The sequence below is a fragment of the Arthrobacter sp. JCM 19049 genome (genome assembly GCF_001310435.1).
Map to the genome: position 1 here is coordinate 1 of NZ_BAXF01000001.1, position 42,469 is coordinate 42,469.

Annotated in this window: 35 protein-coding genes and 16 pseudogenes; 14 read left to right on the forward strand and 37 right to left on the reverse strand. The window is 61.4% G+C overall.

Features of this window, described 5'->3' with window-relative positions:
- The 10 genes and pseudogenes from JCM19049_RS00005 to JCM19049_RS00050 all read right to left on the reverse strand — a co-directional run bounded on the left by JCM19049_RS00005 (window position 1) and on the right by JCM19049_RS00050 (window position 8,124).
- The gene (locus JCM19049_RS00005; RefSeq protein WP_054820386.1) at window positions 1–993 is read right to left on the reverse strand and encodes a DUF4369 domain-containing protein; all 993 of its coding nucleotides are present in this window, start codon (window positions 991–993) and stop codon (window positions 1–3) included.
- A gap of 55 nt (window positions 994–1,048) precedes the next feature.
- Window positions 1,049–1,408, reverse strand: a complete 360-nt coding sequence (locus JCM19049_RS00010) for a hypothetical protein (protein ID WP_279402070.1) — start codon at window positions 1,406–1,408, stop codon at window positions 1,049–1,051.
- The gene (locus tag JCM19049_RS00015; protein WP_279402071.1) at window positions 1,405–1,992 is read right to left on the reverse strand and encodes a hypothetical protein; all 588 of its coding nucleotides are present in this window, start codon (window positions 1,990–1,992) and stop codon (window positions 1,405–1,407) included. The genes JCM19049_RS00010 and JCM19049_RS00015 overlap by 4 nt, the downstream gene beginning before the upstream one ends.
- A 677-nt stretch (window positions 1,993–2,669) precedes the next feature.
- Window positions 2,670–3,315, reverse strand: a pseudogene (gene lepB / locus JCM19049_RS22895) (signal peptidase I).
- 13 nt (window positions 3,316–3,328) lie between these two features.
- Window positions 3,329–3,687 (reverse strand): annotated as a pseudogene (rplS, locus tag JCM19049_RS00025) (50S ribosomal protein L19).
- Between the two features lie 238 nt (window positions 3,688–3,925).
- A pseudogene (gene trmD / locus JCM19049_RS00030) lies at window positions 3,926–4,734 on the reverse strand (tRNA (guanosine(37)-N1)-methyltransferase TrmD).
- 3 nt (window positions 4,735–4,737) lie between these two features.
- Window positions 4,738–5,265 (reverse strand): ribosome maturation factor RimM, encoded by a 528-nt coding sequence (gene rimM / locus JCM19049_RS00035; RefSeq protein ID WP_054820389.1) that lies wholly within the window; start codon window positions 5,263–5,265, stop codon window positions 4,738–4,740.
- Between the two features lie 224 nt (window positions 5,266–5,489).
- Window positions 5,490–5,729 carry an RNA-binding protein gene (locus JCM19049_RS00040; protein ID WP_054820390.1) on the reverse strand — a complete coding sequence of 80 codons (240 nt, stop codon included), beginning with the start codon at window positions 5,727–5,729 and terminating at the stop codon, window positions 5,490–5,492.
- Window positions 5,710–6,137 (reverse strand): annotated as a pseudogene (gene rpsP / locus JCM19049_RS00045) (30S ribosomal protein S16). Before rpsP ends, JCM19049_RS00040 begins: the two are co-directional and overlap by 20 nt.
- A 460-nt stretch (window positions 6,138–6,597) precedes the next feature.
- The gene (locus tag JCM19049_RS00050) at window positions 6,598–8,124 is read right to left on the reverse strand and encodes a polysaccharide deacetylase family protein (RefSeq protein WP_054820391.1); all 1,527 of its coding nucleotides are present in this window, start codon (window positions 8,122–8,124) and stop codon (window positions 6,598–6,600) included.
- A 283-nt stretch (window positions 8,125–8,407) separates the two neighbouring features.
- On the opposite strand from JCM19049_RS00050, the pseudogene JCM19049_RS00055 reads away from it, so the two are divergent.
- The 4 genes and pseudogenes from JCM19049_RS00055 (at window position 8,408) to JCM19049_RS00070 (ending at window position 11,239) form a co-directional block, all read left to right on the forward strand.
- Window positions 8,408–9,522: pseudogene (locus JCM19049_RS00055) on the forward strand (thiolase family protein).
- 88 nt (window positions 9,523–9,610) lie between these two features.
- Window positions 9,611–9,838 carry a LysE family transporter gene (locus JCM19049_RS00060; RefSeq protein ID WP_054820392.1) on the forward strand — a complete coding sequence of 76 codons (228 nt, stop codon included), beginning with the start codon at window positions 9,611–9,613 and terminating at the stop codon, window positions 9,836–9,838.
- Between the two features lie 79 nt (window positions 9,839–9,917).
- Window positions 9,918–10,238, forward strand: a complete 321-nt coding sequence (locus JCM19049_RS00065) for a LysE family transporter (protein ID WP_054820393.1) — start codon at window positions 9,918–9,920, stop codon at window positions 10,236–10,238.
- 482 nt (window positions 10,239–10,720) lie between these two features.
- Window positions 10,721–11,239: a hypothetical protein gene (locus tag JCM19049_RS00070; RefSeq protein ID WP_054820394.1), complete on the forward strand. Its 519-nt coding sequence runs from the start codon at window positions 10,721–10,723 to the stop codon at window positions 11,237–11,239.
- Window positions 11,240–11,296: 57 nt separating this feature from the next.
- Here the strand turns inward: JCM19049_RS00070 and JCM19049_RS00075 are convergent.
- Window positions 11,297–12,170: pseudogene (locus JCM19049_RS00075) on the reverse strand (VOC family protein).
- 219 nt (window positions 12,171–12,389) lie between these two features.
- On the opposite strand from JCM19049_RS00075, the gene JCM19049_RS00080 reads away from it, so the two are divergent.
- Window positions 12,390–13,499: a thermonuclease family protein gene (locus JCM19049_RS00080; protein ID WP_279402074.1), complete on the forward strand. Its 1,110-nt coding sequence runs from the start codon at window positions 12,390–12,392 to the stop codon at window positions 13,497–13,499.
- 147 nt (window positions 13,500–13,646) lie between these two features.
- Here JCM19049_RS00080 and JCM19049_RS00085 read toward each other — a convergent pair whose 3' ends face one another.
- Window positions 13,647–14,585 (reverse strand): hypothetical protein, encoded by a 939-nt coding sequence (locus tag JCM19049_RS00085; RefSeq protein WP_054820396.1) that lies wholly within the window; start codon window positions 14,583–14,585, stop codon window positions 13,647–13,649.
- A gap of 176 nt (window positions 14,586–14,761) precedes the next feature.
- On the opposite strand from JCM19049_RS00085, the pseudogene JCM19049_RS00090 reads away from it, so the two are divergent.
- The 3 genes and pseudogenes from JCM19049_RS00090 (at window position 14,762) to JCM19049_RS00100 (ending at window position 17,818) form a co-directional block, all read left to right on the forward strand.
- Window positions 14,762–15,783, forward strand: a pseudogene (locus tag JCM19049_RS00090) (iron-containing redox enzyme family protein).
- Window positions 15,780–15,989: a CDGSH iron-sulfur domain-containing protein gene (locus JCM19049_RS00095; protein ID WP_054820397.1), complete on the forward strand. Its 210-nt coding sequence runs from the start codon at window positions 15,780–15,782 to the stop codon at window positions 15,987–15,989. Before JCM19049_RS00090 ends, JCM19049_RS00095 begins: the two are co-directional and overlap by 4 nt.
- A gap of 120 nt (window positions 15,990–16,109) precedes the next feature.
- Window positions 16,110–17,818 (forward strand): annotated as a pseudogene (locus JCM19049_RS00100) (AMP-binding protein).
- A 142-nt stretch (window positions 17,819–17,960) separates the two neighbouring features.
- Here the strand turns inward: JCM19049_RS00100 and JCM19049_RS00105 are convergent.
- Window positions 17,961–19,163: a hypothetical protein gene (locus tag JCM19049_RS00105; RefSeq protein WP_054820398.1), complete on the reverse strand. Its 1,203-nt coding sequence runs from the start codon at window positions 19,161–19,163 to the stop codon at window positions 17,961–17,963.
- A 403-nt stretch (window positions 19,164–19,566) separates the two neighbouring features.
- Between JCM19049_RS00105 and JCM19049_RS00110 the strand changes: the two are divergent.
- Together JCM19049_RS00110 and JCM19049_RS22900 are read left to right on the forward strand one after the other, a co-directional pair.
- Window positions 19,567–20,726, forward strand: a pseudogene (locus JCM19049_RS00110) (AMP-binding protein); the annotation flags it as partial.
- Window positions 20,727–20,813: 87 nt separating this feature from the next.
- Complete coding sequence (locus JCM19049_RS22900) at window positions 20,814–21,281, forward strand: hypothetical protein (protein WP_374700187.1); 468 nt, start codon at window positions 20,814–20,816, stop codon at window positions 21,279–21,281.
- 148 nt (window positions 21,282–21,429) lie between these two features.
- Here JCM19049_RS22900 and JCM19049_RS00115 read toward each other — a convergent pair whose 3' ends face one another.
- Window positions 21,430–22,242 carry a transporter substrate-binding domain-containing protein gene (locus JCM19049_RS00115; RefSeq protein ID WP_279402075.1) on the reverse strand — a complete coding sequence of 271 codons (813 nt, stop codon included), beginning with the start codon at window positions 22,240–22,242 and terminating at the stop codon, window positions 21,430–21,432.
- A 160-nt stretch (window positions 22,243–22,402) separates the two neighbouring features.
- A pseudogene (gene ffh / locus JCM19049_RS00120) lies at window positions 22,403–23,963 on the reverse strand (signal recognition particle protein).
- Between the two features lie 177 nt (window positions 23,964–24,140).
- Here ffh and JCM19049_RS00125 point away from each other — a divergent pair.
- Window positions 24,141–24,842 (forward strand): annotated as a pseudogene (locus JCM19049_RS00125) (DNA-3-methyladenine glycosylase).
- 78 nt (window positions 24,843–24,920) lie between these two features.
- Here JCM19049_RS00125 and JCM19049_RS21835 read toward each other — a convergent pair.
- The 15 genes and pseudogenes from JCM19049_RS21835 to ftsY all read right to left on the reverse strand — a co-directional run bounded on the left by JCM19049_RS21835 (window position 24,921) and on the right by ftsY (window position 33,984).
- A pseudogene (locus JCM19049_RS21835) lies at window positions 24,921–25,879 on the reverse strand (ammonium transporter).
- Window positions 25,834–26,148, reverse strand: a complete 315-nt coding sequence (locus JCM19049_RS21845) for a hypothetical protein (protein ID WP_306420589.1) — start codon at window positions 26,146–26,148, stop codon at window positions 25,834–25,836. Before JCM19049_RS21845 ends, JCM19049_RS21835 begins: the two are co-directional and overlap by 46 nt.
- Before the next feature lie 276 nt (window positions 26,149–26,424).
- Window positions 26,425–26,913, reverse strand: a complete 489-nt coding sequence (locus tag JCM19049_RS00135; protein ID WP_374700188.1) for a 4Fe-4S cluster-binding domain-containing protein — start codon at window positions 26,911–26,913, stop codon at window positions 26,425–26,427.
- Complete coding sequence (locus JCM19049_RS22905; protein WP_374700185.1) at window positions 26,826–27,035, reverse strand: 4Fe-4S cluster-binding domain-containing protein; 210 nt, start codon at window positions 27,033–27,035, stop codon at window positions 26,826–26,828. Before JCM19049_RS22905 ends, JCM19049_RS00135 begins: the two co-directional genes overlap by 88 nt.
- Window positions 27,035–27,268: a hypothetical protein gene (locus tag JCM19049_RS00140; RefSeq protein WP_054820399.1), complete on the reverse strand. Its 234-nt coding sequence runs from the start codon at window positions 27,266–27,268 to the stop codon at window positions 27,035–27,037. The genes JCM19049_RS22905 and JCM19049_RS00140 overlap by 1 nt, the downstream gene beginning before the upstream one ends.
- 49 nt (window positions 27,269–27,317) lie before the next feature.
- Window positions 27,318–27,722 (reverse strand): hypothetical protein, encoded by a 405-nt coding sequence (locus JCM19049_RS00145; protein ID WP_054820400.1) that lies wholly within the window; start codon window positions 27,720–27,722, stop codon window positions 27,318–27,320.
- 112 nt (window positions 27,723–27,834) lie between these two features.
- Window positions 27,835–28,062: a DUF2997 domain-containing protein gene (locus tag JCM19049_RS00150; RefSeq protein ID WP_054820401.1), complete on the reverse strand. Its 228-nt coding sequence runs from the start codon at window positions 28,060–28,062 to the stop codon at window positions 27,835–27,837.
- A complete protein-coding gene (locus JCM19049_RS00155; protein ID WP_054820402.1) occupies window positions 28,063–28,494 on the reverse strand; it encodes a hypothetical protein in 432 nt (143 codons plus the stop codon).
- Window positions 28,495–28,505: 11 nt separating this feature from the next.
- Window positions 28,506–29,003, reverse strand: a complete 498-nt coding sequence (locus JCM19049_RS17435) for a hypothetical protein (RefSeq protein WP_374700190.1) — start codon at window positions 29,001–29,003, stop codon at window positions 28,506–28,508.
- Window positions 28,980–29,749 (reverse strand): annotated as a pseudogene (locus JCM19049_RS17440) (AAA family ATPase); the annotation flags it as partial. The gene JCM19049_RS17435 and the pseudogene JCM19049_RS17440, both read right to left, overlap by 24 nt.
- Before the next feature lie 569 nt (window positions 29,750–30,318).
- The gene (locus tag JCM19049_RS00165) at window positions 30,319–31,110 is read right to left on the reverse strand and encodes an SGNH hydrolase domain-containing protein (protein WP_279402079.1); all 792 of its coding nucleotides are present in this window, start codon (window positions 31,108–31,110) and stop codon (window positions 30,319–30,321) included.
- Between the two features lie 58 nt (window positions 31,111–31,168).
- Window positions 31,169–31,471 carry a hypothetical protein gene (locus JCM19049_RS00170; protein ID WP_054820404.1) on the reverse strand — a complete coding sequence of 101 codons (303 nt, stop codon included), beginning with the start codon at window positions 31,469–31,471 and terminating at the stop codon, window positions 31,169–31,171.
- A 2-nt stretch (window positions 31,472–31,473) separates the two neighbouring features.
- Entirely contained in the window at window positions 31,474–32,025 is a 552-nt protein-coding gene (locus tag JCM19049_RS00175) for an acyltransferase (protein WP_054820405.1), read from the reverse strand.
- A complete protein-coding gene (locus JCM19049_RS22910; protein ID WP_374700186.1) occupies window positions 31,938–32,441 on the reverse strand; it encodes an acyltransferase family protein in 504 nt (167 codons plus the stop codon). The genes JCM19049_RS00175 and JCM19049_RS22910 overlap by 88 nt, the downstream gene beginning before the upstream one ends.
- Window positions 32,442–32,796: 355 nt before the next feature.
- On the reverse strand, window positions 32,797–33,984 hold the full coding sequence (ftsY, locus tag JCM19049_RS00180; RefSeq protein WP_054820406.1) for a signal recognition particle-docking protein FtsY: 1,188 nt from the start codon (window positions 33,982–33,984) through the stop codon (window positions 32,797–32,799).
- Window positions 33,985–34,102: 118 nt separating this feature from the next.
- On the opposite strand from ftsY, the gene JCM19049_RS00185 reads away from it, so the two are divergent.
- Window positions 34,103–35,362, forward strand: a complete 1,260-nt coding sequence (locus tag JCM19049_RS00185) for an MFS transporter (protein WP_054820407.1) — start codon at window positions 34,103–34,105, stop codon at window positions 35,360–35,362.
- On the opposite strand, the gene JCM19049_RS21850 is transcribed toward JCM19049_RS00185, so the two are convergent.
- Genes JCM19049_RS21850 through JCM19049_RS21860 form a run of 3 tightly spaced genes read right to left on the reverse strand, consistent with a single transcriptional unit; the run spans window position 35,359 to window position 38,923 of the window.
- Entirely contained in the window at window positions 35,359–35,520 is a 162-nt protein-coding gene (locus JCM19049_RS21850) for a hypothetical protein (protein WP_306420590.1), read from the reverse strand. The genes JCM19049_RS00185 and JCM19049_RS21850 overlap by 4 nt on opposite strands.
- Window positions 35,517–37,520, reverse strand: a complete 2,004-nt coding sequence (locus JCM19049_RS21855; RefSeq protein WP_306420591.1) for a hypothetical protein — start codon at window positions 37,518–37,520, stop codon at window positions 35,517–35,519. Before JCM19049_RS21855 ends, JCM19049_RS21850 begins: the two co-directional genes overlap by 4 nt.
- Window positions 37,521–37,576: 56 nt before the next feature.
- Complete coding sequence (locus JCM19049_RS21860) at window positions 37,577–38,923, reverse strand: chromosome segregation SMC family protein (RefSeq protein WP_306420592.1); 1,347 nt, start codon at window positions 38,921–38,923, stop codon at window positions 37,577–37,579.
- A 282-nt stretch (window positions 38,924–39,205) separates the two neighbouring features.
- Between JCM19049_RS21860 and JCM19049_RS21865 the strand changes: the two are divergent.
- Window positions 39,206–39,520: pseudogene (locus JCM19049_RS21865) on the forward strand (serine hydrolase domain-containing protein); the annotation flags it as partial.
- 65 nt (window positions 39,521–39,585) lie between these two features.
- The gene (locus JCM19049_RS21870; RefSeq protein WP_374700189.1) at window positions 39,586–39,897 is read left to right on the forward strand and encodes a serine hydrolase; all 312 of its coding nucleotides are present in this window, start codon (window positions 39,586–39,588) and stop codon (window positions 39,895–39,897) included.
- A 13-nt stretch (window positions 39,898–39,910) separates the two neighbouring features.
- On the opposite strand, the pseudogene mutM reads toward JCM19049_RS21870, so the two are convergent.
- The 4 genes and pseudogenes from mutM to JCM19049_RS00215 form a co-directional block, all read right to left on the reverse strand.
- Window positions 39,911–40,833: pseudogene (mutM, locus tag JCM19049_RS00200) on the reverse strand (bifunctional DNA-formamidopyrimidine glycosylase/DNA-(apurinic or apyrimidinic site) lyase).
- A gap of 16 nt (window positions 40,834–40,849) precedes the next feature.
- Window positions 40,850–41,546: pseudogene (rnc, locus tag JCM19049_RS00205) on the reverse strand (ribonuclease III).
- Between the two features lie 2 nt (window positions 41,547–41,548).
- Entirely contained in the window at window positions 41,549–41,752 is a 204-nt protein-coding gene (gene rpmF / locus JCM19049_RS00210; protein WP_013348816.1) for a 50S ribosomal protein L32, read from the reverse strand.
- 2 nt (window positions 41,753–41,754) lie between these two features.
- The gene (locus JCM19049_RS00215) at window positions 41,755–42,318 is read right to left on the reverse strand and encodes a DUF177 domain-containing protein (protein WP_054820408.1); all 564 of its coding nucleotides are present in this window, start codon (window positions 42,316–42,318) and stop codon (window positions 41,755–41,757) included.
- Between the last annotated feature and the right edge of the window lie 151 nt (window positions 42,319–42,469).

Sequence of the window (42,469 nt, forward strand, 5' to 3'; positions counted from 1 at the left end):
TCAGTCGCTCCTCCGTAGGCTGGCTTCAGTCGGCTCCTCGGTCGGCTCCTCCGTAGGCTGCTCAGTCGGCTCCTCGGTCGGCTCCTCCGTAGGCTGCTCAGTCGGCTCCTCGGTCGGCTCCTCGGTTTCTTCCGGTGCAACAAGTGTGTAGTTACCGGCTGTCAGGTCGGATTCACTGAACTTGCCGCTCTTGGCCCGTAGTTCGAAGGTGAACTGACCCTCTGTCTGCGGAGCCTTGAAGGAGAACTTACCGCCGTTGACGTCAACAGTGTCAACCACCTTCCCGTCTACCAAGACCTGAACAGTGGCGTTGGGGCCAGGGTTAGCGACGGTTCCGGTGATGGTCGATCCGGTTTGAATTACACTGCCGTTCTGCGGCGAAGTGACCTTCGGAGCGTTGACGAAGAGCTTGACTTCGTAGTTCTTCACTGGGGTATTTTTCCGTGCGTCCACCAAAGAGGTGTACATCGCCAGTTCATCGCCGGTTCCCTTGACACCGTCGGTGCCGGGATGATTCGCGCTGTTGATGCCCACTGCGCGGTTACCGACGACTACTGCACCGCCTGAGTCACCTTGGTTAAGGACACTGAAGCCGGCATTGCGCGCGGTGTATCCATAGACAGTTCGGGTATCATCCTTGGGACCGCCAACGAAGAAAATGCCCACTTCGGTAATTTCGGAGCAGGTCCAACCGGTGGTGCGTCCTACGCTGCAGGCCTCGGCACCGGCAGCAGCATCACCGTAGCTGGTGATTTTCAGCCAGGAATCACGCTCATCCTTGCCCGTCGGCCACTTTGAAACACCGGCGTGCAGATTCAGGTCCTTGTTGATGCCATCGATCACAGCAATATCGGTACCGGCATCCCAGTTCTCCCAGTCCGGATCATACGGGCTGTACCCTTCGTTGTTGGGCAAACCGAACTGGTTGAAGCCAAAGGTTCCCAGCAGTGCACTAACACCCTGGAATTCACCCGGCGCCCCATGTTCAGCCACCGCGGTCTGCAGGGTATTGCCGTCATTGGTGCAGTGGCCTGCGGTGATGATCGCGTCATTGCCAGAGGGGTCCCAAGCGTTGAAGCCTACTGAGCATAAGCACAGGCCCGTTGAAGTTCCCGTCGTCGGTGATGGCATAGCCCATGCCTCCATAAATGTCCTCCAAGGCTGCTGGGTTCGCGGCGGCCTGGCCACCGCCGGCAACCAGCTCAACGTTGCCAGCGCCATCGGCGAATTCCTCGAGGGTGACATCGGCGTTGTCTGGAGCCAGCGAGCGTGCGCGCTTGCTGGTCTCAACCTTCGCAGGCCCAGCAGCCCGAATGCGGATCTTGCCGCTGGCCGTCTCCGTCACCGAGGTCAGTCGCTTAAGCTGTGCGGGACCCACGTGCTTCTGCAGTGCCTTGAGAGTCTTCACTGGGTCGCTGTACTTCCCCAAGTCGCCCGGTTCCAAACGAACCTTCTCATCCTTGGCGCTTCTGGTGCAGCAGCAGTTTCTTCGATTGATTCCGAGGGAGTCGCCGTGGCAACCTCTTCGGTCTTCTTCAGCGCCTCAGCGGTTTCAGGCTTTTCGGTCGTTGCCTTCTGTGATTCAGAAGCGGAGGCCTTTGGTTCTGCGCTTTCTGCTTCCTGAGAATCTTCAGCGGCATCCGTGGCTTCGGCTGAAGCCTCAACATCCGATTTCTCCTGCGCGGCTTCGATGACCGTACTAGCCTTCTCCAGATTGGCGTCCGCCACCCGGACGACAACCACTCCGTCTTCGATGGCGACGTTTGCCTCAATGTTTGCCTTAGCCAGCGCCTTCTTCAAGTCACTGGCCAGCACATTTGCTTCGGATTCCTCGAGGTATTTCTCGGGCGACTTCTTCAAGTCGCGCTCAATGGCCTCAGCTAGGCCTGTCGTGTCCACCGCGACGTCCGATGCAGACGGCGTTGCCGGTGCATCGCTTGGCGCCTCAGTCGCGAAAGCGGGGTATGCCAGGACGCTGCTGCCGACCACCAAGGCGGTGGAGGCAACGGCGACGGCACCACGCTGCGCGATCTTTCGTTTAGGACTTGGCATTAAAGGCTTCTCCCATTTGGTGCGAAGCCCTGCGAGCGTCGATCTGTTATATGAAACGCGAGCAGGGCACAGATGTGTTACCAAATTGAAACCCTATCCAGAGGAGATAATCAGATTCAAGGACAAAACCAGCGAGTACACCTAGAAGCGTCGCAGGTTTTCCCACGTCAGGCCCTGCGAACTTTTGGATATTTTGATTCATTTGAAAGCAAGTCCCCCCGTTAGATCGCCAGACGATTATTCCTCACTAGTCAGGACGTATGTGACTCAGGGCGCACGACAAAAGCTGATCGATCATTGAAGCTTGGACCTTTCTCATTCAATAAGAGGTCACGCCTGAAGGGATGCGCAGAGAAATCTTTGAAATCCCTCAGTTCTTTGTGCGTCACATAAGGGAACACAAAGAAAGAAACTGAGCGAACCTTGAGATTCGAGGGGGAGCAATCTCGTACGAAAGCAGGCTGTTTCCTCTCAAAGGGCGAAATGCCGTCGGTTCCGGGCACGAAAAGAGGCAAAAGGGGGCCAATAGGGGCTCGAAGTAGCTGCTCGAAAAGGAGAAATTTGCCGTTAGTGGTTCTCTCGTCTTCTACTGACGTAGGCTCCGGTCTACGACGCTCTTACTCGACGGGGTGGCGTTTCTCCAGAGGCCAGATCACTTCCGTGACTTCGCCCAGCACCCGGTCCACTGGGATCATGCCCCCGCCGCTGGCGCCGAGCAGGGAGCGGGAGTCCTCGGACTTCTCGCGGTGGTCCCCCATCACCCAGATCCGCCCTGCGGGCACCTGGACGCTGAACTTCTGTTCGCTGGGCGCGTTGCCGTGCATGACGTACTCTTCTTCGATGGGTTGGCCATTAACCATCAGCCGCCCGTCGATGCTGCAGCATTCGACAGTGTCTCCGCCCACGCCAATGACTCTTTTGACGTAGCTGGAGTTGGAGCCGCTCCAGTGCAGGGCGCGGGAAATGGTGTCGGCGAAGGAGGCGCGCTGGTAGGGCAGGAAGGAGCCGCGGCCGTCAAAGACCACGATGTCTCCCCTTTCGTCCCTGCTCACCGTAGGCGCGCAGATCCACCAGGATGGATTCATCGGGGTTCAGCGTGGGCTGCATGGAGACCGACTTGATGTGGTAGACATCCAGCAACGTGGCCCTGATGGTGATGGTGGCCAGGAATCCCAGGATGATGGCGGCAATGACAAAGCGCCAGACCCAAGACCAGGTCCGGCGCTTTGTGACTGCTCGCTCGGCGCGCGCAATCCGATTCATGGAAGAATGCGGACTACTTCTTGGTGCCGAATTCGCGCTTCTCGCGGATGCGAGCTGCCTTACCGTGGCGGTCGCGCATGTAGTACAGCTTGGCACGGCGCACGTCACCGCGGGCCACGACCTCGATCTTGTCGATGATCGGGGAGTGTACCGGGAAGGTACGCTCGATGCCCACGCCGAAGGAAACCTTGCGGACGGTGAAGGTCTCACCGATACCGCGGCCCTGGCGACCAAGGACGTAGCCTTGAAGACCTGGACACGGGAGTTCTTGCCTTCGATGATGTTCACGTGAACGTTCAGGGTGTCGCCCGGACCGAAATCGGGAACATCATTGCGCAGTGAAGCTGAATCCAGCTCGTCGAGAATATGCATTGGTGCATCTCCTAGGACAACTGCCGCAGGTCACCTGTCCTTATTGGCAAGGCGCATGTGCGGTGCACATGCCCTTGAAACGTCATAGCCACCGACAAGGCTCTAGCTTGTCGGTGCGGTGGTTTCTCATGTCTGCAACGCCCCCTGCGGCAGGCGGCAAGACAAAACACACCAAGAGTTAATTCTGCCATAACCCTGCGCCCTGGTGCCAACGCACCGTGGGCGGGGCCACGGTGATTTACGACTCCGCGTCCCAGTCCAGCTCGGACTTGCGAATGATCTGCCCATCCTGCACCGCGAACCCGGCATGCCACAGCTGGTCGCGGTCCTTGCGGTTCAGCGTGCTGGGATCCAGTTGGGTGATCAAATCCGGACGGCGGGCTGCGGTGCGCTGGATCTGCGCGTCGCGCCGGAAGCGGGCGACCCGGCCGTGGTTGCCACCCAGCAGCACCTCGGGCACCTCGCGGCCCCGCCAGGAAGCCGGCTTGGTGTAGACCGGGTATTCCAGCAGCACATCCGAGTGGGATTCCTCCACCAGCGACTCCGGGTTGCCGATGACCCCGGGGATCAGCCGGGCGATGGCCTCGACCATCACCAGCACGGCCACCTCTCCCCCGTTTAGGACATAGTCCCCGATGGATACCGGGATGACGTTGAAGTGTTCGTGCGCGTAGTCGATGACGCGCTCGTCAATGCCCTCGTAGCGTCCGCAGGCGAAGACCAGGTGCTCTTCCTCGGCCAGCTCATAGGCCATCTGCTGGTTGAACACGGCTCCGGCCGGGGAGGGGACGATTAGCGTGGGACGTTCGGAGCTGGAGGGGGCCTGCAGCACCGCATCCAGCGCCTCACCCCAGGGCTCGGGTTTCATGACCATGCCCGCTCCCCCGCCATAGGGGGTGTCATCCACCTTGTGGTGGCGGTCATAGGTGTATTCGCGCAGGTCCTGGACGTTCAGATCCAGCAGTCCCTGGGTGCGGGCCTTGCCGATCAGCGACAGGTCCAGGGCGGCAAGGTATTCCGGAAGATCGAGATGACATCGATGCGCATGGGCTAGTTCTTCCCGCCCTCTTCGCGGTTGACCTCCAGCAGGCCGGCCGGCGGGGTGATGGTCATGGTACCGGTCTCCAGGTCGATTTCCGGAACGAATTCCTCAACGAACGGCAGGAAGACCTCCTCACCGTCGTTGCCCTTGAAGACCAGCAGGTCCTGGGCGGTGCCGGTGCGCATCTCGGTGATGACCCCAACCTGTTCGCCCTCCAGCATGACCTTCAGATCCACGAGCTCGTGCTCGTACCACTGGTCCTGGTCATCCTCCTGCTCTTCTTCGGTGTCGAATTCGAGGCGGGCCTGGCGCAGCGTCTCGGCGGCGTTGCGGTCCGCGATCTCCTCGAAGCCCAGCAGCAGGATGGCCTTGTTCCACCGGGCGCTGCGGATGGTCAGCCGATCGACCGGTCCGTTGACCACGTGGAACTGTGCGCCCTTGACGAAGCGCTCCTCCGGGGCGTCGGTGAGGACCTGGACGGTGACTTCGCCGCGGATACCGTGAGGCTTGCCGATACGTGCAACCTGCATGCGCATGACGGGGTGATCATTCTCCTTAGGAAGGCGGTGACTATAGGGGCGGTCGCGGCGGGCGGGCCGCAGCCGCCGGTGGTGCTGTCTGGGCAATAGTCTAGTGCGGCAGCAGCAAAAGATGGTGGGTGATTCAAAGGGCTGGAAAGCGCAAGGGGAGTTCCCGCCTGGTTGGGCGGGAACTCCCCTTGCGGTGAAGTCACCTTGCGCGAGACTTCAAGGTTTCGCGGCTAACGGTTGCGATCCGTGTCGATCACATCGACCCGGATCGGCTCGTTGGCCAGCGCAGCCATCACGGTGCGCAGTGCCCGTGCGGTGCGGCCCTGACGCCCGATCACGCGACCGAGGTCCTCGGGATGCACGCGCACTTCCAGCAGGTCTCCGCGCCGGGTGGACTTCAGGGCAACCCTGACGTCTTCCGGCTCGTCGACGATGCCGCGCACCAGATGGTCAAGCGCATCTGCGAGCATGGTTACTCAGCTCGGTGGCTTCAGCGGTTTCAGCCTCGGCCGGCTTGTCAGCCTTCGGGGTGACGGCCTCCGGCAGGATCACCGAACCCTTCTGCGGGGCAACGAACTCGGGCTTCGGCTCGGCAACCTTCAGGGTGCCTTCCTGGCCCTCGATGCCTTGAACTTCTGCCAGTCACCGGTGATCTTCAGCAGAGCGTGCACCTGCTCGGTCGGCTGAGCGCCAACCGACAGCCAGTACTGGGCACGGTCCGAGTCGATGCGGATCTTCGACGGGTTCTCGGTCGGGTGGTATTCACCGATCTCTTCGATGGCACGGCCATCGCGCTTGGCACGCGAGTCGATGACGATCACACGGTAGTGAGGGGCGCGCATCTTGCCGAAGCGCTTCAAACGAATTTTAACGGCCACTTTTGTGGTCACTCCTGTTTCTCAACATGGTCGAACCAGCGGTTTCTGCGCTTGTGGGGCAAGCCATACTGGGCTGGTTCTAAGGACAGGACCTGACATGGAGAGAGGGGCCACATCAAATCGAGTACCCTGCAATTATGCCAGAGCGGAGCAAGGGAAACCAATTCCGTGGTCGTGTTGGCTGCAACACGTCCCAGGGCTCTTTCCCCTCCCCCACGCGCCAGGCTACCGCCGGTTCACGTGCGACAGGGGCAGCGTAGCCCTGGGCAGCACAGCGGGGCTCAGCGGCCGTCCTTGCTGATAAGGGCTGTTCCCATCCTTCCAACCGATTATCGCGGCGACAAAGCCACCGCTGCCAACCCCGGCGCCCGAAGAAACCACTGAGAACGGGGAACCGGACTTTGTCCGGAGGATGCCTCTCCAAGGCGCTGCCGGCGCGCCCCGTTCCAAGGTACCGATACTAGGAAGACGGGTGTTCGCCTCGGTAGTACGCCTTTCCGGCGCTCAGCTTTGAGTGGGCGAAGAGTTGGTCCACCCGCACAGGGGTGTAGCCCTTGTCCTTGAGCTGTCGGATCAGCCCTGGGACCGCAGCCACCGTGCTGGCATGGATGTCGTGCATCAAGATAATCGACCCGGGACGCACCTCGTCCATGGCGGTGGAGATGGTCTTGTTGGTGTTGCGGTGCTTCCAGTCCAGGGTGTCCACGTCCCACAGGATCAGCGGGGAGGTCACGATCCGGTCCACGTCCTTGTTGTGGGCGCCATAGGGTGGGCGCACCAGTGTGGAGCTGTACCCGGTTGCCGAGCTGATGGCCTCGTCGGTGCGCAGCAGCTCCTTGGCCACCTCCGAGGAGGCCAGGGCAGGCAGGGAACGGTGGGAGAAGGTGTGGTTGCCAATCTGGTGCCCCTCGGCCTGCATGCGCCGCAGCAGTTGCGGGCGCGCCTGGGCGTTGGGCCCCACCACGAAGAAGGTGGCCGGGACCCCTTCCTTCTTCAGCGAATCGAGCAGGTACCCGGTGCTGGCACCGGGGCCGTCATCAAAGGTCAGCGCCACGCACTTGGCTTCCCTGCAGTCCACCTGACTGGCCTCGGGCACCTGGGCCGGAGTGTTCTGCTGCTGTTCTTCCTCGGGCGTCGCCGAGTCGCTCTCCGACGTCCCGGGAACCGGTTCCGGGGTTGGCGCTGCATCATGCTCGACCACCGAGCCCTGGGCGGCGCGGCCCAAATCCGAGAGCAGCCCGTCGATGCGCCCGGCATCCAGCTGCAGCACAATGGTGCCCTCGGACCCCGGGGCGATCAGATATTCGTCCACCTGGACCCGCAGGTCCCCGCTGGTAGTGAACTGCACGTCATCGGTAGCCTCCTCGGGAAGATCCGTAACGGATTCCAGATCGATGCCGGCCTTGCTGTTGGCCTGCTCGGCGAGCATCTGCCGCACATGGTCCCAGGCTTCGGACGAGGAGAACAGTTCCCCGGTCGGAATTTCGCGGTCCTGCTGAACATCAAACCATTGGGTGCGGTAGCTGTTGGCGCCAGAGGCCCCGGCGAATTCATAGATCTGCTGCGAAACCCCAAGCACGCTCTGGTCAGCGGAGGCAGCCTGGGAGTTGATGTTCAGTTCCGGCTTGGCGGTTACGTCCTCATCCAGGGCGTCCTGGTGATCAGCCAGGAAAGCGTCAATGCTCGCGGTGACCGATTCCCGGGTGGCCCGGCTGATCTGCGGGTGATCCTTCAGCTCCAGGTGCGCGGCGTACATGTGCAGCCGCTCATTGCTGGTGGTGACCCGGTTCAGTCCGGTGAGCCGGGTGTTGCCTCCCTCGGCTTCACTGCTGGCGGTGGTATCCGGCAGCTGCTGCAGCGAATTGACGTCATCCGGGGCGGAAGGCTGGCTGACAGCACACCCGCTGAGGCCAAAAGTCCGGTGATGGTCATTGCAGCGGCACGCAGCACACGGCCATGGTTCGAGGTCATGAGTTCCAGTTTCCAAGTTTTAGCACCGTGACACCTAACCGATTCGGGGTGTGGCAACCAATCGTTAAACAGTCGTTATCTGCGGGGCAACTTGGCATGCTCCACCTCACGCACGGCTGTGCGCGGCCTCACGCGGCATGCTCGGCAGGACCGGTTGAACTTCGCTTGATGACGCCACACTTCGACAGCGTAGGTCTTGTCGTAGACTGTCAAAAACTCTGAAGATCGGGAGTTGGACGTGGAGCACAGCGACAAGATCGCGATCATCGCCGGGGCGCGCACCGCGGTTGGAAAGTTCAATGGCCTCTACCGGGACCTGGCCACCGCGGAGGCTCGGCGCGGCGGCGGTCTCCGGGGCGCTGCAGCGCAGCGGGGTTCCCGCCGATGCTGTGAACGAGGTCATCATGGGGTGCATTGGCCAGGTGGGCCCGGAGTCCTACAACGCCCGCCGCGTGGCCCTGGGTGCCGGGCTGCCGCAGCGGACAACGGCATTCAACGTCAACCGGTTGTGCGGCAGTGGCCTGCAGGCGGTGTTCAGTGCCGCACAGTCACTAGCCTTCGGCACCACCGAGGTGGTGATCGCCGGCGGCAACGAGTCCATGACCAACATGCCATATCTGGATTACTCCGCCTCCCACGGCAGGACGTTGGGGCACCGCAAGCTGTTGGATGGCACCCTGGCCATGCTCACCGATCCTTTCAGCAACAAGCACATGGCACCACCGCCGAGAATGTCGCCCGCAAGTACGGAATCACGCGTGAAGACCAGGACGAGTTTGCGCTGCGGTCCCAGCAGCTGGCCACCGGCCGGGAGGCTCGGGCGGCGTTTGCCGAGGAAATCGTTGACGCCTCCCTGGTGGGAAGTAGAGCCCAGGACGTGGATGAGCATCCGCGCCCCGGGGTGAGCCTGGAGTCACTGGCCGGCCTCAAGCCGGTCTTTGACCCACAGGGCTCGGTGACGGCCGGAAACTCCTCGGGCATCAATGACGGGGCTGCGGCCCTGGTACTGGCCAAGCAGTCCTATGTGCGCGCCCACGGCCTGCCGTCGCTGGCGACCCTGGAACACGTCACCGTCACGGCCATGGATCCGGCGTACATGGGTTATGCGCCGACCTTTGCCCTGCGCAAGCTGTTTGAGGAGACCGGCCTGTCACCGCAGGACATTGATGTCATTGAACTGAATGAAGCATTTGCCTCACAAGCCCTGGCGGTGATTCGGGATGCGAATCTTCCGGCAAATAGGGTCAACCCCTATGGCGGAGCGATAGCGCTGGGCCATCCCGTGGGAGCTACCGGCGCGATCCTCACGCTACGGGCGGCCATGGAACTGGTTCGCAAGGAAGGCCAATATGCCGTGGTGACGTTGTGCATCGGTGGCGGGCAGGCCATTGCCGCCCTGCTGAAGCGCGCCTAGGAGAAGCCGGGAGTAACCGGGCGCACGGCTTCAAGGACCGAACCCTGCTCCGGCAAGGGCAGTCACCTCTTCCCCTTATCCTTATTCCATGACCGTTACCTCTGCCCTGCTTTCCTTTGCCGTGGTAGCCGCGCTGATGACCCTGGTTCCCGGGGTGGACACCGCATTGATCTTGCGCTCAGCGGTGGCCCGCAGCCGCGCCGAAGCCGCGGTGGCTGCCTTGGGGATTTGCACGGGCGTACTGGCGTGGGGTGTCATTGCCGCGGCCGGGGCCTCGGCGGTGCTCGCGGCCTCACAGCTGGCCTACCAATCCTGACCTACGCCGGCGCCGCGTATCTGGTGTTCCTCGGCACCCAGATGATCTACCGCACCTGCGGCGCAAGAAGGTTGACGCGGTGCAGGTTCCGGTTGCCTCCAGCAAATGGAAGGCCTTCGGGATGGGCGTCACCACGAACCTGCTGAACCCGAAAATTGGCGTGTTCTACATAGCCGTGATTCCCCAGTTCACCCCCAGCGGAGCCAACGCCCTGCTGATGGGACTGGCGCTGGCGGCAGTCCATGTGCTGCTCACCATGCTCTGGGCAGCAGTGCTCATTCTCGGTGCTTCCCTGGCGGGCAAGTGGCTGCGCACGGAAAAAGGGGTCACCATCATGGATCGGATCACCGGGACCGTGCTAATCGGATTCGGTGTGCGCGTGGCACTGAACAGGCCCTAGACAACCCATCGCGGGGTGACCCTGCGCATGCCCGCACTACTTCCACGACGGCACACCTTTGTACCCCGGCCAGCAAGCCCGTCACGGGATGATTTCTCCGTCAATGCTGCCCGGATGTTCACTAGGAAGACGCTGAAGTCCCCTCGTGTAACTGGATCGCTCGTCGTCGCCTGGCATAGCGTCGGAACAAATGGCAGCGGATCAGCTTGATCCGCTGCATTTCCGATTTTGAGCGGCGTATCGCCCGGTAGGCGTCGCCTGGCTCTACGAAAGGCCTTTATGCACATAATGACCCGCACGGGAGCCACACTTGCCTCGATGCTGTTGGCAACGGGACTGCTGGCCGGCTGCTCGCAGGCCTCCTCCGATGAACCCGCAAAGCCGAAGGCTCACAGAGCGCCACGACCGAGCACGAGGTTGATTCCGAAACGATACAGATTGCCAACGGCCACTTCAGCGTCAAGCTGCCCAAGGGTTGGCAGATGAAGGAAATCACCAACGAGTACTACCAGTACAACCCCGAAGCGGCCGCGAGCATCGAATTCACCAACCCCGATGGCCAGGTCATGGCCACGCTGCGCACCGGGGCGGACCCGTGGGCCGAGGAGGCCATCCCACCCCCGGCGAAGGACAATGTCCTGATTGATGGCGGAACACTGAATGAGGAGAAGGACGCACACCTGACCTTCGTGGCGGACGCCGCCAGCCCGGACAGTGCGGTCATTGAACTCACCGAGCTCAGCCCAGACCAGCAGGCCGGCTACCCGGCCGTTGCGGTGCCGTTCAACTATCAGGGCGGCAGTGCAACCTTCGAGCGCAAGATCGGACCCAAGGATGAACTAACCGACGTGGATGCGGATCTAAAGGGTGCCGAACGGATGCGGGCCTATGCCAAGACCGAAGAGTACGCACAGCTCAAGTCCCTGATGATGTCCTTCGAACAGCTCAAGGACATCCAGGAACAACCGCCGCAGGAACCGACTGAAACCCCAGGTACCTAAGGGTTGACGGGCCTGATCTTGCAGTCGCGAGATCAGGCCCGTTTGCGTTGCCGGGATCTACGCGACGGCCACGCGCAGCTGGTTGTTCCAGGGGTCGTTGAAGCGCAGTTCCTCGCCGGTGTGGTGGTGCTGGATTTTCGCGAAGTCCAGGCGTTCGGCGATTTTGCCGACCTCATCCTCGCTGGGCACGTTGATCAGCACCTCACCCAGTCCAAGAGTGTCGCGGCGCGGCCCGGCACCCCGCGAGTTCCAAACATTCATGGCCATGTGGTGGTGGTAGCCTCCAGCCGAGACGAACAGGGCCTGGTCCCCCAGCGCAGTGGTTTCATCAAACCCGAGCGTTGAGACGTAGAACTGCCGGGCGGTGGAGATGTCACCGACTTGCAGGTGTACGTGCCCCACTCCGGCGGTGGCTTCCGTCTGCCGGTCGACCGCAGCCTGCCCCAGGTACGCCTCCAGGTACTGGTTGGGATCCAGGTAGATGGTATCCATGGCAACCGTGCCCTGCTCCCAGCGCCAGGTATCGCGTGGGCGGTCCCAGTACAGTTCGATCCCGTTGCCTCAGGTCGGTGAAGTAGAAGGCCTCGGAGACCAGGTGGTCGCTGGATCCCACGAATCGGGTGTTGTCGAAGCGGGCCGCGGTGTAAACGGTGGCCGCCAGGTCCTCCTGGCTCTCAAAGAGCAGGGCCGTGTGAAAGAGCCCGGCTTCGCCACGACTCGGCAGGTGCAGTCCCGGCGCATGCCGCAGCTTGACCAGTTCACTGGAACCGCGTCCCAGCGTGAGCCCGTCATAGTCTTCCGCCAGCACCGTCAACCCCAGGGCCTTCTGGTAGTAATCGCTCATCAGCCGCATATCCCCGACCTTGAGTTGCACGGCATTCATGCTCAACTCATCGGATAGTTTCTCTTCGCGCACACTCATCGCGGCCACCTTCCCGGCACAGATCATTGGTCCTCGTGGGCTCAAGCCTACCGGAATTTACTTGAAGCTTCAATGAATAATTGCAATCGACTGCTACCTCACACCACATCGTGCCCGGCCCAACTCCTGGAACGAAGGTTTTGGCGTTTTCAATGGAAAACCCTTTAATGATGGAGGAGTAATTCTCCCCAATCACTTGCACTTTCCGAGAAAACGAGAAACATTTTGTTGAGCACAAAATCAAAGTGGGTCGCGGGGCTTGTTGCCGGAACGCTGGTTACCTCCGGCGTCGTATACGCCGCGACCGCCGACAGTGACACACAGGGCACTGTCATCCGGGTTATCGACGGAGATACCGTTGATATGAAGATTGCCGGCGCCGAACAGCGGGTACGGCTCCTCAACGTGGATACGCCCGAAACCGTAGACCCCCACAAGGGTGTGGAGTGCCTCGGCCCCGAGGCCAGCGACCACCTCAAGTCGCTCCTTTCCCCAGGCGACAAGGTCGACCTCGAATACGATGTCGAGAGAACCGACCACTATGGCAGAACTCTGGCCGGCGTCTTCAAGGATGGGCACTTGGTCGACGCACAGATTGCAGCGCTCGGCCTGGGGGTCGCTGTGAAGTTCGAGCCGAACATCAAGTTTTACGATGAGGTGCTGGCTGCGCAAAACAAAGCCTCCGAAAACTCAGCCGGGCTTTTTAGCACGGACATCAAGTGCACCATACCGGCGCAGGTTGACGAAGTTGCCTCGGTCATGGAAGAGGTTCCGGAAGAGCTCAGCGACTCCATAGAAGAATCCGGCTCACAGGCCGCCGAGGCCGCGGCCGCAGTGGCAATGGGACTCGGACTGAAAAAGACCCTTGACGGCATCACCCCGGACCGCAGTCCTGTCACGCACGCCCTTCTTGCCTCAAGTTTTGCCGGTTTGCGTTCACAGCTCTCGGACTCCATCTCGACCGCCGAGGATCTGGAAAAGGCTCACCGCGCTCAAGAATCGAAGCTGAAGCAGGAAGAAAAGGAGCGCAAGGAAGCCGAGCGAAAGCAAAAAGAGGAGAAGCTGAAGGCAGAGAAGGCAAAGCAACGCGCAGCGGAGCTCAAAAAGGCGCAAGAGCAGCAAAAGGCGGCTACCGCCGAGCGGCGCCGGGCCGCGGCGCCGAGCAAGCAAAACAATACGCAACAACAAACGCAGCCACGCAAAAAAGCGCAACGACCGACCGCACCGCGGACGCCTAAGAAGACGTACCAGGCTCCAAGGAAGAAGAGCAGCGGTCCCTCCAACTACACCGGACCGCGGTGCTATGCACCCGGAGGCAAAACCTGGCGCCCGTGCTGAGTAAACCAGCTCCAGCCCTGGCTCAGCCAGAACACACCTAGGCGAAACCGAACACCGGCCTGTCGACGCATCAGCAGAGCTCGTCGACAGGCCGTAGTGTTTTCGCTAGTTACATACGGAAAGCTCTATGCGCTACGCTCCGATGCCCTAAAAGCCGGATTGCGCCCTGCGCAGGTCCCGCAGCGAGCTCGCCGCGTGATTCAGCTTCCCTCCGGCATAGGGAACTCCGCCGGCCAGCCGCCAGCCCAGGGCTATCCAGGACGTGATGGCACGCTCGGCCACCCACAACGGCGCAAACATGGCTGTGGACCACGGGAAGACACCCTGTGTTCCACGCCGCCCCCACGCGGCAAGAACAACAGTGCCGGCCACGAACAGCAACAGCCTGGCTGGTTTCCTGGCCAGGCACGCAAGCAGTGGCAGCAATGACAGCTCCACCAGCAGCCGCACCGGCTGCGCCTGGGAGTCATAGGCCTGGCGCACCCGCTGCCCCAGGAAGTGGGCAGTCTGCGGCGGCAGGCGCCGCACCAACAGGTCATCCGCACGCACTTCGGTGCCTCCGCGCGCCAGCACCGTGCGGATCATCTCCAGGTTCTCGAACAACACATCACCGCGGTAGCCACCCGCCACAAGGCTCCGCCGTACCGCCAGCGTCCCGGGATAATCCGAGCCGAAGGCACGGTTGATGAGGCTTCGGGCGCTATCCCATTTGGCATGCCAGGGCAGCGGGTCAAAGTAGTTCTGCACCCGCACCAGATCGGCCTGCTCCAGCAAATCCAGCGCGCGCCCTAGGCTCTGCCTGGAATAGCGCACATCATCATCGGCGATCACGATCCGTTCATGACGGGCATGGCGAATCCCCGTGAGAACACCGTGCACTTTGCCATTGGGCGGCTTCACTCCTTCCGGCGGAAGATGCCGGGCCAGCGGCCCGAAACGCCGCCGATGCTCTGCAAAGACCGGCGGCGCCGAACCGTCAACGATGGTGATGTCCACCCACTGCGACAATTCTTCAAGGTAGGAGACGAGCTCGTCATCGCCACTGGTGTCCGCCCACTTCAGCGGCAGGATGTATTCGGCCTCCAACCGGGGCAACGGCAGGTTGGCGACCCCAGTTGGCCCGGAACCGGGTGCGGCGCGATGCCTTGCAGATGACATACCTTGGCCTTTCCTGTCAGCGCTGGTCTTGAGCCGAGAATACTGCCACGATATGGCCAACGTCAGCGGCTTGTAGCGACATTCAGCATCAGAGAAGGAACACCATGAAGCTTCCAACACCTCGTGGACCACTGACCACCGAACTGGCCTCGGTGCTGCGCCAGCCTGCCGGAGCGGATACCGCGATCCTGGCCGACGTGGTCAGCCGTGCGGTGGTCGCCGAGAGTGACCCGCTGTTCGACGAGGACATCCAGCTGGGCCTCTTTATCATCTATGAGCTGTCCTACCGCGGGTTTGACGAGGTGGATGCCGCCTGGGAGTGGGAGCCAAGCCTGTTGGTCCAGCGCCGGAAGCTTGAAGAACGCTTCGAGGCCCGGCTGCGGGAGGCCGCCGGTTCTGCTCCAGGGGTTGAGCCTCGGGCCGAGGCCGTGGCCGAACGCCTCTTTGAATTGGCCGCCGATGATTCGGGGCCTTCGGTGTCCAAGTATGTGCAGCGGCACGCCACGCTGGAGCAGGCCCGCGAGTTCCTGATTCACAAGTCGGTCTACCAGCTCAAGGAGGCGGATCCGCATACCTGGGCGATTCCGCGGCTGGAGGGCCGGGCCAAGGCGGCCATGGTGGAGATCCAGGCCGATGAGTACGGCGGCGGACAGCTGGGCCGCATGCACAGCGAACTGTTCGCACTCACCATGCACGGCACCGGCTGGAGAACACCTTTGGCGCCTACATTGAGCAGGTACCGGCGATCACCCTGGCTCGGTGAACATGATGTCGCTCTTTGGAATGCACCGGCGGCTGCGCGGCGCGATCACCGGACACTTGGCCATTTATGAAATGACGTCCTCGCTGCCCAACGCCGCCTATGCCCGTGGCTTCCGCAGACTGGGCTTCGAGGCGCCGGTCACGGACTATTTCGATGAGCACGTGGAAGCGACGCGGTTCATGAACAGATCGCCGGACGCGACCTGGCCGGCGGGCTGGTGGAAGACCAGCCGACCTGGCACCGGATGTCTTCTTTGGCGCCCAGGCGGCCGCCGCGGTAGACGCGATGGTGGGACGCTGGCAGCTGGAGGCTTGGGAGTCGGGCAACTCCTCCTTGCGCGAACCGGCAGGAGTAGCCGCTTGAGCCAGGAGAACAAACAAGAAAACACCCAGATCACAGTGTGCCCACGCGGGCCACTGCTGGTGCGCGGGGACTTCGAGATCCTGGACGCAGACGGAGAGGTCATTGAGCCGCGGCGGGGCACCGTGGCCCTCTGCCGCTGCGGCGGCTCGGCCATCAAGCCCTTCTGCGACGGAACCCACAAGCTGAACCGCTTCGAGCAGCGCTAGCCAAACCCCTGCCTCCCGGTGGCACCCTTTCAAATTGTTGGACATCAAAGTATATTGTCCAGTGATGCGGATCACCCTTGATCCGGAAAGCCTCGTGCCTGCAAGCGAAAGGTAAGCGCATTGAACGTCACCGAAGAGTTTCGAGCCGCCCGCGACCACCTGCTCTCCCTGCGAGGGAACTACCAGGAAGCACGGGACACGTTCAGCTGGCCACGGTTCACCCACTTCAATTTCGGTTTTGACTGGTTTGACCAGGTGGCGTCCGGCGAGCGCGGCGGGAAAGAGGCACTGGTCATCAACGAGATGGACGGCACCTCAACCCGGCGCACCTGGAAGGAGCTCTCCCAGCGTTCCACCCAGCTGGCCCGCTGGCTTTCGGATCAGGGGTGCGCCGCTCTGACCGGATGATTGTCATGCTGACCAACCAGGTCGAGTTGTGGGAGACCATGCTGGCCGGGATCAAGCTCGGCGCGGTGTTGATTCCCTGCACGGTGCAACTGACCCCAGCGGACCTGGCCGACCGGGTCGAACGCGGCGACGCCCGCTGGGTGGTGACCAACCAGGACCAGGTGGAGAAGTTTGCATCGGTTCCCGGCGACTTCACCTTGATCCAGGTCGGCGGCTCTCCCACACCCGGTGTCCTGGATTATGGCGACTCCCTGAACGCTGCGGTGGAGTTCAGCCTGGATGAGCCACGCGGGCCGATGAAACGCTGCTGCTGTACTTCACCTCGGGCACCACGTCCCGGGCGAAGCTGGTGGAGCACACCCACACCTCCTACCCCGTGGGGCATCTGAGCACGATGTACTGGATTGGCCTGGAGCCAGGGGACGTTCACCTGAACGTGGCCTCCCCCGGTTGGGCCAAGCACGCCTGGTCCAACCTGTTCACCCCATGGATCGCTGAAGCCACGGTCTTCCTATACAACTATGACCGCTTCGACGCCAAGGCCCTGATGGAGCAGATGGACGCCGAACAGGTGTCCAGCTTCTGTGCCCCGCCCACCGTGTGGCGGCTGCTAATCCAGGCGGACCTGGGTCACCTGAAGAACCCTCCGGCAAAGCTGGTCTCGGCCGGTGAACCACTGAACGCGGAAGTCATTGGCCAGGTGGAGCGGGCCTGGGGGCAGGTCATTCGGGACGGGTTCGGGCAGACCGAAACCACGGTACAGATTGCCAATCCTCCGGGCGAACGCATCACCATTGGGGCGATGGGCCGTCCCATGCCCGGATACAACGTGGTGTTGGTGGACCCGGCCACCGGTGAGCAGGGGGATCTTGGCGAGATCTGCCTGGAACTTGATCCCCGCCCACTGGGATTGATGAATTCGTACTTCGGGGATGAGGAGAAGACGACGGACGCGTTCCGTGACGGCTTCTACCACACGGGTGATATTGCCGAACGGGACGAGCACGGGGTGCTGACCTACGTGGGCCGCGCCGATGACGTGTTCAAGTCCAGTGACTACAAGCTGAGCCCCTTCGAACTGGAGTCGGTGCTGATTGAGCATCCGGGGGTGGCCGAGGCCGCGGTCGTGCCTGCCCCGGATGAGCTGCGCTTGAGCGTGCCCAAGGCCTATGTCATCCCGGCGCCCGGGCATGACCCGGTCCGGAGCTGGCAGAAAGCATCCTGGCGTACTGCGTGAGCACCTGGCTCCGTACAAGCGGATCAAGCGCCTGGAGTTCTCGGATCTGCCCAAGACCATCTCGGGCAAGATCCGGCGGGTGGAGCTGCGCAAGGCCGAAGAGGAACGCCATCGCGGCGAATCGATGAGCGGAGTCGAATACCGCGACTCGGACTTTCCGGCCGTGAAGTCCCAAAGCTCCTAACTCCCCCAGCGGCCGGCACCAGCCCATGCGTAGGCAGGAGTAGTACAAAGAGCAGGCGCTGTCTGGCTGACGAGTTCGCGTCAGTCAGGCAGCGCCTGCTCTTGTCTGGTGTGCGCTCTCCCCTCGAAGGTAGGTTCGGCTCCTACGCCTTGGGGAGCCTCTTCGCCAATACCTGCCGGAGCCCTCGGGCGAGGTAGTAGATGGCGTCGGAGTACCAGAAGAACATGATGGTTCGGCGCCATCCCACACCGGGCTTGGCCTTGCGACGCATCCACCGGTTCAGTTGCATGCCGGCCGCGAGGATCACCAGGGAGGACCCAATCAACGCCGAAGGGCTCCAGCCGGTCCGGTAAATCAGTCGCTTTACTCCCTTGGCGTCTGAGATCTCCTCCTCAAGGGCCTGGTCGAGACCGGTGAACAGACCGCCCTTGAGGGATTCAAAACCCGTGGGATCCAGCTCATCACGCACCGCATCAATCAGCTCGGACGGCATCCCCAGGTTGCCCACCAGCTGGCGAAGGGATTCCTCGGTGCGCTCGTTGGACAATGTGCGCAGCTCACGAGCGGCCTGTGGCCACAACGACTCCAGTGCGGCCTGCTCCTCCTCGTCAATTCCATACAGCCACTGCGCCAAATCGGCCTGATACTTTGCCGCGGCGCTTCCTGCCGCGACAGTGGGAACAGCCCGCTGCGCAGGACCCATCCAGTATTGCGCGGCCACGCTGCCGTTGACATTCACGGCTCCCCTGCGTGCGTGGAATCGCAGCTCGTAGGCCTCATCGTGGCGCAGGATTTCCAGCGCCGGCACCATTTTCCGCCCAAGGATGATCTCCACCGGTTCGCCACGGCGCAGCGCGAGTAATCCAGAAGCGTCTTGCCTCACTAGCCATGAGCCTGGTTGCCCCATCGCGGACAACACCAAGTCGCTGCGGCGCAGGCTTGGACCGGCAATTGCCTGTAAGGATTCCTCGGCGTCGACCCCCATCTCCTTTTCGTCATCGGCTCCGGCGTCCTCGGGGTGCTCTAGTTCCGTGCCGGCCGCCAAGTCGCCATCCAGGTAGAGCCTGTCGGCACCGCTAGCTTCCACCAGCTTCCCGGCAAGCTGCTCCAGGCTCTGCTGGGAGACCGACAGGTGTCCGGAGGCGCTGGCCGTCATTGGCTGCTCGTCCTCGTTCAGGGCCAGTTCTGCGTGGACGTAGGTACTGGCACCCTCGCGGTCTGCCGCCTCGATATAGCCGACGAGGTCAAAGGCACTGAGGGCTTCAAAGACCCGCTGCTGGGCATCGTCGCGGTGGACGTCATAATTGAAGACAGCTACGGCGGTATTGAATTCCTGGGTACTCATGGCGGATTCCCTTCCAAGGATCGGGTCTTTGCTTCATCCTATGGGCGGCTCCAATTCGAGCGGGCATCCCAAGGCGGAGATCGGGCAGTATCCGGCACAACGCGGTCGACCCAAAGGATGACTTGCAGCCGATTCGGAGATTGCCGCTGTCACCGGAGCAGTTCACCCTCTTAGTCGCACGTAGGCTGCCAGCCCCCGACATGAACCCCATCCCCCGAGGCGTCTAGGCGTGAGAGGGAAGGAATACAATTGATCAAAACGCGGCCTCAAACACAAATTCCTCCCGCAGTTTGACGCAACACTTCGTCCAGATTGGTCACCAGAGTATATTTGTCTGGAATTTAAGTGCGCTCCGGGTGCTGATGACACAGCGGCGGCTGCCACTGCAGGTGAAAGGACCCAGATGAACAACACCGCGAAGTTCCGTGCCGCCCGAGACCAGCTACTCGCCTTGCGCGAGGACTATCAGCGGGCACGCGAGGAGTTCAGCTGGCCGCAGTTCACGGACTTCAACTTCGCCTATGACTGGTTTGACCAGGTCGCTCGGGACCCGCAACGGGCCAACAGCCCGGCGCTGATCCTGGCCGAGCCGGATGGCAGCACCGCCAGCTACACCTGGGCAGAATTATCGCGGCGTTCCACACAGGTGGCGCGGTGGTTCTCCGATCAGGGGTTCGAACGCTCGGAGACCATGATTGTCATGCTGGGCAACGAAATCGCGTTGTGGGAAGTCATGCTGGCGGGCATGAAGCTAGGTGCCGTCATCATCCTTCCACCACGCAGCTGACAAGTAGCGACCTTGCCGAGCGGATCCAGCGTGGCAATGCGAGCTGGGTCGTCACGAATGAAGAGCAGATCCCCAAATTCAGTGAGGTACCGGGGAACTACACGCTCGTGCAGGTGAACGGAACGCCAGGACCGGGGATCCTGGATTACCAAGAGTCAGTAGACGCTCTGACCGAATTCCAGCTGGACGTCCCCACTGCAGCGGATGAAAACCTGTTGCTGTACTTCACCTCCGGCACGACCTCCCAGGCCAAACTGGTGCAGCACACCCACACCTCGTACCCCGTAGGACATCTGGCCACCATGTACTGGATTGGACTGGAACCAGGCGACATCCACCTCAACGTCGCCTCCCCCGGCTGGGGCAAGCACGCCTGGTCCAACTTCTTCGCCCCATGGATCGCCGAGGCCACTGTGTTCGTGTACAACTACGAACGCTTTGACGCCCGGGCACTGATGCAGCAGATGGAGTCCAAGAATGTCACCAGCTTCTGCGCCCCACCCACGGTCTGGCGATACCTGATCCAGGCGGACCTGGGAGAACTGGCCACCCCGCCAACCAAGCTGGTATCGGCGGGCGAGCCACTGAACGCCGAAGTCATTGACCATGTCTACCGAGCATGGGGTCAGGTGATCCGGGATGGCTACGGGCAAACCGAAACCACGGTCCAGGTTGCCAACCCTCCGGGTGAACGCATCACCATTGGCGCCATGGGAAGGCCCATGCCCGGATATGCCGTGGAACTGCGTGACCCCACCACCGGCGCGGTCGCCGAGGAAGGTGAGGTCTGTCTGCGCCTGGATAACCCACCCGTGGGGTTGATGAAGGGCTACTTCAACGACGAAGCCACCACCAGCCAGGCAATGCGCGATGGCGTCTACCACACCGGTGACATTGCCCAACGGGACGAGCACGGGGTGCTCACCTACGTGGGACGCGCCGATGACGTGTTCAAATCCAGTGACTACAAACTCAGCCCCTTCGAACTCGAATCGGTGATCCTGGAACACCCCGCCGTGGCAGAGGCGGCGGTGGTCCCTTCCCCCGATGACATGAAGCTCTCGGTCCCCAAGGCCTTTGTGATCCTGTCCGAGGGACACTCCCCGACCGCGCAGACCGCCGAGGCGATACTTGGCTATTGCCGGAAGCACCTGGCTCCCTACAAGCGGATCCGGCGCCTGGAGTTCTCGGATCTTCCCAAGACCATTTCCGGCAAGATCAGCCGGGTAGAACTGCGCCACAACGAGGAAGCACAGCACCGTGCGGGTACGACGTCTTCTCGGGAATTCAGGGACAGTGACTTCCCTGCGCTTTTTGCCGGCCGCAGCTAGGAACAGGCTCCGCGGAGCGTGACAACTCGGGCGCCAGAGTCCAGGCCCCAGCCCGGGTTGTCACGCCACTTTTTCGAATGCGGCTTCGGCACCCACCTCGGGTCCGATAACTGTGAAAGCTATCCGAACCAGGGCTTCTCGGCTTGCTTCAGCGTGCGTCATTCTTGGACATGTTCAGCCACTGATTGACGTACTGTCGGAAGGTTTCATCCCCGCGCGGGAGCATGTATGCCTTCTGTGAGAAGTTGAACGGCTTATCCGGGTGCACCGCGCATAGTTCGGGCTTCTCGTGGGCCACCCACCGAGTTTCCGAGGCGTCCGTGGTCATCACGTCCGCACGGCCGGCAATGATCTCGTCAAAGATGGCATTGTTATCCTCGAATCGGATGATCTCCCCTTCCGGATAGTGCTCGTCTGCGAACTTTTCGTTGGTTCCACCGATGGGGGTGATGGAGCGGACGCCGGGCTGGTTGATTTCCTTGACGGTGTCGTACTTCTCCACGTTCTCGCACAAGGTGATTGGTGTTTTGCCTTCATCCAGTGTCGCGTCACTGAAGTACGCCTGCTCGGCCCGCTCCAAGGAAATGGAGACTCCGCCGACAGCCATGTCGCACTCCTCCAGGAAGTCAGGCATGAGATTCTTCCAGGAGGTCTGTACGAACTCCACCTCCACGCCCAACTCCTCTGCCAGGTCTTGGGCCATGTCGATATCGATGCCGCTCCATTCGCCGGACTCCGGGTCCAGGTAGGTGAAGGGACGGTAATCTCCGGTCGTGCAGACCTTGAGCTGGTTGGCCTTCTTGATGGCGTCCAACCGCGAGCTGTCGGCCTCAGGCTGACTGGAGGTTTCCGTGTTACCGGCAGAGTCCTGTTCGGCGGTGCAGGCGGAGAGGGTGGCGGCACCAAGGAGTGCCACGCCCATGAGAGTCAGGGAACGAAGGTGCTTGGAATGTGATGTCATGCCAAGATGCTACTGGCGGGAGACCGACCACCCAAGGAAGTTACTTGCCCTTCACCAGCCTCTGCTGCTCAGCAAGGCCGGTAAAGCACCAGAAACGGAATTAAAACACTTCGGGGAGGCGACCGACAATGTTGGTCGCCTCCCCGAACAGCTCAGGAAGCTACTTGCCCAGGTACTTCTCAAACCCGGACGGCAGGTTCAGGCTTGACGGGTCGAAGTCCTCCGGGACCCCGCCCTGCCCGAATGCGGCACCCTTGGGAGCGTTGGCCTTCTTGTTCTTGGCCTCCAGCTCAGCCTGGGCGGCCTTGGCCGGGTTGCCGTACTTCTGCTTCTTGCCCTTCCCCTTGCCCTTGGCCTTGCGGGCCCCGCCGCGGCCGGCACCGGGCATGCCCGGGATGGCGCCGCCGGAGGCCATCTTCTTCATCATCTTCTGGGCTTCGGTGAAGCGCTCCAGCATCTGGTTGACCTCGGAGACCGAGACGCCCGAGCCTTGGCAATACGGGCACGGCGCGAACCGTTGATGATCTTCGGTGCGTTGCGCTCGTGCGGGGTCATGGAGCGCACAATGGCCTCCACCCGGTCAATCTGGCGCTCGTCAAACTGCTCCAGCTGCTGACGGGAAATCTGGGTGCCGGGCATCATGCCCAGCAGCTTCTTCATGGACCCCATCTTCTTGATCTGGGCCATCTGGGCCAGGAAGTCATCCAGGGTGAAGTCTTCCTGGTCGGCGAACTTCTTCGCCATCCGCTCCGCTTCGCCGCGGTCCCAGTTCTTCTCCGCCTGCTCGATGAGCGTCATGATGTCGCCCATGTCCAGGATGCGGCTGGCCATGCGGTCCGGGTGGAAGATCTCGAAGTCGTCCAGGTTCTCGCCGGTGGAGGCGAACATGACCGGCTTGCCGGTCACCGAGGCCACCGACAGGGCAGCACCACCGCGGGCGTCACCATCCAGCTTGGACAGGACCACACCGGTGAAGTCCACGCCCTCATGGAAGGCCTGGGCGGTGTTCACCGCGTCCTGGCCGATCATGGCGTCAATGACAAAGAGCACTTCATCCGGGTTGATCGCGGCGCGGATGTTCGCGGCCTGGGCCATCATCTCGCGTCCACGCCGAGGCGGCCGGCGGTGTCAACGATCACCACGTCATGCAGCTTCGCCTTGGCCTCGGCCACACCGTCACGGGCCACGACCACCGGGTCACCGGTTGGGGTGTCGAATTCGGAGGAGACGCCCGGATGCGGGGCGTACACCGGCACGCCGGCACGCTCACCGTTGATCTGCAGCTGCTTGACCGCGTTCGGGCGCTGCAGGTCACAGGCCACCAGCATCGGGGTGTGGCCTTCGGCCTTCAGGTGCTTGGCCAGCTTTCCGGCCAGGGTGGTCTTACCGGCACCCTGCAGACCGGCGAGCATGATGACCGTGGGAGGGTTCTTCGCCAGGTTGATGCGGCGGGTCTGCCCACCCAGGATCTCAACGAGCTCGTCGTTGACGATCTTCACAACCTGCTGGCCCGGGTTCAGTGCCTCGGAGACCTCGGCGCCCAGGGCACGTTCCTTGATCTGGGCCACGAAGGCGCGCACCACCGGCACGGCGACGTCCGCATCCAACAGGGCCCTTCGGATCTCCCGGACGGTACCGTCAATATCGGCCTCGGTGAGCTTGCCCTTGCCGCGCAGGTTCTTGAAGGTGGCTGTCAGGCGATCGGAGAGTGAATTAAACACGTGCCGGGCACTTCTTTCGGTAGGTCGTGTGGTGCGCGAAGCAAAGCGCACAGGACTCAACCATCAAGAATATCAATAACCCGGCATGGTTCGGCACCGATTCGCCGCCAGCGTGAAGAACTGAACGCAAAATCACCGCCGCCCCCGGCGCCCGGCCGGTCAATGCCATACTGGCTTATGGATCGCGAACTGTTCACCGCCCACGGACTTGAGGTCGCACCCCAGCTGCTCGGTGCCCGCCTGAGCGTCCAAAGCCCCGAGGGTTCCGTTACCCTACGCATCACCGAGACCGAGGCCTACCACGGGTGGGCACCCCGCCGCCCTATGATCCCGGCTCGCATTCCAAGGACCGCAAGACCGAACGCAACGCCTCCATGTTCGGCCCTCCCGGCCACGCCTACGTGTACCTGAGCTACGGGGTGCACTACGCCATCAACCTGGTCTGCTCCCCCACCGGCACCGCCTCGGCGGTGCTGCTGCGGGCCGGGGAAATCGTGGAGGGTGAAGATCTGGCCGTTAAACGCCGCACCGCCAAACGCCACCAGGCGGCCAATGGCCGTTCGCCCGCGCCCATCAACCACGCCCAGCTGGCCCGCGGACCGGGAAACCTGGGTACGGCACTGGGCATCACCCGGCCGAACATGACGGGCTGGACCTGTTCGCTGCCCCGTTCCATCTGGAACTGCCCTCCCAGCGGTAGAAAACATTGCCCACGGCCCCCGGGTAGGGGTCGCCGGGACCGCCGGCGGCACCGATTTCCCGTGGCGGTTCTGGATTCCCGGGGATCCGACCGTATCCGCCTTCCGCCCCGGACGCAACGCCGCTGCCTGGCGCCACGATGCGGTACGCGATGCCTTTAGCTGGGACCGCTCTTCCTGAACGCCGCCCCGGGTGGGAAACCGACGACTACTGCCAGTTCCCCACCCAGGCACGCCCGGTTGATTCCGCACGGCCCGGTCAGCGCACCAGCTGGTAACCGGACTCCTGGTGCTCGGCCGCATCAATGCCAGCGACCTCCGTGGAGCCATCGACTCTCCAGCCGATGAGCTTGTCCACCACCAGGGCAATCACCCAGGTGACGGTGGCCGAGAAAACCACCACCACCAGACAGGTCACTAGCTGGGAGACCAGCAGCGCCGGCCCGCCACCGTAGATCAGGCCAGCCGGCTCCTCCAGCCCCGGCAGCGCGACGAATCCCAGGGCCAGGGTGCCGACCAGGCCGGCCACCAGGTGCACCCCGACGACGTCCAACGAGTCGTCATAGCCCAGCTTCCACTTCAAGTTCACCGCCCAGGCCGCGGCCATCCCGGCCACCAGACCCAGCAGCAGCGCCGCCCACGGCGCCACGTTGGCGCAGGCCGGGGTGATGGCGACCAGTCCGGCCACAAGGCCGGAGGCCACTCCCACCGAGGTGGGACGCTGGCCGCGCAGTTTCTCCACCAGGATCCACCCGAGCACCGCGGCACCGGGAGCAATGAGGGTATTGACCCAGATCAGTCCGGCCTGCTCCACGGTGGTCGCAGCGCCTGCGTTGAAGCCGAACCATCCGAACCAGAGCAGAGCCGCTCCTAGCATCACCAGCGGCGTGTTGTGCGGCTGCGGGCGGTCATGAAAATTGTGCCGCGGCCCAAGCTTCAGGGCCAACACCAGGCCGCCACACCGGCGTTCGTGTGGATCACCGCCCCGCCGGCGAAATCAATGGCCTCACCAAAGCGCTGGCCCAGCCATCCGTCGGCATCCAGCAATCCCCCGCCCCACACCCAGAAGGCGACCGGCGCGTAGACCAGGGAGACCCAGACCGGGACAAACAGCAGCCAGGCCCTGAATCGGCTGCGGTCGGCAATCGCCCCGGAAATGATGGCCACGGCGATCATCGCAAATGCGCCGGCAAAGCCGACGGGCAACAGATCTGCCATGTCGGTGCCCAGCAGGCAAAATCGTTCAGCGGCACGCCGAGGAGGCCACCTAACATCGGCTCGCCGGACGCCAGCGAGTAGCCCCACAGTACCCAGACCACCGCTGTCATGGCCGCGGCCGTGAAGCTCATCAACATCATGTTCACGACCCCGGTGGCCCGGGTCATCCCACCGTAAAACAGACCCAGTGCCGGGGTCATCAATACCACCAGGCTTGCGGCCATCAGCGTCCACAACTCGGCTGTCGAAATCTCCATCGCCTTCACCATCACCTTCGCAAAAGTGTCTCTTTGCTTGACTGCAAGGGGCGGTACACGTCCTTGGGCATCCCCACGAACTTAATCTTGCTGGAAAGTTGTTTCGGCGGTGCGCTGGTCTGCGTTTCGGTTTGATGACAAAAATGGTCGGCCTGTAACGGCTGCGGGTCACGGCGGTTACGGGGATGTTTCTCCCAGAAAGAACGATGGCGGTCGGAACACATAAGTGTTCCCCGACCGCCGCACGTTGGTAGCCGTTAGAGTTGTTCGAACCTCACAATGCCGGTTTTAGGAACGCCGCCGGCGCAATAGGCCACTTTGGGTAGAGAACTCACGCAGATTTTCACTGTCCAGGAAACCACCGAGCTCCACTGTCCCGTCCGGATGGATTCTCACATCCACCCGGTTTGGCGCCCAGACCGGGTCGTAGTCTTCGTAGCGGGCGCTGAGGTGGATGAAACGCTGATTGGCTGAACCGATCAGCGCGCGTTCCGTCTCCGGTTCATCCTCCCTGTAGGGACCGTCCACCAGCAGATCCGTGGCGGCGATCAGTCGCGCCGCGTCGGGATCCCGGTTCTGAAGGGACTCCATGGTGTAACCGGTGAAGGTGAGCACTCCCAGCCCCGCTGCCTGGGCTGCCTCAGCCAGGTCCGCTCCGGCGGCCGCCTGGTCAAAGGGTTCCCCTCCAATCAGAGTGATGCCCTCAACCTCATGCTGTTGGGCCTCGGCAATAATGTCACCGACTTCCCGCAGTGTTCCTCCGCGTTCGGTGAACAGGTGCGGTTGATGCAGCCCTTACAGCGAATGGAACACCCCTGCACCCAGATGGCGCTGCGCAGGTGCGGGCCTTCGGCACGGGTGGCATGCAGGACCCGGGCCACCCTCAGTGCACCGGGCATTACAGGTCCAGGGTCCGAGAGCCGCGCCGGTTACTGCGCGTGGGGTTGCCGGAGAATTCCAGCCTGGAGCGCAACGGGAGCAGCACGTGCGGCGCCACCCCGCTGGATTCCAGCAGTTCCTCAAAACTGTTGAATGAGCCGATGCGTTTGCGTGCCGAAAGAATGGAATCAATGTCGCACGGCCGTAGGCTCAGCGCCCGCAGTTGCGCGGGCCGTGCCTGGTTGACCTCCACGTTGCCCGTGTACTCCTCCCGAACGGGGAGTTGACGTTCGGCAGTGATGTCAGAGGAAGTTGTCAAGCCCCGGCCTGGGAGAAGCCAGACATTGTGCCTGTGCCGCTGCCTTCCCGGGGGACGAGGTGTTGGTTGTGGTCCACCATTGCTGGTCCTGTTGCTGTCCCAGCAGCGGTTCCTGGGTCCGCTGGCGCTGCGGCTGCCCGTAGCGGGAGCGTACCTCCGCCGGCACCATCGGAGAAGTCTCAATCAGAAAACGCAACCAGCGCGGGTTCAGTGCCAGGGCGACAATCGTGGATCCGAACCAGTTGACGAGCATCAGGACGACCACCAGGTTATAGAACACGGAGGATCCGGTGATGGTCTTACTGCCGCTGTCCGGCATCATCGCAAAGGTGAAAATGGTCATGGCCAGCGCTACGGCGCCAATGATGAGCCACCGCCAGTTGCGCATCCGCACACCGCGGTAGAAGAAGACGACGCAGGAACCAGCCCCACTGTCAGGGCCGGCCAGAGCACTCCTACACTGCTCAGCAGCGCCCACATCAACTGCCGGAACGAAACGTTCATGTCTGTCCCCGCTGATCCTTGACGGTATTCTGCACCGGCAGGTGCTGTTCCTGCACGACGGCGCGGTAGTAGTCTCCCGTCAATCGGGAGTCGAGCACCCGTGCGTCGGGGACCAACGCTTCGATGGTGGCCAGCTCATCCAGGCAAGCGGCCCCGGTAATGTCGCTGGTTTCGGCGGAAATCATGCCGTCCGCGCCAATGGTCACGATGAATTTCTTTGACATCTATGCCTCCTCGAACACCAGCTGGACGCTTCCGTCCACCGCGCGCTGCTCCATGAGGCGCATTCCCATGGTGCGTGCCTGGGCCTGGACTTTCTCCACGTTCCTGCGTTGCAGGATCTGACCAACCGCCGAGTGCAGCTGTTGCACTAGTGCGCCGGTGGCTTCCTGCTCGTTTCTAATCTGTGCGAGGTAACGGTCTGACTCGCGGACGAAGACCGCTTCCCCGGCCTGAGTCTGCGCGGTGACGAGCTCACCTTGCACCTGGTGCTCGGTGATCCCTAGTGCGTCCAGCCCCTCAATGAGCAGCTGCTGGTCCTGAATCCGGGTGGACTCAAAAGCCTGCTCGTACTGCCTGTTTTTCGCATTATGTAGTTCCTGCGCGGCCCTGACCGCCATGATCCCGGCGGGGATCAGGAAAACTTCCAAACTCATCGGTGCTCCCCCTAGAAATCGATTCGGCGTCCGCCACGCCAACTGGTCACGTCCGCGCTCCCGGAGGTGCTGGCCGGAAATTCTTCCTCGTCCTCGGCTGCGGTGGCTGCCACCGCGCGCTGGCTGGCCCAGTCACGCACCGCCCGGATCTGTTCGGCTTGCATGGTGGCCAGCGGGACCGTGTTGCTGATTGCCCGCAGCAAGTCCGCCTCGCGCAGTGGTTGGCGTTCATGGTACGCATCGAAGCACGCGCTGACGACGCCTTCGGCGATTTCGGCGCCCGAGAAACCGTTGCTGGCCTGGGCCAGGCGCTCCATGAGTGACGGGTCTTCGGCTGAGACTTCTCCTGCGGCCTCGGGCGCGCTAGCGAGCCGGTGTTCGAGCTGAATCCGCCAGATTTCCTCACGCTCGGCATAGGTGGGCAGGTCAACGAAGAAAATCTCGTCGAACCGCCCCTTGCGCAGCAGCTCGGGTGGCAGGGCGTTGATCTTGTTGGCGGTGGCCACCACGAAGACCGGAGCCTGCTTCTCCTGCAGCCAGGTCAGGAACGTGCCGAAAACTCGTTGGCTGGTTCCGGAGTCTCCCCACTGTTGCTGCCAAAGCCCTTTTCAATCTCATCGATCCACAGGATCGATGGGGCAACCGCCTCGGCCAGCCTCAGGGTGTCGCGCATGTTCTGCTCGCTGGAGCCAACGAGACCCGAGAAGACCTTGCCGATGTCCATGCGCAGCAGGGGCAGACCCCACAGCGAGGCCATGCATTTGGCCGTCAAGGACTTGCCACAGCCAGGCACCCCGGTGATCAATACGCCCTTGGGGGCAGGAATGCCCCAGCCAGCGGCGCTGGGAAGCCAGGACCCGTTGCGCTTGCGCAGCCAGGTTTTCAAGTTCTGAAGACCGCCGATGTCATCGATGTCCTCGCTGACGGTCACGAATTCGAGCAGGCCGGACTTCCTGATGGTCTGGCGCTTTTCCTCCAGCACCAGTGCGATATCGCCGGGTTCCAGCCGCGCATCATTGGCGATGGCTCGGGCAAAGGCGTTCTCCGCCTCGCCCAGTGTGAGCCCCTGCGCCGCCTGCAGCAGTCGGTCACGGTCCTCGGCGGTGAGCTCGACGCTGATCTGTGCGGAGTTGGCTTGGATAATGTCATCGAGGATAGCGGCGATTTCCTCACGGTTCGGCAACGGAAGTTCCAGGACCGTGACTTCCTTTTGCAGATCCACCGGCAGGGTCATGCCCGGGGACACGAGAATCATGGTGTGGGCCACGGCGCCACTGCGGAAGGACCGTGCCGCATCCAGCACCGCACGCACCACATTCGGATCCACCTGGGAACCGGCTCCGGAAGCCGAGATGAAGTGGTGCAGGTCGTAGAACACGAAGACCGTGGGCTCTTGGTATTTCGCAGCCTCATTGATGGCCGCGACCGGGTCGGTGGGTTTGCCCTGCTCACCCCACCGGTGCAGCCCGGAACTCAGTGTGTAGCTGATTACCTGGCGATCGCGTTTAAGCTTCGGGTTGGTTGCGATGTTCTCCACCGCGCGACAACCCGCGCCTCTTCGAAGGTCTCGACGTACAGCAACGGATTCCTAGCCCGGATTAGCTCGATCAGCGAGTTTTCGAATTCGGTAATTCCCACGTAACGTCTCCCGGCGACTTTCCTCGGATCCTTCTCAGCTCGGACTCCTCTAGGGCATCCAAACATACAGGAGACCGATTCTATCCATTCTCCTGAGAGTCTCCACTTCCCACTGGGTGTTGCATGATTCTTGAGGGTGGGGCACGTCACCTGGCTGGCAGTCCCCCACCTACGGAGAGGTTCTTGTTACCTCCACATCCTGTTATCGACGACAGTCTCCCTTAGGCGGTTTTCCAAGGGGTCAGTGAGAGTTTGGGCGAAAGTCTCGCTCAAGTGGGAATGGTCAAAGTACGCCATGACCCCTCCAATCACTGAATGGCAGGTGTCCTTGGAACAGAAGTAGTCATTCATGTTGACAACGGAAATCCGAGGATTCGCCAGTTGTTGCACGGCATCTGCCTGCGGGTCCATGGGAACCCAGGTATCCGCCGGCGCGCTGCACTCTTGCACCGCGTCCTCGTTGTTCGAGACGCAGTCCGGAACGTTGTCCAACGTCTCTCCCGGCCACGGGGTGTCACGCAGGACCACGACGCGGCTTCCGGACGATTCCCACTGTTGGAGGACCTGTCCATAGGCTTCTGTTGCCGGGTTTTCGCTCTCCTCCAGGGAGTGGCCCATGATGGGCGCGGACATCCGATTGGAGGAAATGATCAAGTCATAGTCGCCGTTGGTGATTTCCTCGATTGCCCAGTCCCCGTATTCGTCACAGCCAGCTGCCTGTTCCTTGGAATCAAACTCCTGCTCTTCACCCAACACCGCACACGCACTGGCCAAGTAGGTATCAATGGACCAATCATTGTGTTCGGCAATCGGGTCCAGCGCGGGTATCCAGTGGCCCGCATGAGAATTTCCGACGAGCGCAACCTTGATCTGCCCGTCTTCTTCCCCATAGTGGCACACCGTGCGATCCGAAAATTCTGAACTACTGCTCGCAAAACAATCATCCTCGTATACCGGCGGCCGGTCTTCCTCTGCCACTAACGGCTGGGGGCCAGAACCTCATAGCCTTCAGAGGGGTCTGCACAGTCGGGATCCTTCATGGCCGAAGCCCGAAGCAGTCAATGCTGACCTCGGATTTCACCCGCTCAATTCCGGCGTCCACGTCCTTGGCGCCCTGCATCATTTGGTGGCTTGTGAGCTGGAAACCACCCACAATCAAGGCCAGCACGAGCGACCCGGTGACCAGGAATCGGGGTGCGGACAACTGCGGTACTCGTTCCATGAGCCGGCGGAATCTGGTCTCCACCAGTCTTTGTGTCAGCACGGCCAAGAGCACGGTGATCACCAGTGCCATGATCTTTTCGGCTGCGAAGAAGTCATCCAGGACAAAGGGAGCCAAGATTAGGATTGGCCAATGCCACAGTAGATGGCATACGAGTTATCCCCGGTGAAGCGCATGATGGGTAGACCGAGCAGCCGGTCCGGTGAGAAGCGGTGCTTTGAATGCGCGGCGATGACCAGCGCGGTACCGACCACGGGAATGGCAGCAGCCACTCCGGGGAACGGTGTTTTGCCGTCGAAGGTCAGGACGGCTCCGGCGACGGCAAGCAGCCCTACCCAGGCCATCACAGCAGAAAACCCGGTCCGGCTTTCGGCATAGAAGCGGGGGCCAAGTGCTGCCACCAGCGCTCCCACCGCAAACTCCCACATTCGAGTGAAGGTGGAGAAATAGGCGACACCGGCATTCTGCTCGGTCAGGTATACCGAGTAGCCCAGTGAACACACCAACAGGGTGCCGACACCGCCGAGAACTGCAGCGCGGGGTTTGATGCCTGCATGCAGCGCCCCGAACACCAGCAGACCAATCATGATCGGCCAGATGAAGTAGAACTGTTCCTCGACGGACAGGGACCAGAAATGCTGGAACGGGCTCTCGGCCTCACCTTCGGCCATATAGTCCACGCTCGTTCCGGCGAGGTACCAGTCTGGAAATAGAAGGTGGAGGCCAACCCCTGCAGGCCCCAGTCCCGCCAGACGGTGGCAGGTGCCACAGCCCAGACCGCGAGAATGCTTGAGAGGATCACCAAGAACGAGGCAGGCAGCAGCCGGCGAACCCGCCGCATCCAGAATTTGCCAACGTCTTTCGCCGTGCGGGGCGGCTTGCTGATCAAATGCGCGGTGATCAGAAAACCGGAGATCACAAAGAAAACGTCCACGCCCACGAAACCCCCGGTGAGCCGGTGCGGCCAAAAGTGGTAGAGCACCACGACGCCGACCGCCAGGGCACGCAACCCCTGAATGTCTCCCCGAAAATTGGATCGGGGTTTGATCGGTGGTGCAGGCAGACTAGTGCTCAGCTGCTGGCTCACAGACAGTGGTCCTTCGTGTTGGTGACACAGACGCGCATTGACCCGCAGAAAAGCCGGTCAATGCCTTTGGATAGCCGGAATTCCAACGATCCTGCGCATAGTTTTTACCGGACTTCTCTGGGAAAAGGCTTGGGTAACTGTCACACAACGTCGCACAGGCAGCACTACTTCCCCGGATTCTCAGGCTCCCTCCATGCATCCGGATGCGACACGCCGAAGTAGCGTTGAGCCGCTGGCGCCTAGCTTCTGTCCCGTTTCCGCCGAGTTGGAGTCCCTCTCAGCGTGTTTCGTGTTGCTCACGGTCATTTAAATGATTCAGCACCCCGGCAACTGCCGAGGTGCTGAAATTACGTGGCTACCCTTCGAGCAGGGCGTCCACGAACTCTTCGGGATCAAACGGGGCAAGGTCATCCGGACCTTCGCCGAGCCCCACCAGCTTGACCGGTACTCCCAACTGCCGCTGGATGGCCACGACGATGCCACCCTTGGCGGTACCGTCCAGCTTGGTCAACACGATGCCGGAGACGTTGACGACCTCCGAGAACACCTTGGCCTGTGACAGTCCGTTCTGGCCGGTGGTTGCGTCCAGCACGAGCAGGACCTCATCCACGGTGGCCTTCTTTTCCACCACGCGTTTGATCTTGCCCAGTTCGTCCATCAGACCGACCTTGTTCTGCAGTCGTCCTGCGGTGTCGATCATGACGATGTCCACCTGCTGGTCTATGCCCGCGGCAACGGCTTCGTACGCCACCGAGGCCGGATCAGCGCCATCGATTTCGGAGCGGACGGTGGGAACGCCAACCCGGTCACCCCAGGTCGCCAGCTGCTCTGCCGCGGCGGCGCGGAAGGTATCTGCCGCTCCCAGCAGTACGTCCTTGTCCTCGGCGACCAGGACACGGGCCATCTTCCCGATGGTGGTCGTCTTGCCAACGCCGTTGACACCCACCACCATCAGGATGCTCGGGCGGTCCGGATGCGGCTCCGGAAGGTAGTTGCGGTCCATGGTGGGGTCCACCAGCTTCAGCAGTTCCTCGCGCAACATTGCCTTGACTCGAGCCGGGTCCTTGCTGCCTTCGATCTTGACCCGTTCACGCAATGCGTCAACGAGTTCGAGGGTCGGTTCGGTTCCCAGGTCTGCCATGAGCAGGTTTTCTTCGATCTCGTCCCAGACGTCATCATCGATGTTGTCCTGGCTGAGAAGGGCCAACAGACCCTTGGAGAAAACGTTGTTCGACTTTGTCAGTCGGGCACGCAGACGGGCCAGACGGCCCTGCACCGGGGCCGGAACCTCCAGCTGGAGCGCCGGATCTTCTTCAACCGTCGGTGCCGTTGCGCCAGTAGCTGGAGCCTCGGGGGCCAGCGTGTCGGTGTCCGGCCGTTCCTCGGTGAGGGTCCCGGTACCGGCCGGCGGATCATTAGCGTCGCGTTCGCTGGTGTAGGGGGTCTTGGGTTTGCGGCCCTTGGAAACCAACGCGATGGTTCCAATGCCGACGATCGCTATGACTGCGATCACGATGATTATGGTCAAAAGCTGATCAGTCACGTTTAGAATCATCTCACAGACTATGATGTTGGCTGGCAGTTCAATCCGTTAACACTCCCCTGACAAGGAAGCTGGTTAGCCCGCGCTGCCCGGTACGGATTCAGCGGGCAAAGCACATATGCCCAAGATTGCTCCACGCACCGAACGCCTGCGGGTTCCCCGCGAGATCACCATTCTACTGATTGCCGCGTTCATCATTGCCCTCGGTTTCGGCTTGATTGCCCCCATCCTTCCGCAGTACGCGGTGAGCTTTGATGTGGGCGCAGCAGCCGCCAGCATCATTGTCAGCATCTTTGCGTTTGCGCGGCTGATTTTCGCGCCCGTGGCCGGAGTGCTGACCGCCAAGCTGGGCGAACCGAAAATCTATGTGACCGGAGTGTCGCTGGTAGCCGTGTCCACATTGCTCTGTGCCGCGGTCCAGGACTACACACAGCTATTGGTTGCCCGTGGGCTTGGCGGTTTTGGTTCCACCATGTTCACGATCTCGGCCATGGCGCTCATCGCCCGTTTGGCGCCGGACGGATCACGCGGCCGGATTTCAGGGATGTACGCCGGCGCGTTCCTGCTGGGCAATGTCATGGGACCAGTCTTCGGCAGCCTGCTGGCCCCCTTTGGAATGCGCCTGCCCTTCCTCATCTATGGTGTGGCGCTGTTGATCGCCGCAGCCGTGGTGTATGTTGCCCTGGCACGCAAACCGGTGCAGGAAAAACTTGAAGACAACGAAGTGGCCGAGCCGAGCGCGCCCGTACCGGTGCTGACCACCCGTGAAGCACTGCGCTCCCCCACCTTCCGCGCGGCGATGGCCTCCGGTTTCAGCTACGGTTGGTTGGCCTTCGGCATCCGCACCTCAATGATCCCCCTCTTTGCCCTGGCGGTCTTCGGTGAGGGAACCGGCCAACGCGTGGCGGGTATCTCCCTGGCCATTTTCGCCGTGGGCAATGGTGTCGCCCTGACGTTCTCCGGAAAGCTGACGGACGCGATTGGACGCAAGAAGCCTGTTCTTCTTGGTATGGCCATTCTGCTCTCCTCCATCGTGCTGATGGGTTACTTTACTTCCTTGCCGGCATTCATCATCTTTTCCATCCTCGCCGGCTTCGGTGGCGGCATCCTGGGTCCAGCCCAGCAGGCAGCCGTAGCGGATGTCATTGGGGCTGGGCGTAACGGTGGCAAGGCGTTGGCAGGATTCCAAATGGCCACCGACTTGGGTGCGATCATCGGACCGCTTATCGCCGGGCTTATGGCAGACCACATTAACTACCAGGTGGCGTTGAGCGCTTCAGGCGCGGTATGTCTAGTGGGTGTCGTGGCATGGTTGTTCACTCCGGCTACCGTCCCCGCCGTGCGGCAGCCGTCCGGGAATGAAGAGCACGAACACTAGATACGTTGATGATCCATCTTCTGACTGATCACCGTGGTGACGCCGTCTCCACGCATGGTCACGCCATAGAGTGCGTCCGCCACTTCCATGGTCTTCTTCTGATGGGTGATCACGATGAGCTGCGAGGACTCGCGCAGCTCTTCGAAGATGGTGATCAACGTCCCAGGTTGACGTCATCCAGCGCTGCTTCAACTTCGTCCATTACGTAGAACGGGGACGGCCGGGCCTTGAAGATGGCGACAAGCAACGCCACTGCGGTGAGGGAGCGCTCGCCACCGGAAAGGAGTGAGAGTCGCTTGATTTTCTTGCCGGCAGGGCGGGCTTCGACTTCAATACCAGTGGTTAGCATATTGTCGGGGTCGGTCAAGACAAGCTGTCCCTCGCCGCCCGGGAACAGTCGGTCAAAAATTCTCTTGAATTGGGCTGCAGTGTCGTTGTATGCCTCTGTGAACACTCGTTCAACATGGTCGTCAACGTCTTGAATGATTTGTTCTAGGTCTGCTCGGGATTTCTTCAAGTCCTCAAGTTGTCCGGAGAGGAACTTGTGCCGCTCCTCCAACGCAGCGAACTCCTCCAGGGCCAGGGGGTTGACCTTGCCCAGTGCGCCCAGATCGCGTTCGGCCTTCTTCAGCCGCTTTTCCTGATCCACGCGGTCAAAGGGTTTGGTTCCCACAGGATTGCCTTCCTCGTCAACGCTCTGACGCAGTTCGGCCCATTTGTCTTCCGGATCGAACGCTTCGGGAATCAGCTGATCAGGACCGTAGTTCTCGATCAAGTGTTCCGGGGTGTATCCCAGTTCCTCTAGCGCGCGGTTTTCAACGTTCTCAATGCGCATCCGCAGTTCGGCGCGCGCCATTTCATCACGGTGCGCGGCATCCGACAAGCGCGTAAATTCCGCTGAAAGTTTCTCAACCTCGGCGCGCTGGTCGGTGAGCAGCTCCTCGATCTTGTTCTTGTGTTCCTGCAGCTCACGGCGCTCACTGTCGGCCATCTGGACAGAGACGTCAACGAACTGCAGAATTCGGGTCGCTGCGGCTTCCACCTGAGCGGCATTTACTGCCTGGGCGCGGCGTTCTTGGGCCCGCCGTGCAGCTACTTCGCGATGGGTCCGTTCGGCTGCTGCCGTGCGTTTGAGTCCTTCAATGCGGGACCGCAGGGCCGTGACGCGCTCTTCGCTGCTGCGCAACGCCAGGCGGGCTTCCAGTTCCTGTTGGCGTGCGGCAGCGGCCGCATCCGCCAAGGCAGCCCGCGACGCATCATCAACGGATTCGTCTTCGTGATCTTCGGACGCCATCTCCATGCGCTCGGTGATCTCTTCGAGCGATTCCTGCTCGATGCTCAGCTTTTCCTCCGCCGCGACAATTCTTGTGCGTACGGCCTGACGCTGTGCCTCGGCATTGCGCAGCTTCTCCCCTAACTCGGCCAGATAACTGGTGAGCTCGGTAATGCCCGCGTCGGAATCCCGCAGGGCAGCGAGCGCTTCATCGTGAGCGCTTTCAGAGGCGTGAAGGGCCGGTTCCCGCTCGGCGAGTTCACGTTCCAGACGCTGCAGTTCTGAACTTGTTTGGCTCAGTTCCGTTTGGGTGGATTCGATAAGTGCCTGCTGGGCAATTAGGGAAGCACCTGCGCTGTTGCCCACGGAGCTACGTGCCGCGGATACGTTGAGTCCGTCAAAAGTGGTGAAGCAAGCATCCGCATGTTGGAGTGCCATTTCACGGGCGGTGTGCAAGTCCTCGACCACGTAGTGGTTGGCGAGCAGCCGGTCCAGTAGCGAGGCGATTTCCGGACGGCTGGTCACGACCTCGCGGGCAGTGATGAGCCCGTCGATGCTGGGCACTACTGATGCACCGTTTACCGATACATGGATCAACGAGACGTTGGCCTCTTGTTGATCGGAGAGTTCCTCGATCAAGTCCAAAGCACCGGTGACGTCAGAGGCAACGAGTGCTTCGGAGCTATCCCGAAGGATGGCTGAGATGGCCTTTTCATAGCCATCGGCTGCGGAGATCAGTTCCCCTAGCCGTCCCAGCAAGAGCTCGCCGTGTGCTTCGAGGAGCTCTGCGGATGAATCGTCCTGGGCGTTCAGCTTCAGCGCTTCGAGGCGCGAGGTGAGCCCCGAAGCCCGAACGGATAGTTCACGCTCCCGCTCCGAGGCCACGCGTTGCGCATGCTGTAGGGCATGGAGCTGCCCCGCGGCGTCCTCATACGCACTGTTCAGTTCCTCTTCGGCCTCCTGCGTTCCACGAGTTCCTGGGACAAGGATCCAAAAGATTGGCGGTCGGCGGCAAGGTTTGCGTCAAACGACTGATCACTGTCCTTGAGCCGGACGATTTCTGCGATGGTGACATCCACCCGGCTTCGTGCGGAGGCTACCTGGGAAGCTAAACGTGCCATGCCTTCGCGGCGGTCTGCCGCGGCGCGCAGCAGGGAGGCCATTCGCTGTTGTTCAGCGCGTGCGGCTTCTTCGGCGGTTTCCTTTGCCTCGACGGCTTCAGCGAGGATCTCATGACGGTCCTCAACTGCTTCTTCCAGTTCGGCGAGTTCTTCACCCAGCCGCTCGGCCTGGGCGTCCAAACGGTCGGGGTCCCGGTTGCTGTCGAAGTGCGTTTGGTTTGATGCCAGCAGTGAGGAGCGTTCTCGCGCTAACGCGGCCATGGACCGGTAGCGCTCCTGCAGGGTTGTGAGGCTAACCCAGGTTTCCTGAATTCTGGCAAGACGCGGGGTGGCCTGCGATAGCTTCGCCTCGAGATTCCCCACATACTTGCGTGCGTGCTCCAACTGGGAACTGGTCTCCCGCTGCGCAGCCTGGATTTTAGCTTCGTCGTTGATGTCCTGGGCCAACTTGTTGTTCAGCGTCACCAGGTCATCAGCAAGCAGGCGTGCCTTGGCATCGCGCACCTCCAGTTGAACGCTTTGGGCACGACGGGCGATTTTGGCCTGGCGTCCCAACGGCGCCAATTGTCGGCGTACTTCCGCACTCAGGTCTTCCAGGCGGTCCAGGTTTCCCTGCATGGCCTGGAGCTTGCGCAAGGTCTTTTCCTTACGCCGGCGGTGCTTGAGCACGCCGGCGGCTTCTTCAATGAAACCGCGCCGGTCTTCGGCAGTGGCGTGCAGGATTCTGTCGAGCTGCCCCTGGCCTACAATGACGTGCATTTCGCGACCGAGCCCGGAATCGGACAAGAGTTCCTGAATATCCAATAGGCGGCAAGAGTTTCCATTGATCGCGTATTCTGAACCCCCGGACCGGAACAACGTGCGTGAGATCGTGACTTCGGCATAGTCGATGGGCAACTGGCCATCGGTGTTGTCTATGGTCAGGGAAACGTGGGCACGACCCAAAGGTGGACGTCCGGAGGTGCCGGCAAAAATGACATCCTCCATCTTGCCACCACGCAGCGTTTTGGCTCCCTGTTCCCCCATCACCCACGCTAGCGCGTCCACCACGTTGGACTTGCCGGACCCATTGGGGCCAACCACCGCAGTGACACCCGGTTCAAACTCAAAGGTCGTCGCCGAGGCAAAAGACTTGAACCCGCGTACGGTAAGTGTCTTTAGATGCACGGTGGAGGATTCCTGAGTTCTGTGTTGGGGTTATAGGCTGGTGCTGGCTCGTCAAGAACCACGAGAGGCTTGGTGAGGCAATTCTATCGAAGCCCACCCCGCAACCAGGGGAAGCGGCGCGTAGGACTGCATGAAAGTAAGCGAAGAGATTGGAATCCAAGTGAGCGTTCTGTCGCAGATTGAGCAATGGCCTGCCGACAATGCTGTCAGCACCGTGATCGATGGTTCCGGGCAGGTGCTTGATTCTGTCGGTGACCCAAACCGTAAGTACCGCTGGCCTCGGTGACCAAGTTGCTGAGCGCCTATGCCTTCCTGCTTGCCCTGGAAGAAGAAGCCATCAGTCTGGACAACCCTGCGGGCCCCGAAGGCTCCACGGTGCATCACCTGCTGGCCCACACGTCCGGCTATGACTTCGACAGTGAAACCATCCGCTTCAAGCCGGGCAGCCGCCGTGGCTACTCGAATACCGGGTTCGAGGTACTGGCTGAGCACCTGCAGCGTTCCAGCGGCATCGCCTTTACGGAATACATTTCAGAAGCGCTGTTCCTCCCATTGGGAATGAACGACACCACGTTGGATGGCAGCAGCGCCAAGGATGGGATCTCTACCGCCGCAGATCTGTCCCGATTCGCGGCGGAATTGCTCACCCCCACCCTGCTGGCATCAGAAACGTTGAAGAACGCCACCTCAGTTCATTTCCCGGACAGGATCGGCATCTTGCCCGGCTATGGACGCAAGAACCCAATGATTGGGGACTTGGCTTTGAGATCCGCGGAACCAAGAATCCGCATTGGACCGGCAAGGATCATCCGGCGACGACCTTTGGCCACTTCGGCCAATCCGGAACTTTTCTCTGGGTTGACCCTGAGCACCGGCTGGCCTGTGTCACGCTGACTGATAAGGCTTTCGGCCCCTGGGCTGCCGAGAGGTGGAGCGATTACAACAACGGAGTATTGCAGGAATTCTCGCGCTGAATCGGCAGGATGTCTAACGACGGCGGGGGCGGGGCTGGCAGACAGGGCAGGTGAATGAGGAACGACCCATAAAGGCGTCGCGACGAATCAATGAAGTACGACTATTGCTCGCACAGCGAGCACATTCTCTGCCCTCCCGGCCGTAGGCGTTGAGCGAGCGGTCAAAGTATCCGCTGGCTCCATTCACATTGACGTACAGCGAATCGAAGCTCGTGCCCCCGGCGTCCAGTGCACGAAGCATTACGTCCCGCAGAGCGGCATCCAGCCGTTCAACTTCTGCCCGTCGAATTGTCGCCGTATTCCGGAGCCCTGAGAAACCAGCTTGCCAAAGTGCCTCATCCGCATAGATGTTCCCCACACCCGCGATCACTGTTTGATCGAGGATGGCTCGCTTGACTTGAGTGGTCCGCCGGCGTAGGGCAGCGTAAAGGGACTCGGTGGTCCGGAACGGATCCAGTACGTCTCGGGCAATATGAGAGGCCGCTGCTGGGATGAGGTCGAGGTCGCTCCCCTGGCCGCCGACTCCCCCATCGGAAGTGCTGACAAGAGGCGAGAGGAACATACCGCCAAAGATCCGCTGGTCAATGAAGCGCAGCTCCCCTGGTTCTTCGCCGCGGGGACTCAGCGATAGACGCACCTTCAAATGTCTTTCATCCGGCGCTTCAGGTTCCTCTATCAGCAGCTGTCCGCTCATTCCCAGATGCGCCACGAGCGCAGCGGCGTCGCCAGCCCAGTCAGGTTCATCCAGAGGAACTTGCCCCGTCGAACTACTGCATCAACACGGCATCCCTGAAGACTTGCTACGAAGTCTTCGGCACCGTCCAGGTGCCGTCGCACGGAGCGTGGATCTAGGACTTCCACCCTCTCGAAATTGCGACCGCGGACCCAGGTTTCAAGTCCGCGGCGAACTACTTCGACTTCCGGCTGTTCAGGCATAGCGAAGTGGCGATCCTTAGAGCTGCGGCAAGGCCTGATTGGGGTGCATTAGCTTCCAACTAGCCCTGGCGGCTTCCTGTTCCGCTTCCTTCTTGGAAGGCCCTTGCCCCTGGCCCAACTCGCGCTCGCCAATCCACAAAGTGGCGGTGTAGCTGCGGGCGTGGTCCGGGCCGGTTCCCGTGACCTCATAGAGCACGTCCGAGTTTACCGCCAGCAGCTTCTTCCTGGATGACCGTCTTCCAGTCAGTGGCAGCTCCGAGCAGTTCGCCATCCTCAAGCATCGGAGCCACCAAGCGCAGGATGAGCTCCTTGGCTCTTTCCATCCCATGGTTGATGTACACGGCGCCGAAAATGGCTTCCATGGTATCTGCCAGGATTGAGGCCTTGTTCGCCCCGTTGGACTGCTTCTCACCACGACCCAGGTAAATGTGCTGGCCCAGCGCGAGTTGCCGGCCAACCGTAGCCAACGCCCGAGTGCTGACGACAGCTGCGCGGCGCTTCGCGAGGTCCCCTTCCGGCAAATGCGGCTGGGATTCGTAGAGGTATTCGGCGATGCTGAAGCCCAAAATGGAGTCGCCCAGGAACTCTAGACGCTCATTGGTGGGGATCCCGCCGTTTTCATAGGCGTAGGAACGATGGGTTAAAGCAAGACGAAGCGTCTCGGGGTCAATAGTGACCCCGAGACGCTTCAGAAGTTCTTCTTCAGAAGACATATTTAGACGTCTGCGACCTTGCGACCCTTGTACTCAAGGAACAGCTCGGTACCGGCCGAGTCGGTCACGACCTTGGCCTGGTGCGGCAGGCTGTAGGTGACGCGACCGTTTTCAACGGTCTTCACCAGGTTCGGTGCGGTAGCCTTCCACTGAGAACGGCGGGCACGAGTATTCGCACGGGACATCTTCCGCTTTGGAACAGCCACGACTACTTCTCTTCTCTCTCGTCTGACGTTTTACTTTGTGTCGCATCTTCTGCAACTATGTCGGCCAGCTGCGCAAGCGCTGCCCAACGAGGATCAAGGACCTCATGGTGATGCTCAGGATCCTCGTTAAGGTTCTTGCCACATTCGCTGCAAAGCCCTAAACAATCTTCCCGGCATACCGGCTGGAACGGCAGGGCGGTCACCACTGCGTTCCGCAATACCGGGTCAAGGTCGATGAGATCATCGACAACCCAGTACTGGTCTACTTCATCGTCTTGCTCGATTTCGGCATTCTCTTCATAGTAGAAGAGCTCCTGGATATCAGCATCATAATCATACTCGATGGGTGTCAGGCACCGGCCGCATTCACCGGCGATTTCCACGGTGGCTACACCAGAAACCAGAACACCCTCATGTACGGATTCGAGCCGCAGGTCCAAGGAAACCTCAGATCCTTCACGAACACCAATGAGTGCGACGCCCACTTCAGCGGGCGCGGGTACATGCTCAACGATCGTTGTCATTGCTCCGGGCGCCCGTCCAAGCTCCTTGGTTGAAATAACCAGAGGCGAGCTGCGATCGGGCTCACCGTGCGGCGACCGATCAGAACGCTTTTCGCTGATGATAACTCCTATTGAACATAGACCGACATTTAACCCTAGCGCGATCTTTAGCGCTAGACAAGTTCAGTGATGCACGTCAACTTCGACTACTAGG

Bases quoted from the DNA above. Each gene is read 5' to 3' on its own strand.
- rimM (WP_054820389.1), bottom strand. From the start codon at position 5,265: ATGCGCATGCAGGTTGCACGTATCGGCAAGCCTCACGGTATCCGCGGC.
- JCM19049_RS00040 (WP_054820390.1), bottom strand. From the start codon at position 5,729: ATGCTCGCAGATGCGCTTGACCATCTGGTGCGCGGCATCGTCGACGAG.
- JCM19049_RS00060 (WP_054820392.1), top strand. From the start codon at position 9,611: ATGACCGTTACCTCTGCCCTGCTTTCCTTTGCCGTGGTAGCCGCGCTG.
- JCM19049_RS00070 (WP_054820394.1), top strand. From the start codon at position 10,721: ATGAAGGAAATCACCAACGAGTACTACCAGTACAACCCCGAAGCGGCC.
- JCM19049_RS00105 (WP_054820398.1), bottom strand. From the start codon at position 19,163: ATGAGTACCCAGGAATTCAATACCGCCGTAGCTGTCTTCAATTATGAC.
- JCM19049_RS22900 (WP_374700187.1), top strand. From the start codon at position 20,814: ATGCGCGATGGCGTCTACCACACCGGTGACATTGCCCAACGGGACGAG.
- JCM19049_RS00115 (WP_279402075.1), bottom strand. From the start codon at position 22,242: ATGACATCACATTCCAAGCACCTTCGTTCCCTGACTCTCATGGGCGTG.
- JCM19049_RS21845 (WP_306420589.1), bottom strand. From the start codon at position 26,148: ATGGTGAAGGCGATGGAGATTTCGACAGCCGAGTTGTGGACGCTGATG.
- JCM19049_RS22905 (WP_374700185.1), bottom strand. From the start codon at position 27,035: ATGCCCGGTGCACTGAGGGTGGCCCGGGTCCTGCATGCCACCCGTGCC.
- JCM19049_RS00145 (WP_054820400.1), bottom strand. From the start codon at position 27,722: ATGCGCAACTGGCGGTGGCTCATCATTGGCGCCGTAGCGCTGGCCATG.
- JCM19049_RS00150 (WP_054820401.1), bottom strand. From the start codon at position 28,062: ATGTCAAAGAAATTCATCGTGACCATTGGCGCGGACGGCATGATTTCC.
- JCM19049_RS00155 (WP_054820402.1), bottom strand. From the start codon at position 28,494: ATGAGTTTGGAAGTTTTCCTGATCCCCGCCGGGATCATGGCGGTCAGG.
- JCM19049_RS00175 (WP_054820405.1), bottom strand. From the start codon at position 32,025: ATGGCCGAAGGTGAGGCCGAGAGCCCGTTCCAGCATTTCTGGTCCCTG.
- JCM19049_RS00185 (WP_054820407.1), top strand. From the start codon at position 34,103: ATGCCCAAGATTGCTCCACGCACCGAACGCCTGCGGGTTCCCCGCGAG.